This window comes from Streptomyces sp. WP-1, assembly GCF_030450125.1.
Taxonomy (GTDB): Bacteria; Actinomycetota; Actinomycetes; order Streptomycetales; family Streptomycetaceae; genus Streptomyces; species Streptomyces incarnatus.
The window spans coordinates 3,659,997-3,716,949 of record NZ_CP123923.1 but is presented as its reverse complement, the minus strand read 5'-3'; the positions used below and the strand labels follow the sequence as shown (position 1 = coordinate 3,716,949).

The following is a 56,953-nucleotide window of genomic DNA, read 5'->3' as shown; positions in this document are numbered from 1 at the left end:
GGTCTCGGCTACCCCGCCGAGGTCCGCGCCCGCTACGACATGGTGGCGATGGACCCGCGCGGCGTCGCCCGCAGCGAGCCCGTCGAGTGCCTCGACGACCGCCAGATGGACGCGTACACGCAGACCGACGTGACCCCCGACGACCGGGCGGAGCAGAACGCGGCGGTCGCGGCGGACCAGAAGTTCACGCAGGCCTGCGGGGCGCACTCGGCGCGGCTGCTGCGGCATGTCTCCACGGTCGAGGTGGCCCGGGACATGGACATCCTGCGCGCGGCGCTGGGCGACGCGAAGCTGAACTACGTCGGGGCGTCGTACGGCACCTTCCTCGGGGCGACCTACGCCGGCCTCTTCCCGAGCCGGGTGGGCCGCGTCGTCCTGGACGGCGCGCTGGACCCCGCGCTGGACTCGCGCACGGTCAACCTGGAGCAGGCGCAGGGCTTCGAGACGGCGTTCCAGGCGTTCACGAAGGACTGCCTGCGCCGCACCGACTGCCCGCTCGGGGCCAGGGGTACGACGCCGACGCGGGCCGCAGACCACCTCAAGGCCTTCTTCCGCAAGCTGGACGGCCACCCGGTGGCGACCGGCGACCGCGACGGCCGCAAGCTGGGCGAGGCACTGGCCACGACGGGCGTGATCGCGGCGATGTACGACGAGGGCGCCTGGAGCCGGCTGCGCTCTGCTCTGACCTCGGCGACGAAGGGCGACGGCGCGGCGCTGCTCGCCCTCTCCGACAGCTACTACGAGCGCGACGCCGACGGCCACTACAGCAACCTGATGATGGCCAACAACGCCGTGAACTGCATCGACCTGCCGCCCGCCTTCACCGGCCCCGCCCAGCTGCGGCAGGCGCAGGCCGCGTTCGAGAAGGCGTCACCGGTGTTCGGCGAGGGCCTGGCCTGGTCGTCGCTGAACTGCGCGTACTGGCCGGTGCGGGCCACGGGCGAGCCGCACCGCATCACGGCGCAGGGCGCGGCGCCGATCGTGGTCGTCGGCACCACCCGGGACCCGGCCACCCCCTACCGCTGGGCCCAGTCCCTGGCCGGCCAGCTCTCCTCCGGCCACCTCCTGACCTACGCCGGCGACGGCCACACCGCCTTCCTCCGCGGCAGCACCTGCGTCGACTCCGCCATCGACACCTACCTCCTCCACGGCACCCCACCCGCCCCGGGCAAACGCTGCTCCTAGCCCCTCGTACCGGCCCCGGATCCTCGCACCCCGGGGCCGGTACGAGGCACCCCCGGAAACTGTGTAGACTTACCGACGTTGCCGACCGCACCCTAGGTGCACGCAGCACGCCGCTTTAGCTCAGATGGCCAGAGCAACGCACTCGTAATGCGTAGGTCTCGGGTTCGAATCCCGAAAGCGGCTCCGGTACGAAGGCCAGCTAGGAATGTTCCTAGCTGGCCTTTCGTCGTTCAGCGCATCCGACGACGACGCTGGGCGCGCGCCGTGCGGGTGCCGACGGTCTCAGTCCGGGTCTCAGTCGTGAGGCCGAACCGCTGGAAGGCTCACCTCTACCAGGCGCGGGTCCGCCCGGCCATGCTTTGCGTCGACGGGAACTGCTGCTCGCATTGGTGGATGGCGCTACCGTCTTGGGGGCCACAGGCTTGCTGCTGGAGCAGAACGCAGTCACTGCGATGGTCGGGGCTGGAAACCAGATCGAGTGGCGCCCTTACCCCCAGGCAAGCGAGAAGCCTGTGGGGCTGTGATGGGATCTAGGGCGCGGGCCGTAGCTGACCTTGCTGGATGACGCTCTGCGTGGTGTTCAGCCAGGCTGATCAGTGACTGACTCGCGCAAGAAGCAGGGGCCTCGGCTGGCATCAGCGGAGGCCCCTGCTGTCGCTAAAGGCGTTCAGACTAGCTGCAAAGCCTGAAGGAACCGCGAGGCTGAGGGGGAGCCGTGGGCGGTGCTGTGCGAGTTGAAGTAGTGGCCGTGAGTGTGGCGGAGCGTCTGCTCTGAGTCAGCTCCCACGAGCACGACTTCGATCGTCTCGTTGCCCCGGTAGCGCTTCTCGACCTCCGCGTAGACGGCAGAAGCCTTGGCTTCGTCAGCGAAGTGCTGGATGGCGAGCAGCTTCCCCCGCCTACGGTCGTACGTCAGGAGGAAGTACGTGGTGTTCACTGTTTTGCCTCCTCGGCGTGTTGTGCTATCCAGTGTCGCACTTCTGCCTGAGCCGCGTCGAAGCGGGCCTTGAACCCGGTCGGATAGTCCAGCAGATACTCATCACAGTAGATACCCAAACCGGCGCAGCGGAAGAACTCCAGCACAGGATCAGGCCCAACTTCATCCTTGAGTGGCAGCTCGTAGGCGGTGGCGAACTGTTCCACAGCATCGGCCCATGCCTGCTGCCCCACTGTTCGTAGCTGTACCTCTATACGTTTCCCGTCACGTTCCGTGACGAAATGAATCGCACGGTAGCCACTATCCTTGGGGTGCGCTACGTAATCGCGATCTCGGTGTATGGGCCAGCGTGCCCGCATTCGTTGAGCCACAGCCTCTACGGCTCTAGGGCTGGGGAGCACTGCTCTACATCCCCCGATGTCTTCCATGCGGGCGAGCTTCATGCCTGGTTGCCGAACAAGCTTGTTGACGATCTGAGGAGCGCGCTTGAGGCGTTGGGCCACTCGTGCTCCCGAGGCCGGGCAATCAGCCATGACGCGCAAGCCGTTCGTGACCTTGGTCAGGGGATAGGAGTGGGCCGTTCGCCACGTGCTGAGCAGGGAGAAGGCGCTGTCATGCGCATCTAGCTCAAATTCTCCCAGGTCGGCCCCTCTGCTGTGCCAGGCGCGGAGGACATCGCCAGCTCGGTTGACAGCACTCTTTGACAACTCAGACATGCACCCCCCTGGGTACTCGGCAGCTCAGTATGCAGGATGGGCGCTACGCCGGAGCCAGAAAATCGCGACGCTTAGAACGGTAGTTGCAGCGTCTTGAAGCGGTCAGGCACCTCTGCCCCCCATGGCCAGCGCTGCAGCAGCAGAGACCGTGAGAGGGGCTGCGGTCTTAATTGCTGCCCTGTGTTGCCAGCGCCAGGCCCATCCGTTGAGGCCCAACAGGCCCTGGAGGGGCACTTGAACAGGTGTGATCCTACTTCGGGGAGCTTGGCGGACCTCTGCGGATCACAAGCGGAGAACCCGTAATGCATAGGTCTCGGGTTCGAATCCCGAAAGCGGTTCCGCTGGAAACCCAGGTCAGAAGTTCGCTGACCTGGGGTTTTGCGTTCAGCGGAGGCGACGGCGGCGCCGGGAGCGGGCCGCGCGACTGTCGGCGGTCTCAGTGGGTCCCGCGTCGGGGCTGGCTGACGCCGGCACGAAGAACTCGCCCATACGCCGCATGGCCTCCTTCGACAGATGCGATCCGCCCTTCACGTACAGCCGCGTCTGGCTGATCTGGGTGTGCCGAAGGATCTCCATGATCGTGGGCATGTCCACACCCAGCCCGTTCAGGATCGTGCCGGCGGTGTGACGACTCCCGTCGTACAGACGACGGTCATCGACGCCCGCTTCCACGAGCAGCTCCTTGTTTCTCGTAGTCGGCGCGTGGGTCCAGCGGGGTCCGTCCGGCCGCGAAAACACCACATGGTGATCTTGGTCAACTCCCCAGCGACGGACGGCGTTGCTACTCCCCTTCGTTTTGGGGCGGGTGAGGACGAGCTCGCCTCCCGGAGGGTCGGGCAGGCGCTCGTGTGCTCGGTGCATGGCTTCGGGCGGCCCCGCTTGTAGCCCTTGTGCGTCGTGCAGTCCGGCGGGCACGGCTCGAAGTGGCGCAGGCGCGCCCACATGCGTGCGGGTCTTCGCGACTGTGCCGCCAAGTGAGGCGCTGTAACTCACTCCGGGCGGAACAGCTCCGCTTCCAGGTCTACGTACGGCCAGCGCGCCCGAACACCTCACCCTGCCGGAACCTACTGCCGACACCGATGATCCACCGCATGAACTAAGGCCGTTTCGAGGGATGCCTTGGCCTGCTCGGGGCCGGTCTGAGCGAACCGTGCCGGGTCAGCGAACCGTGCCGGGTCGAGGGCCAGGACGGGTACGCGCCGGCGACCGGTACGCCGTCCGCTCCGGAGCCGACCGGGGATATCCGCTTGCTGCCGGCCTACGGCAACTACCTATTGGGCTTCGCCGGCCGCCGACTGTCCGTGGAGTCCGAGCACGCGCGCAGGGTCTGGCCGGGCGGCGGTCGGATCAGCCCCACCGTGGTGGTGGACGGGCCTGGCGCGGGGTGTGACGCCGGGACCGGGCGCGTGGTGTCGATCTGGAGATGTTCCCCGGCGGGGGCGGGCAGGCCCCGGACGCGGCCGACGCGCACGCGCGGGCCCTCGATGCCGAGGTCCGGGACATCGCCCGGTTCCTCGCCGTGTGAACCCGGGGCGGTCGCGCCCTTCCGCTGCATAACCTCGGGCTGACCGCGCCCTCCTGCGGTCCTGGCAGATGTGCCGAGACCGTAGGAGAACAGGTGGCGATCATCCCCCCCCGGGCGCACCCGCGCGATCACCGGAACGGGCCCGGCTGCTGAGGGCGCTCGCGGAGCGCCGGTCGATACGGCCCGGTTCATGACCGTCGCCGCCCCGCTCGGCGTGGTGCTCGCCCGGCACACCGGGCAGCGGGACCTGCTCATCGGCTCCACCGCGGCCCAGCGCCAGGAGCCCGAACTGCGCCATCTGATCGGGCTGTTCACCGACGCGTTCCCGGTCCGCGCCGACTCAGGAACACCGGGCGGCAGAACGGCACCCGGCCCGGGGGGAATCCGGCGTATACCGACCGCCCGGTTCGGAGGTCGATCGGCCATACTCAGGACCAGAATTCCCCTGTGTCCGGCAAAACACCTCAAAAAGGGTGTAAAGGCAATGGGGGAGGGAGAACCGGGGAAGGCCGGCCGACATCTTGGTGGGCGATGGGCGGCGCGCGGCCAGGGACGCGCCGCCGCTGCCGGATGGGGTGTGCACGTGGTGGAGCCGAGGATCGCCGTCGCCGTGGTGACCATGGGCAACCGGCCCGCCGAGGTCGACGCCCTGCTTCAGTCCGTGGCCAAGCAGGACCTCGCCCCCGCCCGGACCGTGATCGTCGGCAACGGCTGCCGGCTCCCCGAGTTCGCCCGCCGCCTCTCCCTGCCCGGCGAGGTCACCACCATCGACGTGCCGGAGAACCTGGGCTGCCCCGGCGGCCGCAATGTGGCCCTCGCCCGGCTGCGCGAGTTCGGGGACGTCGACGTCGTCGTGGAACTGGACGACGACGGGCTGCTCGTCGATGCCGATGTGCTGCGCCGGGTGCGGGACCTGTACGCCGCCGACCCGCGCCTCGGCATCGTCGGCTTCCGCATCGCCGACGAGCACGGCGAGACCCAGCAGCGGCACGTGCCCAGGATCGGCGGCTCCGACCCGCTGCGCGGCGGCTACGTCACCGGATTCCTGGGCGGCGGCCACGCCCTGAGCACGGCCATGCTGGCCGAGACCGGGGACTGGCCGGCCGAGTTCTTCTTCGCGCACGAGGAGACCGACCTCGCCTGGCGCGCCGCCGACGCCGGCTGGCGGATTCGCTACTGCCCCGAACTGTTGCTCCAGCACCCCAAGACCTCCCCGGCCCGGCACGCCATCTACTACCGCGTCAACGCCCGCAACCGCGTCTGGCTCGTACGGCGCCGGCTGCCGCTGCCGCTCATCCCGGTGCACCTGGGCGTGTGGACCCTGCTCACCCTCGCCCGCACCCGCTCCGCAGCCGGGCTCCGGGCATGGTTCGGCGGATTCGTGGAGGGCGTACGGGAACCGGCGGGGGAGCGCCGTCCGATGCGCTGGCGCACGGTGTGGCGCCTGACCAGGCTGGGCCGCCCGCCCGTGATCTGAGGGCGCGGGGACGCGGAGGCGGGACGGGGTCCCGGTCGTTCACCTCCGCCGACCGGGACCACCCACGTCCCCGGATCCGACCTGCGGCGACACTCCCCCGAGTGACGCGACTGACGCGCGCGCCGTCGGGCCGGTTCCGATGGAATGATCACATCAAGTCTCACCAACGGATCGCTAACATGTGGCCGAGGGGGCGTCGGTACGAGACAGGTCGGATGACCGGAACTTGTCCGGCGGCAGTGGCGGCAGGCCGGTGAGAACACCGGCGTCCGGACCTCCGGACCGCTGCTGACCTGGCCGGTCGCCTCACGGACGGTGACAGGGGACCGGCCGCGGAAGGTGGCGAGAAATCGTCGCCTGCGGGACGGATTCCCGCCAGGAGTACGGCGGGTGCGCGCCCGCCGCGGAGCACGGTCGGCCCCGACCGCGCGGGAAGGCAGTGGAGCGGCGTGAAAGGGCGGCGCGAGCTGCGGTTCGGTCTGCTGGGTCCGCTGGTCCTCTACGACCGGCCGCCGTACGGCGACCCGGGCGACGACACCCCCGGCGACGACACCCCCGGCGGGTGCGCACCGGGTGGGAACGCGCCGGGTGGGAACGCACCGGGCGGAAGCGCATCCGAACACGCCGTCCGCGCCATCGGCAGCCCCAAGATGCGCGCCCTCCTCGCCGCGCTGCTGCTGGAGCCCGGCCGGGTCGTCTCGGTCGAGTCGCTGAAGGACGCGCTGTGGGGCGGGGCGCCCCCGGCCTCCGCGCAGGCGTCCCTGCACAACCATGTCACCCGGCTGCGCCGGCTCCTGGACGATCCCGAACGGCTCAGGTCCGTGCCGCCGGGCTATCTGCTCCGCGTCGACCGGGGCGAGCTGGACGTGGACGTGTTCGACGCGCTGGTGGCCGACGCCCGCGCCGCGCACGCCCGGCAGGACTGGCCGGCCGTCGTACGGTCCTGCACACACGCGCTCGCGCTGTGGCGCGGCACCCCGCTCAGCGGACTGCCCGACCTCGGCGGCCACACCCTGGTGCCCCGCCTGGAGGAGGCGCGGCTGATCCTGCTGAAGTGGCGGTACGACGCCGAACTCGCCCTCGGCGGAACCCGGTTGACGGCGCTCGTCCCCGAGCTGTCGGCCCTCGTCGCCGAGCATCCGTTCCGCGAGGCGTACCACCGCCAGCTGATGCTCGCCCTGCATCGCACCGGCCGCCAGGCCGAGGCCCTCGCCGTCCACCGCGATCTGCGCGCCCGCCTGATCGAGGAACTCGGCGTCGAACCCGGCCCCGGCATCCGCGAGGCCCATGTCGAGGTGCTGCGGGGGAGCGGCGGGGGCGACGCGTGGCTTTCGGGGGACGAGGGGGATGCAGGGGACGAGGGGGAGGGCGGGTCCGGGGACGGGGGTCGGATCGGGACCGGGGATCGGGAGGGGGCCGGGGACGGGTGTCGGGAGGGGGCTGGGGACGACAATGAGTCCTGTCGGCCGACGGAGGCTGCGCGCCCGGCGGAGGCTGCCCGCTCGGCGAAAGCCGCCCGCCCGGCCGAGGCTAGCCGCCCGGCGGAGGCCGCCCGCCCGGCCGAAGCCGCCCGCCCGGTAGAGGCCGCCCGCCCGGCCGAAGCCGCCCGCCCGGTAGAGGCCGCCCGCCCGGCGGAGGCCGCCCGCCCGGTAGAGGCCGCCCGCCCCGCAGAGGAACGGGACCGCACGGCACCACCCGCACCCCCGCAAGGAGCCGACCCCAAGCCGGTCACCCCCGTAGTCCCGCCCCCCGCCCAACTGCCTCCCCCACCCGCCCACTTCACCGGCCGCACCCCCGTCCACCGCGCCCTGCGGCACGCGCTGACCGAGCCGCCCGCGCCGGGCCCGGCCGTCGCCGTGGTCTCCGGCATGGCGGGCGTCGGCAAGAGCGCGCTCGCCCTGCACGTGGCCCATGAGCTGCGGGAACGTTTCCCCGACGGCCAGCTCTACGTCAACCTGCACGGCGCCACCCCCGGCATGCCCCCGCTCGCCCCCGCGCAGGCGCTCGCCACCCTGCTGCGCGACCTCGGGGTCGAGCCCCGCAATGTGCCCGAACACCCGGACACGGCCGCCGCGTTGCTCCGCTCCCTGCTCGCCCCCGCCCGCATCCTGCTGGTCCTGGACGACGCGGCCGACGCCGCCCAGGTACGCCCCCTGCTCCCGGCCGGTCCCGGCTGCGCGGTGATCGTCACCAGCCGCTCCCCGCTGACCACCCTCGACGGCGCCCGGCGCTTCCCGCTCACCCCGCTGACCGGCGAGGACAGCGCGGCCCTGCTCCGCGCGCTGAGCGGCCGCCCGGGGCTGGACGCCGGGCACGCCCTGGTCGAGCTGACCGGCGGACTGCCGCTGGCGCTGCGCGTGGTCGCGGCCCGGCTCGTGGCCCGGCGCGCCCTCACCCCGGACGTGCTCGCCGGTCAACTGGCCGCCACCGGAGGCAGATTGCGGCAGCTGGAGTACGACGACCTCAGCGTCCGGCGCTCCCTCGCCGTCGCCCATGACGCCCTCGCCGCCGCCGCACGCGAGGCCGACCGGGACGCGGCCCTGCTGCTGCGCCGCGTCGGCGCGCTCGACCTGCCGACCTACGGCGCCCCGCTCCTCGCCCGCCTCACCGGCATCGACGCGCGCCGCGCCGAGGCCGCCCTGGACCGCCTGGTCGACGTGGCCCTCCTGGAGGAGACGGCCTACGGCCGCTACACCCCGCACGACCTGGTCCGCGAGTTCGCCCGCGAACTGGCCGCGACAGAGGCGGGCTTGGAGTCCGGTACGACGGCAGGCCCTTCCCCGGCCGACCGGGCTCCCGCCCGCACCCGGGACGAGGCGCCCCCCGACCTCGTCGCCCTGCGCTGGTACGCCGCCGTGGCCGAGCGCGCGCTCGTCGCCATCACGGAACCCGGCCTCGACCTGGACGACCGGCTGCGGCCGACCTCCGCGCAGCCGCCGGAGCACGCCGCCGATGTGGCCGGGCTGCACTCCTTCGAGTCGGCCGGGCAGGCGTTCGCCTGGGGTGAGACGGAGCTGGAGAACGTGGTCGCGCTGGTGGCGCGCAACGCCGACGCGGAGGACCCGCGCAGGCTGGCCCATCTCTCGGTGCTGACCCGCCTGTTGTTCCCGTATGTGCAGCGCAGCGGCCGGGTCGCGGAGCTGGAGGTGCTCGGGCGGGCCGCGCTCGGGGCGGCACACCGGCTCGACGACGAGGAGGCGCGGGCGTACGCCCTCGGCGATCTCGCGGGCCTGCACTTCCTGACCGGCCGGCACAGTGACGCGCTCGCCCTGACCGACCGCTGCCTGGAGAGCTGGCGGCGGCTCGACGTGCCCAGCCGTATCCGGCGCTGTCTGAACAACCGGGGGCTGCTGCTGGAGGGGCTCGGCCGGTTCGCGGAGTCCGAGGAGGCGCTGCGGCAGAGCCTGTCCTACGCGCGGCTGCTGAACGACCCCGTCGGCGAGGCCGTCACCCACAGCCATCTCGGCAACCTCTACGAGCACACCGATCCGCGCGCCGCCATCGAGCAGCACCGGCGCTCGCTGGCGATCGGGGAGGAGGTGGGCGCCGTCATCCTGCGGCACTCCGCGCACTGCAACATCGGCTACGCCCATCTCACCCTCGGCGAACCGGCCGCCGCCGCCCGGCACTTCGAGCAGAGCCTCAGCATCCTCGGCGGCCACGGCGACTGGCACGGCGAGTCCCAGACCCGGCTCGGCCTGGTCCGCGCGCTGCGGGAACTGGGGGAGGGGGAGCGGGCGTACATCGAGTGCGGCGAGCTGCTGCGCCGCGCCGACGCCCGCGCCGACCGCTACACGGGCGGCCTGGCCCGCCACCAGCACGGCCTCCTGCTGCACGCCCAGGGCCGCCACCAGGAGGCCCGCACCGCCTGGCACACCGCCCTCACCGCCCTGACCGGCACGGACGCACACTCCGTGCTGACCGAACTGCGGGAACTGCTGGCCGAGTGAACCGGCGTGAGGGCGGCGGCCGTTCGCCGTATGTCCGTACGGGTCCGCCGGCACCCCGCGCGGCAGCGCACCGCACCCGCCCCTCCCTATTTCGCGTCCGCATAACACTCCACCACCGCCGTCGTGAACGGAAACCGCACCGGTGTCTCGCCGAAGGTCAGCCGGCCGGCGAGGGCGGACGCGTCGCGGATGGCGGTCACCACGGTGTCGGCCTCCTCGGCGGGGCAGTGCACGATCACCTCGTCGTGCTGGAAGAAGACCAGCTCGGCCCGCAGCCCGGCACAGGACTGGCGCAGGGCGGCGAGCAGCAGCAGGGCCCAGTCCGCGGCGCTGCCCTGGACGACGAAGTTGCGCGCGAAGCGGCCCCGCGCACGGGAGTTGCCGGAGGCGTAGCCCGGGACCCAGGCCGTCCGGCCGTCGGCCGGGGTCTCCCCCTCGTCCTCCCCGGGCCCGATGGGGATGCCCGCCTCCTCCGCCGCGTCCTCGCCGGCACCCGCCGCCGGCGGGCAGGTGCGGCCCAGCCAGGTCCGCACCAGCCGGCCCTCCTCGCCCGCCCGCGCCGCGTCGTCGACATAGGCGACGGCCTTCGGGAAGCGGCGGCGCAGTGCGGCGAGGTTCTTCAGCCCGTCGCCGGAGGTCTGGCCGTAGACCGCGCCGAGCACGGCCAGCTTGGCCTGGTCGCGGTCGCCGGAGAAGGCCCGGTCGGACACCGCCTGGTAGAGGTCGCTCTCCCGGCCCGCGACCTCCATCAGACCGGGGTCGCGGGAGATCGCGGCCAGTACCCGCGGCTCCATCTGGTCGGCGTCGGCCACCACCAGCCGCCAGCCGGGGTCGGCGACCACGGCCCGCCGGATCACCTTGGGGATCTGCAGGGCGCCCCCGCCATGGGTCACCCAGCGCCCGGTGACCGTGCCACCGGCCTGGAACTCCGGGCGGAAGCGGCCCTCGCGCACCCAGTCCTGGAGCCAGGACCAGCCGTGGGCCACCCAGATGCGGTACAGCTTCTTGTAGGCGAGCAGCGGTGCGACGGCCGGATGGTCGAGGGACTGGATCTCCCAGCGGCGGGTGGATCTCACCTTGATCCCGGCCTGCGCGAACGCCTTGATCACATCGGCCGGCAGATCGGGCCGGACCCGGCGGCCGAACGCGGCGGAGACCTCGTCCGCCAGCTCCGCGAGGCGGCGCGGCTCGCCCCCGCCCGCATACCGCTCCCCGAGCAGCTCGTGCAGCAGCCCGCGGTGGACCTCGGCGCTCCAGGGCAGCCCGGCCCGGTTCATCTCGGCGGCCACCAGGGTGCCGGCGGACTCGGCGGCGGTCAGCAGCCGCATCCGGCCCGGATCACCCGCCTTCTCGTGCCGCCGCTGCTGTTCGGCGTAGACCGCGAGGAGGTCGGCCAGGGGCAGCGCGGCGCCGGTGGACTCGAACAGCGTGGACTGGGCGCCCGGATCGGCCGCCCGCTGCGGCGGATCCGGTGGTACGGGGCCGCCCCGGAGGCGGGCCAGGGCGGCGGCGGCCGAGCGTGGTTCGCCGTACCGCCCCTCGTGGCCCAGCAGCAGGGTCTCGGCGACCTCGATGTCGTAGCACCGCTCCACTCGCACCCCCGTGGCGAGCAGGCGCGGATAGACGTCGGCGGTCGACCGCCACACCCAGCGCGTCACCTCCGGGCGGCTCCGCACCGCCCCGGCGGGATCGCTCTCCCGCCGCACCGGTCCGGCGGGCAGCCCGTCCGGGCCGAGGGGGGCGACGTCCACGCCACCGTCCTCGGCCGGAGCGAGTGCCCACCGTTCGGCCATGAGTGCGAGTGTGGCAGCCGGCACTGACAATCGCCGTGACCTGCGGCTTCAGTCCTCGGCGGGAGTCTCCGGGCGCTTCTCCAGGAGCAGCGCGAGGACCCTGTCCACGTACTCCTCGGCCGCGGCCTTGGTGACGCCGAGGCCGCTGAGGACGCCCGTGCCGTTCTCGTGCTCCAGCAGGGCCAGCAGGATGTGCTCGGTGCCGATGTAGTTGTGCCCGAGCCGCAGCGCCTCGCGGAAGGTGAGCTCCAGGACCTTCTTGGCCTCGGGGCCGTAGGGGACGAGGTCGGGGACCTCCTCGGCGGCGGGCGGCAGCGCGGCGGTCGCGGCCCGGCGCACGGCCTCCGGCGTGACGTCCTGCGCGGTGATCGCCTTCGCCGCGATGCCCTCCGGCTCGGCCAGCAGCCCGAGGACCAGGTGTTCGGGGCGGCCCTCGGGGTTGCGGGCGGCCACCGCCTCGCTGTGCGCGGCCATGACCACGTTCCGCGCGCGCGGGGTGTAGCGGTTGAAGCCCTGGCCGGGGTCGAGGTCGGCGGACTCCTTCGGCACGAACCGCTTCTGCGCCGCCTGCCGGGTCACGCCCATGCTCTTGCCGATCTCGGTCCAGGACGCGCCCGAGCGGCGGGCCTGGTCCACGAAGTGCCCGATCAGATGGTCCGCCACATCGCCGAGGTGATCGGCCGCGATCACCGCGTCCTGCAACTGGTCGAGGGGTTCGGGATGAACCTTCTTGATGGCCTCGATGAGGTCGTCGAGGCGTACGGATGCCGTGATGTTCGGGTTGGTCGCCATGCGTCAACCGTAGGTTGCGCCCCCGGTGGTGTCAACCGTTGGTTGACAGTCGGCGAAAGCCGGACAGCGTGGATTTATCCACAGGCTGTGGACGGTGCTCGGCGTGCTGTCGGCGGGGCGTGGCACGATCGGCGATGTGACCAGTTCTGCCAGCACGGTCGAGCGGGCCTTCCGGGCCGCGCTCTACGACGACACCGACACCGGCCTCGACACGGGCGCCTCCCTGCTCGCCGCCGACCCCGCCGCGGACCCCGAACTCACGCGGCGCGGCGAGGAGTTCGTGGCGACCGCGTGGCGGCGCGGCTGGGCGCCCGCCGATGTCGTACGACTGGTGCGGCGCGAGCTGGAGCAGCCGCATGTCCAGCTGGCCGCGGCCCTGATCCGGGCACAGTCCGGCGCGGACCGGCCGCGCGGGCGCCGCTGGGCCGCCCAGCTCGACGAACTGCCCGCGGATCCCGCCCGCGAAGCCGACCGCTTCTCCCATGCCACCACCGTCCTGGAGCTGTACCGCCTGCTGCTGCGCCTGCCCTCCCTCGAACCCCTGGAGGAGGAGACCCGCCGCACCCACGACCCCGCCGCCTCCCGGCTCCTCGGCCGCATCCGCGCCCTGCTCGCCAAGGCCGAGGCGACCGGCTACCCGGAGGAGGCCGAGGCCCTGACCGCCAAGGCGCAGGAGCTGATGGCCCGGCACAGCGTCGACGAGGCGCTGCTCGCCGCCGCCGCGCCCGCGCCGGACGCGCCCGGGGCCTGCCGGATAGGCGTCGAGCCGCCGTACGAACAGGCCAAGGCCGTCCTGCTGGACGCCGTGGCCACCGCCAACCACTGCCGCGCGGTGTGGAACGAACCGCTCTGCTTCTCCACCGTCGTCGGCTTCGAGAGCGACCTGGAGGCGGTCGAACTGCTCTACACCTCGCTGCTGGTGCAGACCACGCACGCCATGACCAAGGCGGAGGCGGGCCAGCGGGCGGCCGGGCGCAAGCGCACCAAGACCTTCCGGCAGTCCTTCCTCGCCGCCTACGCCCACCGGGTCGGCGCCCGGCTCGCGGCCGCCGCCGAGAGCCAGGTCACCCAGGATCTGCTGCCGGTGCTGGCCACCCGCGAGGTGGCGGTCACCGGCCGCCTGGAGCGGATGTTCCCGCGGACCACGACCACCCGGCTGCGCGGGGTGAGCGACGAGGCCGGCTGGACGGAGGGCGCGGCCGCCGCGGACCGCGCCCAGGTCAGGGCGCGGCCACGACTGGGGTGAGGTGCGGCCCGTACGGCTCCGCGGCTCAGTCGCCGGCCTGCTGGAAGGTGCTGACGGAGGCGTTCGCCTTGGTCGCGGCGCCCTGGCCGGCGATCGGGCCGTACTTCCAGGGGAAGCTCTGCGCCTCGTCCCCGCCCGGCAGGCTGATCTTCAGCTCGGTGGCCGCGAGGCTGCCGGCGTCGCCGTCCTTGCCGCGCACATAGCTGATGGTGAAGGTCGCGGCGTCGCCCTTGGCGAGCTTCAGGGTCTGCGCCTTCGCGCCCTTCTGGGCGGACAGCTTCGCGCTCGTGCCGCCCTTGACCAGGGTGACGCCGGGGAAGTTCTCCAGCGTGCAGGTCTTGCTCTGGTTGGTGATGCTGACCGGCACCTCGCCGGTGTCGCCCGCCGCCGGCGCCACGCTCGCCGCCCCGACCTGGAGGGACACCCCGCCGATCCGGCAGGCCGAGCTGTTCTTGCCGCCGCTGCCGCTGTTCCCCCCGCCACCGCAGGCGGTCAGCAGCAGGGCGGCGGCAACGGCGGTGACGGTGAGCGGAAAGGCGCGCATGAGCAGGTCCCATCGAGGTCGTGACGGTGCTCCTGCATCATCGCGCCTGGACGGTGCCCCCGTTCGCGCGCCCCTCGCAAATCACCGCTTCAGGTGCTTCGCGCGTTGTCCGTACGAGCATGTTGTCTATCCGTACGGGCGGGTCGTCCGTACGAGAAAGGGGGTGTCACCGCGCGGCGGCGCTCGGCAGCCCGGAGGGCAGCTTGCCGCCCTCCGCCTTGGTGTACGTCTCCTGCCCCACCTTGCCCGACCAGGTCACCTTCATGGAGGTGCCGTCGACCGCGTCGACCATGCCGGTGGTGCGGTCCTTGCTGCCCTTGGCGCAGCTCAGATGGATCATCTGCATGCCGGACTCGGTGCCCGCCGTGCCGCTGCACACCGTGCCGCCGGTCGCGAAGATCCCGGCCTGCTTGCCGTTGATCACCAAAGCCACGATGGTGCCGCCGCTGGTGGCCAGCCAGCTGCCCTGGAGCTTGCCGGAGGCGCCGGTCACGCCGGAGCCGCCGGCGGACGAGGTGGGGGCGGGATCGGCGCTCGCCGTGCTCGGCGGGGTCGTGGAGGAGTGGTCGCTGCCGCCGCCACCGCCGCATGCCGTCAGCGCCAGCGCGCCCACCAGTCCCGCGGCCAGGGCCGCGATCCGCACCCGTGTACCGGTCGAAGCAGTCGCCGAAGTCACGTCAGGCTCCCCAAGCTGTAGGCGTCCGCCGCCCTCGGCCGGACGGCCGCAGCAAGCTATCAGCAGAACCCACCCGGAACTCCGGTGCGCCGGGACTTCCTTACCGGGAGTGGAACAGTGAGGGCCCGGAACGCGTCTCTTCCTTGTGCACGCGAAATCCGGTCCCGGTGGTCCGGCGCCACCGGCACCATGGATGATCATGGCTGGGGGCGGAGAGGGCATGCACGGCCCGCTCCGGGGCAGGCGCTGGGACAGCTTCGGCGAAAGCGGCGGCGTACGGCCGCACAACGTCAGGTAAAGCGCACGTCAAAGGTGTAATGGCGAGAACACTCGCCGTGCACGTGCATCTGCTCGTGCAGTTGCATGTGACGCGGGGGTTATGATCCAGGTCAGTTGACCACAGCATCTATGGCCTCACCAGCCAGTGCACACCGGGGAGCGACCTGTGGACCGCGACGTCGACGGCGTGTTCGGAGGGTACGACGTGTACAACGGCATGGCTGCCACGCAGCTGGACGGAGTGGCCTGGCAGAAGAGCAGGCACAGCAACTCGCAGGGTTCGTGCGTGGAGTTCGCGCGCCTGCCGGGCGGTGAGGTCGCCGTCCGCAACTCCCGCTTCCCGGACGGTCCCGCGCTGGTCTACACGCGGGCCGAGATAGAGGCGATGCTGCTGGGCATCAAGGACGGCGAGTTCGACCACCTGATCGCGAGCTGACCCCTGCGGGATCCGCCGGCATTCCGTCTACGCGCGTCGCCGGGCAGCGCCCGCCCGGCGACGCGCGTAGACGATCAGGCCGGGTGTTCCACGCGGAACATCGCCCAGACGACCTTCCCCTCCAGCGGACCGGCCAGCGGATGCCAGCCCCAGCTGTCCGCGAAGGAGTCGACCAGGAAGAGCCCCCGCCCGGACTCCGCCGAGAAGTCGTCGGAGTCCCGCGGCGCCGGCGTCTCATGACTCGGGTCCCGCACCGTGCAGACCAGCCGCTCGTCCCACCGCATCAAGTGCAGCCGTACCGAGGCGACATGCTCCTGGGGACACCCGTACTCACCGGGCATCGCATGCCGCAGCGCGTTGGTGACCAGCTCGGAGACGACCAGGCAGACATCGTCGAAGCGCTCGTCCACGCCCCACTTCTCAAGGGTGTCCCGGGTGAACCGCCGGGCCTCGCGCACCGCCTCGTACCGCGCCGGCAGAGCGCAGGACGCGGCGCTGGACACGGCCGCGGGGTCCAACGGCGGAAGGCCCTGCCGTAACGGCTTGAGCATGGTCGATCCATTCGTCCCCATGCGAGGCACTCCCGGGAATTCGCGGTCGTTGCGATGCAGCGGTGGCGCGGGACCATGGTTTCGGATGCGAAGAGCAGATGCAAGGGCAGATGCACGTGCACGCGACCGAAATAGGCAGTCCCGTACCACTTCTTGGCCATTTTTTCTGCCATCTTCCTGACGGTTCCCGCCAGTGGTACGGACCTCTTCGCCTCCCCGCCTGTCGGAAACGGCCCCGGTCTCTCCGTTTCCGTAACCGTACGAGTACTGCGCGGAGCGTTTTAGTGGCAGACTTCGGCCCCTGAAGACGGTTGGGGAGGCTGGCGAACGTGAGCGCGGGAGAGCCCGGATCGGTGGTGCGGCGGATGCTGCTCGGCTCGCAACTCAGGCGACTGCGTGAAGCTCGGGGGATCACGCGCGAGGCGGCGGGGTATTCCATCCGAGCCTCCGAATCGAAGATCAGCCGGATGGAGCTGGGCCGGGTGAGCTTCAAGACGAGAGACGTCGAGGACCTGCTGACGCTGTACGGCATCACGGACGAGGCGGAGCGCCAGTCGCTGCTGTCCCTCGCCCGCGAGGCCAACGTCGCCGGCTGGTGGCACAGTTACAGCGACGTCCTGCCCAACTGGTTCCCCACCTACGTGGGCCTGGAGGGCGCCGCCACCCTGCTCCGCGCCTACGAGGTGCAGTTCGTGCACGGTCTGCTCCAGACCGAGGAGTACGCCCGCGCGGTGGTCCGGCGCGGCATGAAGGGCGCGAGCGCCGAGGACGTCGAACGGCGGGTCGCGCTGCGCCTGGAGCGCCAGAAGCACCTGTTCTCCGACAACGCCCCCGAGTTCCACATCGTCCTGGACGAGGCGGCCCTGCGCCGCCCCTACGGCGACCGCGAGGTGATGCGCGGCCAGCTCCAGCACCTCATCGACGTCTCCGAGCGGCCCAACGTACGGCTCCAGGTCATGCCGTTCAGCTTCGGCGGGCACTCCGGCGAGAGCGGCGCCTTCACCATCCTCAGCTTCCCCGAGTCCGACCTCTCCGACGTCGTCTACCTGGAGCAGCTGACCAGTGCGCTGTACCTCGACAAGCGCGAGGACGTGGCCCAGTACGAGCAGGCCCTGAAGGAGTTGCAGCAGGACAGCCCGGGTCCGGACGAGAGCCGGGATCTTCTGCGAGGACTCCTCCAACTCTCCTGACCCGCAAGTAGAATGACGCGTGATCAGACTCAGACCGTGGCCGGGATCCGGCTCCGCTAGTGATTGAGGGATCACATGTCGTCCTGTTTCAGCGACCTGGCCCAGCAGTACATCGACGGTGAATGGCGACCGGGCAGCGGGTCCTGGGACGTCATCGACTTCAACCCGTACGACGACGAGAAGCTGGCCTCGATCACCGTGGCCACCGTCGACGAGGTCGACCAGGCCTACCGGGCCGCCGAGCGCGCCCAGAAGGCATGGGCGGACACCAGCCCGTACGCCAGGCGCTCGGTGTTCGAACGGGTCCTCCGGCTGGTCGAGGACCGCGAGCAGGAGATAGCGGACCTGATCATCGCGGAGCTCGGCGGCACCCGGGTGAAGGCCGGCTTCGAGCTGCATCTCGCCAAGGAGTTCCTGCGCGAGGCCATACACCTGGCGCTGCGCCCCGAGGGAAAAATCCTTCCTTCCCCGGGCGAGGGCAAGGAGAACCGCGTCTACCGGGTGCCGGTGGGCGTCGTGGGCGTGATCAGCCCCTTCAACTTCCCCTTCCTGCTGTCGCTGAAGTCCGTGGCCCCGGCGCTCGCGCTCGGCAACGGCGTGGTGCTCAAGCCGCACCAGAACACCCCGATCGCGGGCGGCACCCTGATCGCCAAACTCTTCGAGGAGGCCGGGCTGCCCGGCGGGCTGCTGAACGTCGTCGTCACCGACATCGCCGAGATCGGCGACGCCTTCATCGAGCACCCCGTCCCGAAGGTCATCTCCTTCACCGGCTCCGACCAGGTGGGCCGGCACGTCGCGACCGTCTGCGCCGCGAACTTCAAGCGCTCGGTGCTCGAACTGGGCGGCAACAGCGCGCTGGTGGTGCTGGACGACGCGGACCTCGACTACGCGGTGGACGCGGCGGTCTTCAGCCGGTTCGTGCACCAGGGGCAGGTCTGCATGGCCGCCAACCGGGTCCTCGTGGACCGCTCGGTCGCGGACGAGTTCACCGAGAAGTTCGTCGCCAAGGTGCGCACCCTCAAGGTGGGCGACCCGCGCGACCCGGAGACCGTCATCGGCCCGGTGATCAACTCCGCGCAGGCGAACGCCCTTTCGGGCGTGGTCGAGCAGGCGCTCGCGGAGGGCGCGACGGCGCTGGTGCACGGCGGTTCGGCCAACAACCTGGTCGAGCCCTCGGTGCTCACCGGTGTCCCCGCCGACTCCCCGCTGCTCCAGCAGGAGGTGTTCGGACCGGTCGTCTTCCTGGTGCCCTTCGACGGCGAGGAGGAGGCGGTGCGGATCGCCAACGACACGCCGTACGGCCTCAGCGGCGCCGTCCACACCGGGAACATCGAGCGCGGCGTCTCCTTCGCCAAGCGGATCGACACCGGCATGTTCCATGTGAACGACGGCACCGTGCACGACGAGCCGATCGTGCCCTTCGGCGGCGAGAAGCACTCCGGTGTCGGCCGGCTCAACGGCGAGACGACGCTGGAGGCGTTCACCACGGTCAAGTGGATCTCCGTCCAGCACGGACGCAGCGGCTTCCCGTTCTGACCGCCGCCGGTCTTTTCCGGTCTCCTCGCCGCCGGCCCTCTAGGACAGGATCTGACCTAGAGGGCCCGTAGCTTTTTGGTCGCCGGGGCGAACGCCGCGGCGGACAACCGAGGAGAGGCGGCCGGTCATGGTCACGCATGTGTCCGCGCAGGCGCGGGGCGACGAGCGGGGAGCGCTGCTGGCGTTCATCGAGGAGCAGCGCGGCGGGATCCGCCGGGCGCTGCTCGGGCTGACCGAGGAGCAGGCCCGCACCCGGCCGAGCGCGAGCGAGCTGTCGCTGGGCGGGCTGCTCAAGCATGTGGCCGAGGTCGAGCAGATGTGGCTCGTCCTGGCCGGGCAGCAGACGCCGCCGGTGCGCCGGGACGAGTCCAACTGGCACGAGAGCTTCGAGCTGGTCGGCGAGGAGACGGTGGCCTCGCAGCTCACCCACTGGGAGCAGGTCGCCGCCGAGACGGAGAAGTTCATCCGCTCCGCCCCGAGCCTGGACGACACCTTCCCGCTCCCGCCGGACCCCTGGTTCCCGCCGGAGGGCCGGGTCTCCCTGCGCTGGCTCTGCCTCCACCTGATCCGCGAGACCGCCCGCCACGCGGGCCACGCGGACATCATCCGCGAGTCCCTCGACGGGAAGACCGCGTTCGAACTGGTGGCCCTGGAGCGGGCGCAGGACTGACCCGGGCCCACCGTGCCTCCCGGTGGTGTCCTAATGGTGGAAGCTTGTCGCCGCCCCCTTGTCCCGGGTCAGTGGATGCTGCTGGCGGCGCAGCTCGGGCAGGAGGCGGGACAGGTCGTCCAGGAAGAGGTCGGCCAGGTCGTGCGAGAAGCCGTTGCGGCAGACGATGCGCAGCACGGAGAGGTCCTCGCGGTTGGCCGGGAAGGTGTACGCCGGGACCAGCCAGCCGCTCTCGCGCATCCGGCGGGAGACGTCGAAGACGTCGTAGGCGGTGACATGGTCGGCCGTGGTCAGCGCGAACACCGGGAGTTCGTCGCCCCGGGTCAGCAGCCGGAAGTCGCCGAGGCCCTCGATGCGGTCGGCGAGGGAGCGGGCCACGTCACGGGTGGACTGCTGGACCGCGCGGTAGCCCTCGCGGCCCAGGCGCAGGAAGGTGTAGTACTGCGCGACGACCTGCGCGCCGGGGCGGGAGAAGTTGAGGGCGAAGGTCGGCATGTCGCCGCCCAGGTAGTTCACCCGGAAGACCAGCTCCTCGGGCAGCGCCTCCGCGTCCCGCCACAGGGCCCAGCCGACGCCCGGGTACACCAGTCCGTACTTGTGCCCCGAGGTGTTGATGGAGGCCACCCGCGGCAGCCGGAAGTCCCACACCAGGTCCTCGTCCAGGAAGGGCGCCACCATCGCGCCGGACGCCCCGTCCACATGCACCGGGATGTCCAGCCCGGTGCGCTCCTGGAGGGCGTCCAGGGCGGCGCACAGGTCGGCGATCGGCTCGTAGGAACCGTCGAAGGTCGAGCCGAGGATGCCGATGACGCCGATGGTGTTCTCGTCGCACAGCTCGGCGGCCGCCCGCGGGTCCAGGTGGTAGCGGTCGCCGTCCATGGGGACCTGGCGCGCCTCCACCTCCCAGAAGTTGCAGAACTTCTCCCAGCACACCTGGACGTTGATCCCCATCACCAGGTTGGGCCGCGCGCCCGGGTACCGGTCGGCGTTGCGCTGCGTCCAGCGCCGCTTCAGGGCCATTCCGGCCAGCATGCACGCCTCGCTCGACCCGGTGGTCGAACAGCCCACCGCGGCCGCCGGATCCGGCGCGTTCCACAGATCCGCGAGCATCGCCACGCAGCGCCGCTCCAGCTCGGCGGTGCGCGGGTACTCGTCCTTGTCGATCATGTTCTTGTCCTGGCACTCCGCCATCAGCACCCCGGCCTGGGGCTCCATCCAGGTGCTGACGAACGTGGCCAGGTTCAGCCGGGAGTTGCCGTCCAGCATCAGCTCGTCGTGCACCAGCTGATACGCGGTCGTGGGCGGCATCGGGGCGTCCGGAAGCCGGTGGGTGGGCGGGGCCTCGGTCATACCGCCGACCGGGTTCGCCTCCCCGAAGAACGGGTTGACGGACAACACCCGCTCCTGATGCTTCTGCGGACCTTTGTGCAGGGCCATGGCTGCCTCCTCGCCGCCACCCTATGCAAGGCCGCGCCGCCCCGACATCCGGAATGACCCGGACGCCTGCCCTGACCTCCGTGCCCCGGCATCAGGGACGCCGCGGACTTGCACCTCACGTCACGTGAGGCCGCAGGCTGACCGTCGTACCGACCGACGAACGGAAGGAGGCGGACAGTTGAGCCACTCCGTAGGAGAGGTCGCGGGGTTCGCCGGTGTCACGGTGCGCACCCTGCACCACTACGACGAGATCGGCCTCCTGGTGCCCGGCGGGCGCACCCACGCGGGTCACCGCCGCTACACCGACGCCGACCTCGACCGGCTCCAGCGGATCCTGTTCTACCGGGAACTCGGCTTTCCGCTCGACGAGGTCGCGGTGCTGCTCGACGACCCGGACGCGGACCCGCGCGCGCATCTGCGCCGGCAGCACACCCTGCTGACCGCCCGGATCGAGAAGCTGCGCCGGATGGCCGAGGCCGTGGAACACGCCATGGAGGCACGCAGGATGGGCATCGATCTGACACCCGAGGAGCGGTTCGAGGTGTTCGGGGACAACGACCCCGAGCAGTACGCCGAGGAGGCGGAGGCCCGCTGGGGCGGCACGGAGAAGTGGGCGGAGTCCCAGCGCCGCGCCGCCGGCTACGGCAAGGAGGACTGGAAGCGGCTCCGGGCCGAGGCGGACGACTGGAGCGGGCGCTACGCCCGCCTGGTGGCCGCAGGCGAGCCCGCGACGGGGGAGGCCGCCCGGGCCCTGGCCGAGGAGCACCGGCAGCACATCGGCCGGTGGTTCTACGACTGCCCGCACACGATGCACCGCTGTCTCGCCGGCATGTATGTCGCCGACGAGCGCTTCAAGGCGTTCTACGACGCGCTGCACCCCGGCCTCGCCGAACACCTGCACGACGCGATCCTGGCGAACGCCGACCGGCACATCTCCTGAGCGGCGGGGGAGGAGGAGCCTCTTCGACCCGGGGCATCGGGGAACCCGTGGCGGTCACCTCACGTTGATAGCTTTGTGCGGCCCCACTCGGTCACCGTAGCCGCCCCTTCTCCCCCCTCAGGAGCCCGGACCCGTGATGACTCTCGCCCTAGGCCCGAGCTGGCTCGATCCCAACTATCTGCTCGACACGTACAGCATCTGGGGTCTGCTGCTCATAGTCTTCGCCGAGTCCGGCCTGCTCATCGGCTTCTTCCTGCCCGGTGACTCGCTGCTGTTCACCTGCGGTCTGCTGATCACCTCGCACCAGCTGGACTTCCCGCTGTGGGGCGCGATCGCCCTGATCTGCGTCGCCGCGGTCCTGGGCGACCAGGCGGGCTACATGTTCGGCAAGAAGGTCGGCCCGTCCCTGTTCAACCGGCCCGACTCGCGCCTGTTCAAACAGGAGAACGTGGTCAAGGCGCACGAGTTCTTCGAGAAGTACGGCCCCAAGTCGCTGATCCTGGCCCGCTTCGTGCCGGTGGTGCGCACCTTCACGCCGATCATCGCGGGCGTGAGCGGCATGCGCTACCGCTCCTTCCTGATCTTCAACATCATCGGCGGCACCCTGTGGGGCGCGGGCGTCACCCTGCTGGGCTCCTGGCTCGGCAACATCGGCTTCGTCAAGGACAACATCGAGGCGATCCTGATCCTGATCGTCCTCGTCTCGGTGGTCCCGATCGCGATCGAGTACCTCAGGGCCCGCGCCAAGTCCAAGAACGCCCCCGGGGAGCGGCCCCGCCCCGCCGCCGAGGCGCCGCGCTTCCCGCAGCCGCCGGTCATGGACGACGCCACGACCCGGCTGCGCCGCATCGAGCCGGACGAGCGCCACGGACAGCAGCCGTACGGCGGGCAGCAGCAGTACGGCGACCAGGGGCACGACCGGGGTTACGGCGGGCAGGGCTACGGCGGCCAGGAGTACGGCGGCCCCCAGGGCTACGGCAACCAGCCCCAGCCCCCGTACCGGCAGCCTCACCACCCCCAGCACCAGCAGCCCCCGTACCAGCAGCCCCAGCAGCAGGACTGGAACCAGCCCCAGCAGCCGTACTACGACCCGCGCCAGTACCCGCAGCAGCAGGGCCGGAACCACGAGCAGAACCCGTACCCGTACGACTACCGCGAGCAGTAAGCCCCTCAGAAGCCCCTGGTCCGCTTCGCCGCCCGGCGCTTCCCGGGGGAGCCGACCCGCAGGAACAGCCGGAAGATCTCCGAGCCCAGATTGACCCCGATCGCGATCGCCATGGCCAGCGACGCCGCGTTGGCCAGCGACACCAGCCCCTTGTCCACGTTGTTCTGGGCCATGTTCAGCAGCCCGAAGTACGTGGCGGAGCCGGGCAGCAGCGGCCCGATCGCGGCCGTGGTGTACGGCAGCGCGGAGGCGAACCGGTAGCGGGACAGCAGCTGCCCGAACAGCCCGACCAGGCCCGCGGCGACGGCCGTGGAGGCCACCGGCGAGATGTCGGCGACATAGTGCATCGCGCCGTACACGCTCCAGGCGACGCCGCCGTTGAGGGTCACCCAGAGCACGGTGGATCGTTCCTGCTGGAGCAGCACCGCGAAGGTCAGCGACAGCAGCATGGAGGCCGCGATCTGGATCAGGGGCCGCTCGGAGATGTGCAGCGCCGCCTCCGGGTTGAGCTTGCCGCCCACCTTCACGCCGAAGTACAGGACGAGCAGCACACCCGCGACGATGCCCACGAAGAAGTACAGGACCTCCAGCAGGCGGGCCGAGGCGGTGATGTAGAAGCCCGTCAGGCCGTCCTGGACGCCCGCCACCAGCGCCCGCCCGGGCAGCAGCGCGAACAGCCCACCGGTGATCACCGCGGACGCCTTCACGTCCACATGGGCCAGCGCGAACGCCACCCCGATCGCCGCGGGCGGCATCGCGGCCACCGTGAACTGGTAGAACTCCGGCAGCCCGCGCCCCGCGCACAGCCAGGCGAGCCGGTCGCCGAGCATCGCGCCGACCGCCGCCGCGAAGAACACGATCAGATCGCCGCCGACGAGTATCGAGGCGGCGCCCGCCAGCAGCCCGCTGGCCAGGGACAGCGCCCAGCCGGGGTAGGGGTGCCGGTTGCGCCGTATCTCCGCGAGCCGCCGGTAGGCCTCCTCCAGGGAGACATGCGTCTCGGCGTCGGTCAGGTCGTCCACCAGCCGGAAGACGGCCGCCAGCCGGGTGTAGTCGGTGCCCCGGCGCCGTACCGTCCGCGAGGCCGTCACCGGGTCCTCGACCAGGGACGGCTGGTGCGAGATCGACAGCAGGGTGAAGGTGACGTTGGGTTCGCAGCGGTCCAGGCCGTAGGACCGGCACACCGCGAACATCGCGGCCTCCACGTCCTCCGCGCCCTCGCCGCCCGCCAGCAGCAGCTCACCGATACGCAGGGTCAGGTCCAGCACGCGCGGGACGGCCGGGCCGCTCTCCTCCTCGTGCTGCACCGGCTCGGGCGCGGGCCGCTCCGTGACCGGCATGCGCAGCATGGTGCGCATCCGGTCCTGCCAGGGCGCGTCCTTGACCAGGCTGACCAGGGGCACCCCGGTGGCCGGCGTGAACGCGTACACCCCGCCCTGGGGGCCGTAGGTGCTGGGCGTGCTGAACGCCGACCCCTCCGGCTCCCCGGCCGACGGCTGCGGCGTGAGCAGCCCCTGCGGCACCTGGAACTCGGAGGTCGTCTCCGGCTCGCCGCCCGCCTTCGGGACGTCGAGTCCCTTGGGGATGGCGAACTCCGATGTGATCTCCGGGTCGTACCGCGCCTCGTCCGACCGGGGCTTGCGGTCGTCCGCCTCCGTCACCTCGCACCGTCCCTGAACGACACCTTCCGCTGGCCTCAGTATGCGCATGCACCGCGGGCGGGCATGCAAACGGGCCGCACACAACGCGTGCGGCCCGTTCCGTGAACCGGGGGTCAGTGACCGCCCTGCTCCTTGAAGCGCTTGTAGGACCGCTCGATCTCCTGCTCGGCCTCCGTGCGGCCCACCCAGTTGGCGCCCTCGACGGACTTGCCGGGCTCCAGGTCCTTGTAGACCTCGAAGAAGTGCTGGATCTCCAGGCGGTCGAACTCCGACACGTGGTGGATGTCGCGCAGGTGCTCCACCCGGGGGTCGGTGGCCGGCACGCACAGCAGCTTGTCGTCGCCGCCCGCCTCGTCCGTCATCCGGAACATGCCGATCGCGCGGCACTTGATCAGGCAGCCCGGGAAGGTCGGCTCGTCAAGGATGACCAGCGCGTCCAGCGGGTCGCCGTCCTCGCCGAGGGTGTTCTCGACGAATCCGTAGTCGGTCGGGTACGCGGTCGAGGTGAAGAGGCGACGGTCCAGGCGGATCCGACCGGTCTCGTGGTCCACCTCGTACTTGTTGCGCGAACCCTTCGGGATCTCGATCGTGACGTCGAACTCCACCGGTGGCTCCTTCATGATCAGCACATAGTTCTGGTGATTAAGTGTCCCCCACGCAGGTGTGTGATCGCGAAAGGGGCTGGTGGTCGTGCCGGAGCTCGGGCCTTGGCGGACCGCGGGACCGCGGATGAAGCGGCTCGCGAGCGCCGTACGACCGCGTCTCGCGCACGCCGTGAGAACGGCGAAACCGCAGGTCACACGCCTGATGTCCACGGTACGACCGCTGCTCGCCGACCTCCCCCGTCCGCGTTCCCACAGCACGTTGCGGTACACCGCGGGCGCCGCCACCGCCGGCCTGGTGCTCGCCGCCGGCGTGGTGACCCTGTCGGGGCCGTGGGACGCCACCGGTCAGCGTACGGCCGAGCGGGACCGGGCGACCGCCCTGGAGCACGCACGTGGCGCAGATCACGGGCCGGGCGCCGCGGCGGGCGGCCCGCGGCCCGTGCCGAGCGCGCCGGCCGTCCTGGCGGGCCTGGGCGCCGCGGCCGGCCCCGTGGACACCCGCCGGGCCCCGGCGGCGGGCGGTACGGCCCTGGCGGACGTCCTGGGGCCGCTCCTGGGCTCCGCCGCGCTCGGGGACGGCCATACGGCCGTGGTGGTCGACGCGGCCACCGGGAAGCGCCTGTACGGCGTCCAGCCCGACAAGGGGCTCACGCCCGCCTCCACGACCAAGCTCGCCACCGCCGCCGCCGCGCTGAACGCGCTCGGCCCGGACCACCGCTTCACCACCCGGGCCGCGCTCCTCGGCGGCACCCGGCTCGTCCTGGTCGGCGGCGGCGACCCCACGCTCACGGCGCACGCCAGGGCCGGCGGATGGGCGAGCCTGCGGACCCTGGCGACGCGGACGGCGGCGGCGCTGCGGGAACGCGGCATCCACAAGATCGCGCTGTCGTACGACACGACGCTCTACGCCGGTCCCGCCCTGCACCCCATCGGGGTCAACGACAACCTGGCGCCGGTCAGCGCCCTCGTCGCCGACGAGGGCCGTACCGACGACTCCGCCGGTGGACCGGTGCGCCGGGTCGCCGACCCGGCACTGGACGCGGCGCGGAAGTTCGCGGGCTTCCTGAAGGCCGCCGGCACCGACGTGACCGGCCCCGCCCCGGCCAGGGGCGCCGCGCACGCAGAGACCGTCGCGGGCGTCTCCTCGCCGCCGCTGTCCACCCTGGTGGAACGCATGCTGACCAACAGCGACAACGACATCGCCGAGGCCCTCGCCCGGCAGACCGCCCTCGCGAGCGGGCAGCCCGGCAGCTTCGCCGGGGGCGCGAAGGCGATCGCCGGGCAGCTGGGGAAGCTGGGCCTGCCCCTCACGGGCACCGCCTTCCACGACGGCAGCGGCCTCGACCGCGACGACCGGCTCACGGCCGACCTCCTGACCGCGATCCTGGTCAAGGCCGGCACCCCCGGCCACCCCGGCCTGCGCCCCCTGCTCACCGGCCTGCCCATCGCCCACTTCACCGGCACCCTGAGCACCCGCTACGCCGACGGCGCGGCCGGCCTCGTCCACGCCAAGACGGGCACCCTGACCGGCGTCAACACCCTGGCCGGCACGGTCGTCGACCGGGACGGCCGACTGCTCGCCTTCGCCTTCCTGGCCTCCGGCACGGCCGACCCGATGGCCGCCCAGTCGGCCCTGGACAGGACGGCGACGGCCCTGGCCGCGTGCGGCTGCGGCTGACCCGAGGGGGCCCGCCCGCCGCACCGCGGCGGGCCCGCGCCGACCCGGTGCCCCGCCGATCGCGGCGCCCACGGCCTGCCCCAAGTGGTAACGCTCACGTACCGTTGACGCATGACAGGCTTCGGAGGCACCGCATCCCCCGGGATGGTCGACTGGAACCTCGCGGTGGCGACCGCGACTCGGCTCGTACGGCCCGGCCCCGACGTCTCGCGTGACGAGGCCCGGTCCGTCGTCGCGGAGCTGCGCCGGCACGCGAAGGCCTCGGAGGAGCACGTGAGGGGCTTCACCCGGCTGGAGACCGAGCAGAGCCACGACACCCCCGTGCTCGTCGTCGACCGCCCCGGCTGGGTCCGGGCCAACGTCGCCGGCTTCCGGGAGATCCTCAAACCGCTCCTGGACAAGATGCAGGAACGCCGCGCCGGCACCCCGGGCAGCGCCGTCCTCGGCGCCGTCGGCGGCAAGGTCACCGGCGTGGAACTGGGCATGCTGCTCTCGTTCCTCTCCTCCCGCGTCCTCGGCCAGTACGAGACCTTCGCCCCCGCCGGCCGCGATCTGCCCGCCGGCGCGAACGGCGGCGGCCGGCTGCTGCTCGTCGCGCCCAACATCGTCCACGTGGAGCGCGAACTCGACGTCGAACCGCACGACTTCCGCCTGTGGGTGTGCCTGCACGAGGAGACCCACCGCACGCAGTTCACGGCCGTGCCCTGGCTGCGTGACCACCTGGAGGGCGAGATCCAGTCTTTCCTGGCGGAGACGGACGTCGACCCCATGACCTTCCTGGAGCGCATCCGGGAGGCCGCCCAGTCCCTCGCCGGGGGCCGCCCCGAGACCGAGGAGGACGACGGCGGACGCTCCCTCGTGGAGCTGGTGCAGACCCCCGCCCAGCGCGAGATCCTCGGCCGCCTCACCGCCGTGATGTCCCTGCTGGAGGGCCACGCCGACTACGTGATGGACGGGGTCGGCCCGAGCGTCGTGCCGTCCGTGGCCGAGATCCGCGAGAAGTTCCAGCAGCGGCGCGCCAAGGGCGCCTCCCGACTCGACCAGGCCCTGCGCAAACTGCTGGGCCTGGACGCCAAACTCAAGCAGTACCGGGACGGCGAACGCTTCGTACGAGCCGTCACCGACCAGGTCGGCATCGACGGCTTCAACCGCGTGTGGACCTCGCCCAACACCCTGCCCACCAAGGCGGAGATCGCCAAACCGGCGGACTGGGTCGCGCGGGTGCACCGCAAGGCCGAGTCGTGAAACGCACGCCGGGGTCGTGAATCGAATCCGGCCGACGGCAGTCGAACGCCCCTCCAATCACCCGTCCGAGGGACCGTGAGTCATGCGTAGGCGTGCGATGCTCGGGGAACGGCCCGCTTCTGTCACCATCTACACACTCTGAGTGACCGAATCGGGTTCACCCCCCGGATACTTCATGAAGGGAACCGGACAATGGGTCCCCATCCTGCGGTCGCGGCGATACGCCTGGCGGTCCGCCGCGTCCTCCACGACATCCTGAACACCCTCCCGACCTCCGGCGAGCGCCCGGACCGGCTGGCCGAGCGGCTCCCCTCCCCGCTCGGATCCACCCTCGTGTCCGCGCCCGCGAGCCCCCTCGTGCTCGTCGCGTGCTCCGGCGGCGCCGACTCCATGGCCCTCGCCTCCGCCCTCGCCTTCGAAGCCCCCCGGCTCGGCCTGCGCGCCGGCGGCATCACCGTCGACCACGGCCTGCAGCCCGGCTCCGACCTGCGCGCCGACGAGGTCGCCCTGCGCATGCGCGGCCTCGGCCTCGACCCCGTCGAATCCGTCTCCGTCGACGTCGGCCGCGACGGCGGACCCGAGGCCGCCGCCCGGGACGCCCGCTACGCCGCCCTGGACGCCGCGCTCGACCGCCACGGCGCCGCCGCGGTCCTGCTCGGCCACACCCGCGACGACCAGGCCGAGACCGTCCTGCTGGGCCTCGCCCGCGGCTCCGGCATCCGCTCCCTGTCCGGAATGGCCGCGGTCTCGGGGGCCGGCGGCCGTTACCGGCGCCCCTTCCTCCACCTCGACCGGCAGACCGCCCGCAAGGCCTGCATGGTCCAGTCCCTGCCCGTCTGGGACGACCCCCACAACACCGACCCCGCCTACACCCGCTCCCGGCTGCGCCACGAGGGCCTGCCCGCCCTGGAGAAGGCCCTCGGCAAGGGCGTCGTCGAGGCGCTCGCCCGCACCGCCCAGCTCTCCCGCGACGACGCCGACGCCCTCGACTCCTGGGCCAGCCAGGCCGAGGAGTCCGTACGGGACGCCACGGGGCTGCTGGAGTGCGCCAAGCTCTACGCCCTGCCGCCCGCCGTGCGCCGCCGGATCCTGCGCCGCGCCGCCATCGAGGCGGGCGCCCCGGCCGGTTCCCTGTTCGCCCGTCACATCGAGGAAGTCGACCGCCTGATCACCGGCTGGCGCGGCCAGGGAGCCATCAATCTCCCGGGCCGGGTCGTCGCCCAGCGGCAGGGTGGCAGACTGGTGATTCGGCAAGGCTGAATCCCGACCGCCCGGAGCGATCCTCCGGCGGCCGGCACGGGGCAGCCGGAGGCCGTGATTGCGGCCGTAAGTGCGGGACGACCGAAAGTGATGCGGGTGGACGCGAAAGACATGGGTGCCGACCTCGAGAAGGTGCTCATCACCAAGGAAGAGATCGACGCCAAGCTGGCCGAGCTGGCCGCGAAGATCGACGCGGAGTACGCGGGCAAGGACCTGCTGATCGTCGGCGTCCTCAAGGGCGCGGTGATGGTCATGGCGGACCTCGCCCGGGCGCTTTCCACCCCGGTCACCATGGACTGGATGGCCGTGTCCTCCTACGGTGCGGGCACCCAGTCCTCCGGTGTCGTGCGCATCCTCAAGGACCTCGACACCGACATCAAGGGCCGTGACGTCCTGATCGTCGAGGACATCATCGACTCCGGTCTGACCCTGTCCTGGCTGATCAACAACCTCGGTTCGCGCGAGCCCGCCTCCCTCAAGGTGTGCACGCTGCTGCGCAAGCCGGACGCCGCCAAGGTCGCCATCGACGTGGAATGGGTCGGCTTCGACATTCCGAACGAGTTCGTCGTCGGTTACGGCCTGGACTACGCCGAGAAGTACCGCAACCTGCCGTTCGTCGGTACGCTCGCGCCGCACGTCTACGGCGGCTGACACCGGAACCGGCGCGTGGGCTGAGCCACTCGGCCCAAGCCCGGTGAGGTGATCGGGAACCCCGGCGGGTCCCGTGCCGTTGAAGCATGCAGAGACGGGTTTCCCGGCTCTCGAAACGGCTTCGCGCGGCTTCGGGCGCCAAGGCTGGGGTACCGTCGGAAGAACTGTCTTATCAAACTCACTATGGCAGGAGGGACGGGGCGGCACCGCTCCGTATGGATGGACGTGAAGCGATACTTCCGTGGGCCGGTCATGTGGATCGTGCTGGCCGTCCTTGCCGTGGTCGTGTTGATGCAGGTCGTCGGCTCGTCCGGCGGCTACAAGTCGGTGGACACCGGCCAGGTCGTCGCGGCGATCAATGCCAACAGGGTCCAGTCGGCCAAGCTGACCACCGGCGACGAGCAGACCGTCAAGGTCACGCTCAAGGACGGTCAGAAGGTCGAGGGCAGCTCCAAGATCCAGGCGAGCTACATCGGTGACCAGGGCGCTCAGCTCGCCGACAATCTCCAGACCAGGTACCAGAACAAGCAGATCCCGGACGGCTACACCATCTCGCCGTCGAAGCAGAACCCGTTCGTCGGTGTGCTGCTCTCCCTGCTGCCGTTCGTTCTGATCGTCGTCGTCTTCCTGTTCCTGATGAACCAGATGCAGGGCGGCGGCTCCCGGGTCATGAACTTCGGGAAGTCCAAGGCCAAGCTCATCACCAAGGACACCCCGAAGACGACCTTCTCCGACGTCGCCGGCTGCGACGAGGCCGTCGAGGAACTCCACGAGATCAAGGAGTTCCTCCAGGAGCCGGCCAAGTTCCAGGCCGTCGGCGCCAAGATCCCCAAGGGTGTGCTGCTCTACGGCCGCCCGGGTACCGGCAAGACCCTGCTGGCGCGTGCCGTCGCGGGCGAGGCCGGGGTGCCCTTCTACTCGATCTCCGGCTCGGACTTCGTGGAGATGTTCGTCGGTGTCGGCGCCTCCCGTGTCCGCGACCTGTTCGAGCAGGCCAAGGCGAACGCCCCGGCGATCGTCTTCGTGGACGAGATCGACGCGGTCGGCCGCCACCGCGGCGCCGGCCTCGGCGGTGGTCACGACGAGCGCGAGCAGACCCTCAACCAGCTGCTGGTCGAGATGGACGGCTTCGACGTCAAGGGCGGCGTGATCCTGATCGCGGCGACCAACCGGCCCGACATCCTGGACCCGGCGCTGCTGCGTCCCGGCCGGTTCGACCGCCAGATCGCCGTCGACCCGCCGGACCTCCAGGGCCGTCTGGAGATCCTCAAGGTCCACCAGAAGGGCAAGCCGGTCGCCGCCGACGTCGACCTGGCCGCCGTCGCCCGCCGTACCCCCGGCATGACCGGCGCCGACCTGGCCAACGTGCTGAACGAGGCGGCGCTGCTCACCGCCCGCAGCGACCAGAAGCTGATCGACAACAAGGCGCTGGACGAGGCGATCGACCGCGTGGTCGCGGGCCCGCAGAAGCGGACCCGGATCATGTCGGACAAGGAGAAGAAGATCACCGCGTACCACGAGGGCGGTCACGCTCTGGTCGCGGCGGCCTCGCCGAACTCCGATCCGGTGCACAAGATCACGATCCTGTCCCGCGGCCGCGCCCTCGGCTACACCATGGTCCTGCCGGACGAGGACAAGTACTCGACCACGCGCAACGAGATGCTCGACCAGCTCGCCTACATGCTGGGCGGCCGGGCGGCCGAGGAACTGGTCTTCCACGACCCGACCACCGGTGCCGCCAACGACATCGAGAAGGCCACCAACCTGGCCCGCGCGATGGTCACCCAGTACGGCATGACCGAGCGGCTCGGCGCCATCAAGTTCGGCGGCGACAACAGCGAGCCCTTCCTCGGCCGTGAGATGGCGCACCAGCGCGACTACTCGGAAGAGGTCGCCGCGCTGGTGGACGAAGAGGTCAAGAAGCTCATCGAGACCGCGCACAACGAGGCCTGGGAGATCCTGGTCGAGAACCGCGACGTGCTCGACCACCTCGTGCTCCAGCTGCTGGAGAAGGAGACGCTGGGCAAGGAGGAGATCGCCGAGGTCTTCGCCTCCATCGTCAAGCGCCCGGCGCGGCCCGCCTGGACCGGCTCCTCGCGTCGTACCCCCTCCACCCGCCCGCCGGTGCTCTCCCCCAAGGAGCTGGCACTGACCAACGGTGCGAACGGCACGACGGCCGCGATCAGCACGGTCAAGTCCACCGCCACCGAGTCCGCCCCCGTGACGGACCAGACCCCGGAGGAGCGCCCGGAGAGCTGACCGCACCTCGGTCGCTTCCCGGCCACTCGGGCCCGGAATGAACGCCGCGCCCCCCAGGTTCTAGCCTGGGGGGCGCGGCATTTCCCGTATGCACGCACGTGGGACGACAGGAACGAGGCACCAGATGACCGACCCGGTGACGCTGGACAGCGAGCGCCCCGTCGGCGAGTTCGACGAGAAGCGCGCCGAGAACGCCGTACGCGAGCTGCTGATCGCCATCGGTGAGGACCCCGACCGCGAGGGACTGCGGGAGACGCCGGCCCGGGTGGCGCGGGCGTACCAGGAGATCTTCGCCGGCCTGTGGCAGAAGCCGGAGGACGTGCTCACCACGACGTTCGACCTGGGCCACGACGAGATGGTCCTGGTCAAGGACATCGAGGTGTACTCGACCTGCGAGCACCACCTGGTGCCGTTCCGGGGCGTCGCCCATGTCGGCTACATCCCGTCGGTCTCCGGGAAGATCACCGGCCTGTCCAAGCTGGCCCGCCTGGTGGACGTCTACGCCCGCCGGCCGCAGGTGCAGGAGCGGCTCACCACGCAGATCGCGGACTCCCTGATGGAGATCCTGGAGCCGCGCGGTGTCATCGTGGTCGTCGAGTGCGAGCACATGTGCATGTCGATGCGCGGCATCCGCAAGCCGGGCGCCAAGACCATAACGTCCGCGGTGCGCGGTCAGCTGCGGGACGCGGCGACCCGCAACGAGGCCATGAGCCTGATCATGGCGCGCTGAGCCGAGGCCTCGCGGCGGGGGCCGGGGGACCGGCGGTCAGGACGCCGGTTCCGCGCCCTGGTGGTGGTCCTGGTCGTCGTCCTCGGGGAGCTTGCAGACGCGCTCCAGGAAGATGGCGGCCGCTATGACGGCGAGTCCGGCCAGGACGGAGAACCCGGCGTAGAAGGCCTGGTCGCGGCGCGCCGGGAGGTCGAGCAGCTCCAGCAGGAACACGCCCGTGCCGCCGTACATCCCGGCGACGAGGGCGGCGACCAGGGCGCTGGCCTGGGCGAAGACGACCGCGCGGGCCGCCATCAGCGGATCGACGCCCTTCGCGCCGGGGCGCCGCTCGCGCTGGGCCTTGAAGCGGGCCCGCAGCGAGAGCGCCGTGGCCAGCAGGACCACGGCGATCAGGGCGAGCACGACGGGTGCGGCCAGGGGGACGCTGGGCAGGGTCCCGATCGAGTTCCAGAGGCGGGCGCCCGCCCAGGACAGGATGCCCGCCACGACGAACACGCCGACCAGCACCCTGATGCGCAGCTCTCTCACGGTGTCCCTTCACTTCCCCCGGCCCGGGTCCCGGATGGGCCCGGATGCTCGACTGCCGAGTCGTCGTTGACCTTAACGACTATTCGGGCAGTCGGAGTTCCAGGTCCGCGCGCGGCTCGACACCTTCGCGGGTGACGGCGGCGAGCAGGTCGGCCACGGCGCCGCGGCCGGGCACCTGGGCGCCGGGGTCCACGTCGTGCCAGGGCGCGAGCACGAAGGCGCGCTCATGGGCGCGCGGGTGGGGCAGGGTCAGCTGCGGGTCGTCGGAGGTGACATCGGCGTAGGCCACGATGTCCACGTCCAGGGTGCGCGGGGCCCAGCGTTCGTCGCGGACGCGGTTGAACGCCTCCTCGATGGCATGCCCCCGCTCCAGCAGGGAGGACGGCGGCAGGGTGGTCTTCAGGGCCACGACCGCGTTGAAGTACGACGGCTGGCTGCCGGGCTCGACGCCCCAGGGCTCGGTCTCGTAGACCGGCGACACGGCCTTCACGCGGACGCCGGGCGTGTCCTCCAGCGCGTCCACGGCGCCCTGGAGGGTCTCCAGGCGGTTGCCGAGGTTGGAACCGATGGAGATCACGGCCCACTTGGGGTTCTGGAGGGTGGTGTCCGCCGCGTCCACCCGCTCGACGACGGAGGCGGGCACCGGCTGGACGGTCGGGTCACTGTGACCCTGGACGAAAGGTCGGGTCATACTCGGCTCCGGGTGATGGTGACGGTCACGTCGTCGAAGGGGACGGTGATCGGGGCGTCCGGTTTGTGGACGCACACCTCGACCTCCTGGACCCCTTCGTGTTTCAGGCAGGTCTGGGCGATCCGCTCGGCGAGGGTCTCGATGAGGTTCACCGGCTCGCCCTCGACCACGGCCACGACCTCCTCGGCCACGATGCCGTAGTGCACGGTCCTCGTCAGGTCGTCGTCGGCCGCGGCCGGCCGGGTGTCCAGGCCGAGGACGAGGTCCACGAGGAAGGTCTGGCCCTCCTCGCGCTCCCTGGGGAACACACCATGGTGCCCACGAGCCTTCAGGCCGCGCAGCGCGACACGATCCACGCGAATCACTCCTGCAATCGTCGGGAACGACCGGTCGTACCGCGTGCCTGCGAGACGCCGGTCGCACACGAATCTACCTGCGGGCACCGACAGCGCCGGGCCCCAGGGGCACGGGCGCGGCCGGAAACGGCGGGGTCCGCCGCCCGTTTTCCCCGGTGGGACCGGTCGCGCCGGGGGCGGGCAGCCGCTCGTACCCCGGGGTAGGTGATTCCAGCCACTTCCGGGAACCGCCCGGCCGCCCGCCCTTCGCCTACCCCCTCAGCCGAGGGGACCGTCGTCCGGATTCAGCCCTTTCGTGCCGTCGTCGTCGGCCTCGGTGTCGTCGTCGCTCTCGGCGAGCACGGGGGAGGCGTGGTGCGACCAGAGCTTCCAGCCCTCGGGGGTGCGCCGGAACACATTGGTGGCGACGACGAGCTGGCCGACCAGCGGCCCGAGTTCGTCGCCCTCCGCCGGGGCGGGGCCGCCGCTGAGGATGTTCTCGGTGCAGGTGACCAGCGCGGTGTCACCGGTGACGGAGACATGGACGTCGGTCAGGAAGAACTGGATGTAGTCGGTGTTCGCCATGATCAGGGCGTACGACCTGAGCACCTCGCCGCGCCCCGTGAGCACCGGCCAGCCCGGGTGCACGCAGGAGATCACGCCACTGTCCGCGGGGTCGTGGTACTCCTCGTCCACGCCCAGGTCGGCGGGGGTGAGCCAGAGGTCCGAGACCTCCTCGAAGTCGCCGCGTTCCAGGGCCTCGTAGAAGGCGGTGTTGGCGGCTTCGACCTGTTCGACGTCGGTGTGCGGGGCGCTCACCGGGCTCCGTCCGTCGAACCGTCCGCACCGTCCGCCGTCCGGGCCGCTTCGACCGCGCGGGCGACCCGTACGGCGTCGGCGGTGGCGCGCACCTCGTGGACGCGGACGGCCCAGGCGCCGGCCTGCGCCGCGAGCGCGGAGACGGCGGCGGTGGCGGCGTCGCGCTCCCGGGCGGGCGGGGGCGCGCCCTCGGGCCCGGCGAGAACCCGGCCGAGGAACCGCTTGCGGGAGGCGGCCACCAGCAGCGGGTGGCCGAGCGCGGTCAGCCGGTCGAGGCGGGCGAGGAGGGCGAGGTCGTGCTCGGCCTCCTTGGAGAAGCCGAGGCCGGGGTCGACCACGATCCGGTCCGGCGCGACACCGCCGGCCAGGACGGCGTCCACCCGGGCGCGCAGTTCGCCGACGACTTCGCCGACGACATCGTCGTAAACGCCGTGCACGGCGGCGCCCTCCAGGAGGCCGCGCCAGTGCATGACGACGAAGGGGGCGCCGGCGTCGGCGACCACCGGGATCATCCCGGGGTCGGCGAGCCCGCCGCTGACGTCGTTGACGAGGACCGCGCCGGCTTCGAGGGCCCGGGCCGCGACGGAGGCGCGCATGGTGTCGACGGAGACCACGACGCCCTCGGAGGCGAGTCCGCGCACGACCGGGACGACCCGCCGCAGCTCCTCGGCCTCGTCCACCCGGGTGGCGCCCGGACGGGTGGACTCGCCGCCCACGTCCACCAGGTCGGCGCCCTCGGCGACCAGGTCGAGGCCGTGCTTGACGGCCGCGGTGGTGTCGAACCAGCGGCCGCCGTCGGAGAAGGAATCGGGGGTGACGTTCACGACCCCCATGACCGCGCACCGGTCCCATGCCGGAAGGCCCGCCACTCGGCCGCGCCCGCTGTGGTTGTTCATACGTTCAGCGTAGGCCCCGGGCGGCGCCGCCACGGCCCGGAGGGCGGAGGCGGCGCCGGGAAGAGCGATCATGCCGCGCGGGCGTCCCGTTCGGTCACCGAGTGGGCGCACCCGCGCGCGGCGGCCGAGCGGCGGCGGCGCAGGAAGCGGGGCAGCGGCAGGGCCAGGTTGACGAAGCCCTCGGCCTGCATGGTGGCGAAGCCGATGCGGGGCAGGTCGGTGGTGGCGCGGTAGACGATGAAGCGCGGCTCCCAGCGCGGCTGGAACTTGGCGTTGAACTTGTACAGCGACTCGATCTGGAACCAGCGCGAGAGGAACACCAGCAGCCCGCGCCAGGCGCGCAGCACCGGGCCCGCGCCGATCTTCTCGCCGCGCGCGAGGGCGGAGCGGAACATGGCGAAGTTCAGCGAGACCCGGGTGATGCCGAACTTGGGGGCGGCCTGGAGGGCGGCCACGATCAGCAGTTCGTTCATGCCGGGGTCGGCGCTGCGGTCACGGCGCATCAGGTCGAGCGAGGCGCCGTCCGTGCCCCAGGGCACGAAGTGCAGGATCGCCTTCAGGTCGCCGTACTCGCCCGCGTCGTCGTCGGCCTTGTGGGCGGTGGCTATGAGGCAGTCGCCGTCGGACGGGTCGCCGATGCGGCCCAGCGCCATGGAGAAGCCGCGCTCGGTGTCGGTGCCGCGCCAGTCCTCGGCGGCCCGCCGGACGCGCTCCAGTTCCGCGTCGCCGAGGTCATGGATACGCCGTACCCGGGTTTCGTAGCCGGCCCGCTCGATGCGCTTGACCATCTGCCGGACGTTGCGCATGGCGCGCCCGGCGAGCGAGAAATCCGCCACGTCCACCACCGCCTCGTCGCCCAGCTCCAGGGCGTCCAGGCCGGTCTCGCGGGTCCACACCTCGCCCCCGGTCTCCGAGCAGCCCACGACCGCGGGGGTCCAGGAGTGTGCCTTGGCCTCGTCCATGAAGCGCTCGATGGCGCCCGGCCAGGCCTCGACGTCGCCGATGGGGTCGCCGCTGGCGAGCATCACGCCGGAGATGACGCGGTAGGTGACCGCCGCCTTGCCGCTGGGCGAGAAGACGACCGCCTTGTCGCGGCGCAGCGCGAAGTGGCCGAGGGAGTCGCGGCGGCCGTGCTTGACCAGCAGCTCCCGAAGTTTCACCTCGTCGTCCTCGGTGAGGTGGGCGGCCGGGTGCTCGGGGCGGAAGGCCAGGTAGATCGTGGTGACGGCGGTGAGCCAGCCGAGGGCGCCGAGCGAGAACGCGACGGTCCAGGAGGTCGCGCCCTGGTAGTCGACCGGGCCCTCGAAGCCGACCAGGCCGTAGACGACATGGGTGAGCCGGGCGGCCAGGCTCGGGTCGCCCACCGTGCGGTGCGGGTGGACGCTGACGATGACCATCCCGAGGACCAGCGAACCGGCGCTCATCAGCACGAAGTTGGCGAGCGCCCGCCAGCGGCTGCGCGGGTCGGGCAGGGCCGCGAACTCCCGGCGGTGCCACACCAGCGGCACCAGCAGCAGGATCGTGATCAGCAGGCCGATCAGCGAGTGCCGGTAGGCCAGTTGGGCCACCGCGCCGGCCGGCAGGAGCGCGACCGCGGCGCGCCACGCACGGCGCTTGCGCCGCCTGAGTCCGTGCGCGAGCAGCAGCAGCAGCACACCGGCGCTCAGCGAGAGCGCCGCCGCGAAGGGCCCGAAGGACCCGGGCAGCACCTCGGCGATGGCGTGCATACGGCTGTGCCGGAAGCGCGGGAAGACCCCGGCGGCGATGTCCAGGAGCCCGACGAGGGCGACCGCCCTGCCGACCAGACCGGGGACGGCCTCGGGGCGCGGGCCGCGCAGTATGCGCCGCGCCCGGCTTGATCGGCTCGGAACCCCGCCCGACATTTCCCCATCTATCCTGACAGACATCGCATCCCGTAGTTCTGCGAGAGACCTTGAACCCGGGCCCGATCGGGCATCCGGTGACATTGCGCCCTCTAGGACGGTGTCTTGGGGAGAGAGGTTCACTCCCCACCGGAAAGTCGGGCCAAAGGCCGAGGAAAGCCCCGGGCAAACCCACGTGAGAAGGCGTGGGCGCGGACGGGCCTAGAGCGCAGGCAGGAACAGTCCATGGGTCTCACGAGCAACAAGGTGCTGCTGCTGGCGATCGTGTTCGCCGTGGCGCTGTTCGCGGGCACGGTGTGGCTGTGGCCGCGCCTGGCACGGCAGCACTGGCGGACCATCGGCGGCCGGGTCGGGCTGCTGCTCGCCACCCAGGTCGCGGTGTTCGCCTCGGTGGGCCTCGCCGCCAACCAGGCCTTCGGCTTCTACGCGACCTGGGCGGACCTGTTCGGGCAGGAGGACGGCCAGGGCGTGGTCGTCGACCACATAGCGGACGGCGCCGGCAGCCCGATCCGGGTGGTCTCCGCCTCGCGGGTGCCCGGGGTGAGCAGCGGGGTGCCGCAGGTGGCCGGGCAGGTGCAGAAGATCGACATCCTGGGCCGTACGACGAAGATCGCCGCGCCGGCGTTCGTGTACCTGCCGCCGGAGTACTTCCGGCCGGGCCAGCGCGACCGCAGGTTCCCGGTCGCGGTCGTGCTGACCGGCTACCCCGGCACCGCGCAGGCGCTGGTGGACAAGCTGAACTACCCGAGCACGGCCCAGCGCCTCGTCAAGGGCGGCAAGATGCAGCCGATGATCCTGGTGATGCTGCGCCCGTCCGTGGCGCCGCCGCGGGACACCGAGTGCGTGGACGTGCCGCGGGGCCCGCAGACGGAGACGTTCTTCGCCAAGGACCTGCGCGAGTCGGTGATGAGCCGTTACCGGGTGGACCCCACGCCCGCGAGCTGGGGCATCATCGGCGACTCCACCGGCGGGTACTGCGCGCTGAAGATCGCCATGCACCACCCGAAGTCGTACGGCGCCGCCGTGGGCCTGTCGCCGTACTACAAGGCGCCGATCGACCCGACCACCGGTGACCTGTTCCACGGTGACGAGAACCTGCGCAATCGTGCCAACCTCTTCTGGATGCTCAAGCACCAGGCGGCCCCCGAAACGTCACTGCTCGTCACCAGCAGCAAGATCGGCGAGCACAACTACAAGGACACGCTCCGGTTCATCAAGAACGTCCAGGACACCAACGTGACCAGGATTTCTTCGATCATCCTTCCGAGCGGCGGGCACAACTTCAACACCTGGCGCCGGGAGATCCCGGCGGCCCTCCAGTGGCTCGGCGCCCGGCTCGTCTCCCACTGAGCGTTTCGATCCTGACGCCCCGTGAAGCGCGCGGTATGGCCGTGTTTTTGCGGGGCGGGGGCCCATCGGTCGCCTACGCGCGGTAAGTTTCTGGCCATGCCACGTGGACGCCACCGCCATTCCCCGCCTCTGCACCGGCTGTTGCCTCCCTCCGCGATCGCCGGCGTCTCCGTCGTGTGCGCGCTGGGCCCCTGGGTGTTCTCCGAGGCCACGGTGTTGCGCGCACTGGCCGGGGCCGCCGCGGCGACCGCCCTCGCCGGTGCGTTCGTGATGCGCCGCTGGGACATCCACGCGGGCAAACAGGTCGCCGACCTCACCCGCGCCCGGGCCGGCGACGAATGGCGCTTCGAGGAACGGGTCGCCGAGCTGGAGGCCGACCTGGAGGAGTCGCGCGAACTGCGCGGCAAGCTGGAGCAGCGGCTGCGCGCCAAACGCGCCGAACTGGCGGCCCTGCGCAACGAGCACGCCGCCCTGCTGCGCCGCTACGCCACCGCGGAGACCGAGCGCGCCAGCGCCCTGGAGGGGCGCCGCCTGCTGGAGATCGAGTCGGGCGGGCCCGCGCTGGAGCCGGCCGGGCGTACGGCGCCCTCGCTGCCGTCCCGCGCGGCCTCCCCGGCACTGCCGGCGGCGCGGAGCGCGGAGCGGGCCGCCGCCGGCGGCGAGGAGCCGGAGAAGGCGTACGACGTCTTCTCGGCCGCGGGCGCCGAGCTGTACGGGCAGGCGCTGCGGGCGCTCGCGGCGTTCGACCGGGATGCGGCGGGGAGCGCCGGGACCGCCACCACCGCTGGGTCCGCGTCCGCGCCGGTGTCCGAGACGGTGGGCGAGGACGAGGCCGGTGCCAAAGGGGACGGCGCCGAGGGAGACATAGCCGGGCGGGGCGAGGCCGGGGCCGAGACGGCGTCTGCGGCCGAGGTCGTACCGGAAGGCGGGGACGCGCGGGGGGCCGCCGAGGACGTCGAGGGCGCCTCGGGTGCCGCGAACGCCCCGGGTGCCGCGAACGCCGAGAGCTACGAGAGCGCCGAAGGCGTGCGGGACCTGCCGGGCGGTGAAGCGGCGGCGCAGGACCGGCCGCTGACGGCCGACGGACACGCCACGGCCGACGTTCACGCGACGGCCGCCGAGCCCGCCGCGCCTAAGACCGCCGAGTCCCCGGTGGCCGCCGGGGCCCCCGAGGCCCCCGCGAGCCCCGAGGCCGCCGAGGCCGCCGAGGTCCCCGCATCCGCCGCCGCTTCCGAGACCCCCGTGGGCCGGGCCTCCGCCGGGCACTTCACCGTGCCGACCGCCGTGGCCGTCGTACCGGCCACGCCCGCGCGGCGCCCGCTGACCGAGGGGGGTTTCGACTTCTTCGGCACGCAGAAGGCGACGCCCGAGGCCGCGCTGGACGCCGTGCAGAACGAGGACCTGGCCGATGTCGTCGGCCAGGAGGCGCTGGCCGTGCACAAGGCCGAGGCGGAGGCGCGGTTCAAGCCCGCCGACGACAGCGCGCGCGGTGTCGGCCAGGTCATCGACCTGACGGCGCACGACGAGACCGAGGTGATCGACGTCCAGGGGCTGCGCAGCGCGGCCTCCTGACGACGGCGCGTCCCGCACCGGGCCCGGCCCCCGCACGGGGAGCCGGGCCTTCGCGCGTCCCGGCATGGGGGAAACTGGGGGCATGAGTCCTACGACGCAGACCACGGTCGGGATCGGCGGTGCCGCGGAGAGCACCGACATGGTGCTCAACATCGGGCCCCAGCACCCGTCCACGCACGGCGTGCTGCGGCTCAGGCTGGTGCTGGACGGCGAGCGCATCGTGTCGGCCGAGCCGGTGATCGGCTATATGCACCGCGGTGCCGAGAAACTCTTCGAGGCGCGGGACTACCGGCAGATCATCATGCTGGCCAACCGCCATGACTGGCTGTCGGCGTTCTCGAACGAGCTGGGCGTGGTCCTCGCCGTGGAGCGGATGCTCGGCATGGAGGTCCCGCGGCGCGCGGTGTGGACGCGCACCCTGCTCGCCGAGCTGAACCGGGTGCTCAACCACCTGATGTTCCTCGGCTCCTACCCGCTCGAACTGGGCGGGATCACCCCGGTGTTCTACGCGTTCCGCGAGCGCGAGGTGCTCCAGAACGTCATGGAGGAGGTCTCCGGCGGGCGCATGCACTACATGTTCAACCGCGTCGGCGGCCTCAAGGAGGACCTGCCGGCCGGGTGGACGGCCCGTGCCCGTGCCGCCGTCGCGGCGGTGCGCTCCCGTATGCACGTCTTCGACGACCTGGTGCTCGGCAACGAGATCTTCCGGGGGCGCACGCGCGGGGTCGGCGCGCTCGCTCCCGAGGCGGTGCACGCCTACGGGGTGAGCGGGCCCATCGCGCGCGGCTCGGGCGTCGACTTCGACCTGCGCCGCGACGAGCCGTACCTGGCGTACGGCGAGCTCCAGGACACGCTGGAGGTCGTCACCCGGAGCGAGGGCGACTGCCTGGCCCGCTTCGAGGTGCTGCTGGCGCAGACGCACAACGCGCTGGACCTCGCGGACGCCTGCCTGGACCGGATCGCCGAGCTGGCGCCCGGGCCGATCAACCAGCGGCTGCCGAAGGTGCTGAAGGCGCCCGAGGGCCATACGTACGCCTGGACCGAGAACCCGCTCGGCATCAACGGCTACTACCTGGTCAGCAAGGGCGAGAAGACCCCGTACCGGCTCAAGCTGCGCTCGGCGTCGTACAACAACATCCAGGTGCTGACCGAGCTGCTGCCCGGGACGCTGGTGGCGGACATGGTGGCGATCCTGGGCTCGATGTTCTTCGTGGTCGGCGACATCGACAAGTAGGCCCGGACCGACATCGACAGGCAGGTCCGGCCCGGCATCGAGAAGCAGGCCCGGCCGGCGGACCGGTTCAGGCCAGCGGGTCCGCGATGTCCACCGCCCGGAGCAGCCAGCCGAAGTCGCCGAGGCCGCCCCGCGCGGTGAGTTCGGCGGCCTCCCCGGCGCTCGCCAGGGCGCGCACATAGGCGGCGGGGTCGGTGGAGGCGAGCGTGAGCGGGGGGCGCGCGCCGGTGAGGCCGAGGGCGTCGAGGGCGGCGCGCTGGGTCAGCAGGCGCGCGGGGGCCGGGTGCCGGTCCGCCGCCGCGCACGCGTCCAGGGCGACATGGGCCGTGATGTCGCAGCTGCCGTCCGGTACGGGGGCCGTCTCGCGGCCCGCGCGGAAGCCGGTGAGCGTGCCGAACGGGGGGCGCGCGCCGGCGGTGTGGGCGTAGTCCACGGCCACCGCGAGCCCGCGCGCCACCCGGCCCGCGACCTTCGCCCACGCCCGGTCGCGGGGCAGCCCGATCTCCGCCCGCGCCCCCTCCTCGGCCCCCAGCGGCCACCAGCGCGCCAGCCAGTCCGCGTCCGCTCCGGTCACCGGGCCGCCGAGGCGCTCGGTGCCGTCGTCGCCGACGAGCACGTACCGGGGCACCCCGGCGGGGTCCGTCTCGGCCACGTCCACGGGCACGTTGTCCAGCCACTCGTTGGCGAACAGCAGCCCGGTGATCCGTGCCGGGGGCTCGTCGCGCCAGACGACGCGTTCGTCCAGGTCCGCGGGGCGGCCGGCGATCTCCACGGCGTACGGCCGCACGCGCGCCGCCACCTCGCGCGGCAGCGCGGCGAGCACCCCGGTGACCAGTTCGCCCCGCCCGGCGGCCATGTCCACGAAGTCCAGCGCCCCGGGGCGGCCCAGCGCCGTGTCGACCCGCTGGAGCAGCTCCGCCACGGCCCCCGCGAAGAGCCGTGAGGCGTGCACGGACGTACGGAAGTGCCCGCCGGGCCCCTCGGGGCGCCGGTAGAAGCCCGCGGGGCCGTACAGGGCCTCCTCGGCCGCCGCCCGCCAGCCGCGCGGGCCCCCGGGCGCCTCCCGCCGCTGCCCCCGCGTCTCCTGCGTCACGGCACCAGGGTAGGCCCACAGATGATCATCTCCTCCACCTTGGGGAGTACGCGCGCCGGGCCCGGATCGGCCCTCCGGTTGACCCGGTCGGGCATTCCGTTTCCCTACTCTGGGTTACGTGCAGCGCCTCTACGACTTCCTCCGCCGCCACCCGACCGGGGTCGACTCCTTCTGGGCCGTCGTCCTGTTCGGGCTGTCGGTGCTGAGCGAGGCCAATCTCCAGGGGACGCCCGCCCACCGGGGTTCGCTCACCGCGGCGGTCGTGGTCTCCGCCGTCCTGTGCGCCGTCGTCGCGCTGCGCCGCCTCTTCCCGGAGCGGATGCTGCTGCTCGCGCTCGCCACCGGGCTCGCCCAGCTGGTGCTGGACGTGGAGACGACCGTCGCCGACTTCGCCCTGCTGGTGATCGCCTACACCGTCGCCACGACGGGCGCGCGCTGGGCCTCCCGGCTCGCCCTGGTCGCCAGCTTCTGCGCCGCGAGCATGGCCCAACTGCGCTGGCCCGCGCAGCACTCCGGTTTCCTCGGGCAGATCGCCATCGTGGTCTTCCAGACCGTGCCGTTCGCGCTCGCCTGGGTGCTCGGCGACTCTATGCGCACCCGGCGCGCCTACTTCGCCCAGCTGGAGGAGCGCGCGGCCCGCCTGGAGAAGGAGCGCGAGGCGCAGTCCAAGGTCGCGGTCGCCGCCGAGCGCGCCCGGATCGCCCGCGAGCTGCACGATGTCGTCGCGCACAACGTGTCCGTGATGGTGGTCCAGGCCGACGGTGCCGCCTACGTCCTGGACGCCGCCCCCGACCAGGCCAGGAAGGCCCTGGAGACGATCTCCTCGACCGGCAGGCAGGCCCTGGCCGAGATGCGCCGCCTGCTGGGCGTGCTGCGCACCGGGGAGCACCAGGAGAGCGGGGAGTACGTCCCGCAGCCGGACGTCGGGCAGATCGACGAGCTGATCGAGCAGTGCCGCCGCTCCGGCCTCCCCGTCGACTTCAAGGTGGAGGGCACCCCGCGCCCGCTGCCCAGCGGGGTGGAGCTGACCGCGTACCGGATCGTGCAGGAGGCGCTCACCAACACCCGCAAGCACGGCGGGCCGAACACCGGTGCGAGCGTCCGTCTGGTCTACTTCGACGACGGTCTGGGACTGCTCGTGGAGGACGACGGCAAGGGCGCCCCGCAGGAGCTGTACGAGGAGGGTGGCGCCGACGGCCGGGGGCACGGCCTGATCGGGATGCGCGAGCGCGTCGGCATGGTCGGCGGCACCCTGGACGCCGGGCCACGTCCCGGCGGAGGGTTCCGTATCAGCGCCCTCCTGCCGCTCAAACCGGCGCACTGAGTCACCGAAGACGGATGGAAGAAGGACCCCGATGACGATCCGCGTGATGCTCGTCGACGACCAGGTGCTGCTGCGCACCGGGTTCGGGATGGTGCTCGCCGCCCAGCCGGACATGGAGGTCGTCGCCGAGGCGGGCGACGGGGTCGAGGCCCTGGAGGCGCTGCGCTCCACCCAGGTCGACGTCGTCCTGATGGACGTCCGCATGCCCAAGCTCGACGGCGTGGAGGCCACCCGGCGCATCTGCGAGCAGCCCGATGCGCCCAAGGTGCTGATCCTGACCACCTTCGACCTGGACGAGTACGCCTTCTCCGGGCTGAAGGCGGGCGCGTCCGGCTTCATGCTCAAGGACGTGCCGCCCGGCGAGCTGCTGGCCGCCATCCGCGCCGTGCACAGCGGTGACGCGGTGGTGGCGCCCTCCACCACGCGCCGCCTGCTGGACCGGTTCGCGCCGATGCTGCCCTCCGCCGGCCGGGACCCCAAGCACAAGGAGCTGGAGCGGCTCACCGAGCGGGAGCGCGAGGTGATGGTGCTGGTCGCGCAGGGCCTGTCCAACGGGGAGATCGCGGCCCGGCTCGTGCTGTCCGAGGCGACCGTGAAGACCCATGTGGGCCGCATCCTCACCAAGCTGGGCCTGCGGGACCGGGTGCAGGTGGTGGTGCTGGCCTACGAGACCGGCCTGGTGCGGGCCGGCGGCCACCGCTGAACCACGGCGGCACACCGCCGCGCAAGCCCCGGCGCCCCCCCTCAGTCCCGGCCCGGCAGCCGTCGTACGAAGTCCCGTACGGCGGCCCGCACATCCTCCGCCGTCCACTCCAGGCCGGACCCGCGCACGGACACCTCCGTGCAGGCCATGCCGGGGCCCGCCGCGCCCGACCAGTGGCCCGGGAAGAGGGCCACCGAGGTCTCCTCGGCCTGCCGCAGCGCCGCCTCGGCCACCGTCTCGGGCCCGTACGGCAGCCAGACCTGGAACTCATGGGTGTGCGGCACCCCAGGATGCACCCGCGCCCAGGGCAGACCCGCCTCGGCGAACCCCTCGCGCAGCGCGGCGGCGACCACGCGCGCGTGGCGGACGTACTCCGGCAGCCGGGGCAGTTCGCGCTCCAGGCCGATCAGCGCGGACAGCGCGGTCGGGAACTGCTGGAAGATCTGCCCGCCGTACCGGTGCCGCCAGGCCCGCGCCTCCTCGACCAGCGTGCGCGGCCCGGCGAGCGCGGCGCCGCCGAGGCCGTCGAGGGACTTGTAGAACGACACGTAGACGCTGTCGGCCAGGCCCGCGATCTCCGCCAGGGGGCGCCCGAAGTGCTCGGTGCACTCCCACAGGCGCGCGCCGTCGAAGTGCACCACCGCCTCCCGCTCCCGCGCCGCCTCGACCAGCTCGGTCAGCTCCTCCCAGGCGGGCAGCACGAAACCGGCGTCCCGGAGCGGCAGTTCGAGCATCAGCGCCCCGAAGGGCTCCGCCAGGCCGCGTATCTCCGCCGCCGTCGGCTGGTCGATGCCGCTGCCCACGTTCACCGGGCGCAGCCCGCTGACCTGGCTGAGGGCGTCGCGTTCGTGCACCTCGGGGTGGGCGAGCGGGTGCAGGGCCACCGCCGGATTGCCGGTGCGGGCCGCCCAGCAGCGCAGCGCCACCTGCTGGGCCATCGTGCCCGACGGGAAGAACGCGGCGTCCTCGGTCCCCAGCAGCGCGGCGACCCGCTCCTCCAGGCTCGCCACGATCCGGTTGCCGTAGACGTCGGCCGGTTCGTCCAGGTCGTAGACCTCCGCGCCCGCCTCCGCCAGGTCCGCGAGGCGTTCGCGCAGCGAGTCGCCCGCGGCCGCGTGGCCCAGCCGGCGTGCGCCCCGCCGCCGTACGGCCGCCCACCGCTCCTTGGCCGTAGGCTCCCTCCGCTCCCCGGTGGTGGGTTCCGTGTCCTGCCCGGATGCGTCCTGCCCAGATGTCTCGGTCATGCCCGGGATCATGCCGCGCCGGGGCCGCCCGGGGCACCGGGAATTCCGCGGCACGGCCCGCGCGTGTCGAAACCCACAGCCTGTGGACAACCGGTCGGCACCGGACCGAGATAGCGTTAACATGACGAGAAATCGTCCGGTACATCGTCCGGTACCCGAAGCGGACTGGAACGGGAAGGCCGCCGTCGCGTGAGCACAGTCCACCAGCAAGACCACCAGGACCGCCCCGCGCGGCTCACCGTCGGCGTCGTGGGCGCCGGCCGGGTGGGCCCCGCGCTGGCCGCGTCCCTCCAGCTCGCCGGGCATCGCCCGGTGGCCGTCTCCGGTGTCTCCGACGCCTCCCGCAGGCGCGCCGAGGCCCTGCTCCCGGGCGTGCCCCTGGTGCCGCCCGCCGAGGTCCTGCGGCGCGCCGACCTGGTGCTGCTCACCGTCCCCGACGACGTGCTGCCCGCCCTGGTCACCGGCCTCGCCGAGACCGGTGCCGTGCGGCCCGGACAACTGCTCGTGCACACCTCGGGACGGTACGGCGCCAAGGTCCTCGACCCCGCCCTGCGGGCCGGCGCCCTGCCGCTCGCCCTGCACCCCGCGATGACCTTCACCGGCACCGCCGTCGACGTCCAGCGCCTCGCGGGCTGCTCCTTCGGCGTCACCGCGCCCGAGGAACTGCGGCTGGCCGCCCAGGCCCTGGTGATCGAGATGGGCGGCGAGCCGGAGTGGATCAGCGAGGAGAACCGCCCGCTCTACCACGCGGCCCTCGCGCTCGGCGCCAACCACCTGGTCACCCTGGTCGCCCAGGCCATGGAGCTGCTGCGCACGGCCGGTGTCGAGGCCCCCGACCGGATGCTCGGCCCGCTGCTCGGCGCCGCCCTGGACAACGCCCTGCGCTCCGGGGACGCGGCCCTGACCGGGCCGGTCGCGCGCGGGGACGCCGGCACCGTCGCCGCGCACCTCGTCGAGCTGCGCAAGCACGCCCCGGCGGCCGTCGCGGGATACGTCGCGATGGCCCGCGCCACCGCCGACCGCGCCCTCGCGCACGGCCTGCTCAAGCCCGAACTCGCCGAGGACCTGCTCGGGGCGCTGGCCGACGGCACGGGCCCGGCCGCACCGGACGGCACGACCGGCACCAAGAGCGACGACAGCGACGACCACGACGGCACCGACGGCCCGACCGGCACCGAGGGGAACGACCGATGACCACCGCCCTGCTCCACACCGCCCAGGAGCTGCACGCCCGCACCCGCAAGGGCCGCCGCGCCGTCGTGATGACCATGGGCGCCCTGCACGAGGGCCACGCCACCCTCTTCCGCCGCGCGCGCGAGATCGCGGGCCCGGACGGCGAGGTCGTCGTGACCGTCTTCGTCAACCCGCTCCAGTTCGGCGCGGGCGAGGACCTGGACCGCTATCCGCGCACCCTGGAAGCCGATCTGAAGATCGCCGAACAGGCCGGTGCCGACGCCGTGTTCGCGCCCTCCGTGGACGAGGTCTACCCCGGCGGCGACCCCCAGGTCCGCGTCACCGCGGGCCCGATGGGCGAATGCCTGGAGGGCTCCTCCCGCCCCGGGCACTTCGACGGCATGCTGACCGTCGTCGCCAAGCTGCTCCACCTCAGCCGCCCCGACGTCGCCCTCTACGGCCAGAAGGACGCCCAGCAGCTCGCCCTGATCCGGCGCATGGTGCGGGACCTGAACTTCGGCATCGAGATCGTCGGCGTGCCGACCGTGCGCGAGGAGGACGGGCTCGCGCTGTCCAGCCGCAACCGCTTCCTGTCGGCCGACGAGCGCCGCACCGCCCTCGCGCTCTCCCGCGCGCTGTTCGCCGGCCGTGACCGGCACGCCGCGCAGGAGGCGCTGCGCGCGCGGGCCCTCGAAGTGCCCGCCACCCAGGCGCGCGCCGAGGCGCTGAGCGCGATAGGGGAGTCCCGCGCGGCCGCCGACGCGCACGCGGTGGCCACCGCCGCCCCCGGCGGCCCGGCCGCCGTCCGCGCCGCCGCCCGCCAGGTCCTGGACGAGGCGACCCGCTACGACCCGCCGCTCGAACCGGACTACCTCGCCCTGGTCGACCCGTCCGACTTCACCGAGATCGGCGACGACTTCACCGGCGAGGCCGTGCTCGCCGTCGCGGCCCGGGTCGGCGCCACCCGGCTGATCGACAACCTCCCGCTCACCTTCGGCACCCTCGGAGCCGCCTCGTGACCAGCACCGGCATACGACTGCACGCGCCCGCCCCCGGCTGGGCCATCGCCGCGGACGTGGTCGTCGTCGGCTCCGGCGTGGCCGGGCTGACCGCCGCCCTGCGCTGCGAGGCCGCCGGACTGACCACGGTGGTGGTCACCAAGGCCCGCCTGGACGACGGCTCCACCCGCTGGGCCCAGGGCGGCATCGCGGCCGCCCTCGGCGAGGGCGACACCCCCGAACAGCACCTGGAGGACACCCTGGTGGCGGGCGCCGGGCTGTGCGACGAGTCGGCCGTACGCCTCCTGGTCACCGAGGGCCCGGGCGCGGTACGACGGCTCATCGAGACCGGCGCGCACTTCGACGAGTCCTCCGAGGGCGGCCTCGCGCTCACCCGCGAGGGCGGCCACCACCGGCGCCGGATCGCGCACGCGGGCGGCGACGCCACCGGCGCCGAGATCTCCCGCGCGCTGGTCGAGGCGGTCCGCGCGCGCGGCCTGCGCACCATCGAGAACGCGCTGGTCCTGGACCTGCTCACGGACGCCGAGGGCCGCACGGCCGGCGTCACCCTGCATGTCATGGGAGAGGGCCAGCACGACGGCGTGGGCGCCGTGCACGCCCCCGCGGTGGTCCTCGCCACCGGCGGCATGGGCCAGGTGTTCGCCGCCACCACCAACCCGTCGGTGTCCACCGGCGACGGCGTGGCCCTCGCGCTGCGCGCGGGCGCCGAGGTCAGCGACCTGGAGTTCGTGCAGTTCCACCCGACCGTGCTGTTTCTCGGCGCCGACGCGGAGGGCCAGCAGCCGCTGGTCTCCGAGGCGGTGCGCGGCGAGGGCGCCCACCTGGTCGACGCCGACGGCGTGCGCTTCATGGCCGGGCAGCACGAACTGGCCGAGCTGGCGCCCCGGGACATCGTCGCCAAGGCCATCACGCGGCGGATGCGGGAGCAGGACGCCGAGCACATGTTCCTCGACGCCCGCCACTTCGGCGCCGAGATGTGGGAGCACCGCTTCCCGACCATCCTGGCCGCCTGCCGGGCCAACGGCATCGACCCGGTCACCGAGCCCATCCCGATCGCTCCGGCCGCCCACTACGCCTCCGGGGGCGTGCGCACCGACGACCACGGCCGCACCACCGTGCCGGGCCTGTACGCGAGCGGGGAGTGCGCCTGCACCGGCGTGCACGGCGCCAACCGGCTCGCCTCCAACTCCCTCCTGGAGGGCCTGGTCTACGCCGAGCGGATCGCCGCGGACATCGCCGCCGAGCGCGCCGCCGACGGGCTGCGCGCGCGGGTGCCCGAGCCGGTCCCGCACCCCGGCAGGCCCGCGCATCCGCTGCTCGCCCCCGAGTCCCGGTTCGCCATCCAGCGGATCATGACCGTCGGCGCGGGCGTGCTGCGCGGCGCGGAGTCCCTCGCCGGGGCCGCCGAGCAGCTCCAGAAGCTGCACACGGACGCCCGGGACGCCCTGGACGTGCACGGCAAGACCGCCGAGCCCGGTGTGGACACCTGGGAGGCCACCAACCTCCTGTGCGTGGCCCGCGTCCTGGTCGCCGCCGCCCGGCTGCGCGAGGAGACCCGCGGCTGCCACTGGCGCGACGACCACGCCGAGCGCGACGACGCCCACTGGCGGCGCCATATCGTCGTCACGCTCGATCCGGACCGTTCGCTGGCGGTGCGCCCCACCGACACCGCAGACTTCCCCCCTACCCGGTAACGACCAGCGCCACAGGAGCAGTGACAGACGTGAGCACCGACGACCTTCCCCTCGTGACGACCGGCGGCTGCGGCGACGGCTGCGGCTGCGGCGCGGAGCACGACGAGGAGTACCTGGAGTGCGGGCTCGACCCCGTGCTCGCCGAGCTGCTGGCCGCGGCCGGGCTCGACCCGGTCGAGGTCGAGGACATCGCCACCGTGGCGATCCAGGAGGACCTGGCCGGCGGGGTGGACGTGACCACGGTCGCGACCATCTCCGAGGAGGCCGTGGCCACCGGTGACTTCACCGCCCGCGAGGCGGGCGTCGTGGCCGGGCTGCGGGTCGCCGAGGCCGTGCTCTCCGTGGTCTGCACGGACGAGTTCGAGGTCGAGCGGCACGTGGAGGACGGCGACCGGGTCGAGGCCGGGCAGCAGCTGCTGTCCGTCACCACCCGCACCCGCGATCTGCTCACCGCCGAGCGCGGCGCGCTGAACCTGCTGTGCCGGCTGTCCGGCATCGCGACCGCGACGCGCGCGTGGGCGGACGCCCTGGAGGGCACGAAGGCCAAGGTCCGCGACACCCGCAAGACGACCCCGGGCCTGCGCGCCCTGGAGAAGTTCGCGGTCCGCGCGGGCGGCGGCGTCAACCACCGCATGTCCCTGTCGGACGCGGCCCTCGTCAAGGACAACCACGTGGTCGCCGCCGGCGGCGTCGCCGAGGCGTTCAAGGCCGTACGGGAGTCCTTCCCGGACGTGCCGATCGAGGTCGAGGTCGACACGCTGCACCAGCTGCGCGAGGTCGTGGAGGCGGGCGCCGACCTGATCCTGCTGGACAACTTCACGCCCGGCGAGTGCGCCGAGGCCGTCGGCATCGTGGACGGCCGGGCGCTCCTGGAGGCCTCCGGCCGCCTGACGCTCGCCACCGCGCGCGCCTACGCCGACACGGGCGTCGACTTCCTCGCCGTCGGCGCGCTCACCCACTCCTCGCCGATCCTGGACATCGGCCTGGACCTGCGGGAGGCGGAGTAACGGCCATGCTGCTCACGATCGACGTCGGCAACACGCAAACCGTCCTCGGCCTGTTCGACGGCGAGGACATCGTGGAGCACTGGCGCATCTCCACCGACGCCCGGCGCACCGCCGACGAACTGGCGGTGCTGCTCCAGGGCCTGATGGGCATGCACCCGCTGCTCGGCGACGAACTGGGCGACGGCATCGACGGGATAGCGATCTGCGCCACCGTCCCGTCGGTCCTGCACGAGCTGCGCGAGGTCACCCGGCGCTACTACGGCGACGTCCCCGCGGTGCTGGTCGAGCCGGGCGTCAAGACCGGCGTGCCCATCCTCACCGACAACCCCAAGGAGGTCGGCGCCGACCGCATCGTCAACTCGGTGGCGGCGGTGGACATGTACGGCGGTCCGGCGATCGTGGTCGACTTCGGTACGGCGACCACCTTCGACGCGATCTCCGCGCGCGGTGAGTACGTGGGCGGGGTCATCGCCCCCGGCATCGAGATCTCCGTCGACGCGCTGGGCGTCAAGGGCGCCCAGCTGCGCAAGATCGAGGTCGCCCGGCCGCGCAGCGTGATCGGCAAGAACACGGTCGAGGCCATGCAGGCGGGCATCGTGTACGGCTTCGCGGGCCAGGTCGACGGCGTGGTGGGCCGGATGGCGCGCGAACTGGCGGACGACCCGGACGACGTGACGGTGATCGCGACGGGCGGGCTGGCGCCGATGGTGCTCGGCGAGGCGTCGGTGATCGACGAGCACCAGCCGTGGCTGACGCTGATCGGGCTGCGGCTGGTGTACGAGCGGAACGTGTCGCGGCTCTAGGGATGTGACGGGGCTTGGGCCGAACGTGTCGTGGCTTTCGAGGGAAACCCCCGCGACACATCATCCCGTTGTGTCACTTTTGTCCGATTAGCGGTAGCGTCGCCGCATGCCCACGCCATACGGATCCCGCGGCGGCATGGCGTTCGGCGCGGAGGAGCTGCGTGTGCTCCGCCGCGCCCTCGCCCTCGCCCTTCACCCCGGCCGCACGTCCGCCGAGGACGTACAGGACTGCCTCCGGCTCGCCGAGTCGCTCGACGAGGCGATCCACGAGGGGGTGAGACTGCGCGCCTTCCTGCTGGCCGATCTGGACCGCTACCGGGCCGCGCTGCCCGGTACCGCGGCGGGCTACTTCGCTCTTCTGGAGGAGGCGCTGGGCGCCGCGTACCGGCCGGTACCGGACGATCTCGCGGCACTGCGGGCACTGCGCGGGAACCCGCGGGCGGCGGCGCTGCTGGAGCGCTGCCGGGCGCTGGCGGAACAGGATGTACGGGCCCGCTTCGCCCAGGGCGCGCGCAGGGTCCCGGCGCCGATGGTGCCGCCCGCGCGGACGCGCCTGCTGGCCCTGTCGGGCGGCGCGGCCCGCGCGTCGCAGGACGCCGACAAGCAGCCCCCCAAGCCCGCCCCGAAGCCGTCCCCCGCGGAGCGTCCCGACCCCGCCGCCCCCAAGCGCCCCATCCCCACCCCCGGCGAGGTCTTCCCCCGCCGCAAGCCCCCGGCCGCGCCGCAGCAACTGGTCTGCTGACGCGGCCCGGAGATCCGCCCGCTTCGGCCGGCACCGGCGGAACCCGCGCCTGACGGCGAGCGTCCCGCCGCTGCCGGCCGGTCACGTCCTTCCCGGCCGCTCCGTCCGGGGCGCGTCCGCCCGGCGGAGCCACCCGGAGGAGTGCCGCCGACAGGCCGTACCGGAGGAGTGCCGCCGACAGGCCGTAGCTCCGGGTTCTGGCCCCCGGCGGGCGACCGCGGGCGCGTCGTGGCTGGTCGCGCGGTTCCCCGCGCCTTCCGGGCACGCGATGCCACCGCGGGGACGTCCGGTCCGGCCACTCGCCACCCCTCGGCCCACCCCCACCCCGCCCGATTCGCCCGGTAGGGCATGGCTACTCTGGTCGCATGGACTATGTCTCCGCGCTTGTGCCCCCGGTCGTGATGGCCGTGTTCTTCATCGGTGTGGTCCGGGTGATCGTGAAGACCCAGGGTGGGGCGGCCAAGGCCAAGGAGGACGCCGCGGTCGACGCCGCGCTCGCACGGGCGGAGGCGGCGCGCGGCGGGTCCGCCGCGGCCGACGTCTGAGCGGACCCGAGGGATCGTCGCGGCCCGGGGGAGAGTCCCGCTTTCCCCCGGGCCGCCCTTTTTGCCCGGGTTCGTAACGTTCCGCCACGTCCGGCACGCCATCGCCCGGATCTCCCACTATTGTTCTGAGCTGTGCCTCGCCCCTTGGGAGAACTCGAAGACGCGGTCATGACGCGGGTGTGGAAGTGGAACCGCCCGGTGACCGTTCGAGAAGTCCTGGAAGACCTCCAGCAGGAACGGACCATCGCGTACACCACCGTGATGACGGTTTTGGACAATCTCCATCAGAAGGGCTGGGTCCGCCGCGAGGCGGAAGGCCGGGCCTATCGATATGAGGCCGTCTCCACCCGCGCCGCCTACGCCGCCGCTCTCATGAACGACGCCTGGTCGCAGAGCGACAACCCCGCCGCCGCACTCGTCGCGTTCTTCGGGATGATGAGCGAGGAACAGCGCCAGGCCCTTCAGGACGCCGTGCGCATCGTCCAGGGACCGGAAACCCGGCAAGCCCCCGAAGCCGCGGAACCGCGACCCGTACGAGCGGAGCAACCGGAGAACCCGGAGAACCCCGGCTCGGCGGAGGGCACCGCCGGGCGATAGCGTCCGCTCATGTCCGCAGAGCGCCCCGAAGTCTCCGCAAAAGCCATCACGGTCCGCCGGGCCAGGACCGGCGATGTGCCGGCCGTGCGCCACCTCCTCGACGCCTACGTCCAGGGCCGCATCCTGCTCGACAAAGCCACGGTCACGCTTTACGAGGACATCCAGGAGTTCTGGGTCGCGGAACGGGACGACAACGCCGAGGTCGTCGGCTGCGGCGCGCTGCACGTCATGTGGGAGGACCTCGCGGAAGTCCGCACTCTCGCGGTGAAGCCCGGCCTCAAGGGCGCGGGCGTGGGCCATCAGTTGCTGGAGAAGTTGCTGCACACGGCACGCTGGCTCGGTGTTCGCCGGGTTTTCTGTCTCACCTTCGAAGTCGACTTCTTCGGGAAGCACGGCTTCGTCGAGATCGGTGAGACACCGGTCGACACCGATGTCTACGCGGAGCTCCTGCGTTCCTATGACGAGGGTGTCGCGGAGTTCCTCGGACTCGAACGAGTGAAACCGAACACCTTGGGCAACAGCCGGATGCTTCTGCATCTGTGACCGTCTTTGCCCGGTGACTATGCGCGGTGCCCTATGTCCGAAACGCGCATCTTTCCGGCCCCTGGGCCCTCCTCAGCTCTCTCCCAGGGGTTTGTGTTTTTCCCGCAAAAGCGGTTTGCTTTCCGACGTACTGCAGTACTGCATATATCAGGGGCGGCGAAACGGGCGGACGCGCGCACCCTGACCTCAACGTTATCGATGAAAGGAAATCCGGTGGCACAGAAGGTTCAGGTCCTTCTTGTCGACGACCTCGACGGCGGCGAGGCGGACGAGACGGTGACGTTCGCGTTGGACGGCAAGACGTACGAGATCGACCTCACGACCGCCAATGCGGACAAGCTGCGCGGCCTTCTCGACCCTTATGTCAAGGGCGGTCGTCGTACCGGTGGCCGTGCCGCCCAGGGACGTGGAAAGGCGCGCACCGCCTCCAGCGGCAACCAGGACACCGCGGCGATCCGCGCCTGGGCCAAGGAGAACGGCATGGACGTCAACGACCGCGGCCGTGTCCCCGCCTCCATCCGCGAGGCGTACGAGAAGGCCAACGGCTGACCAGCCGAATCGGTCGAATATCGGTACGACAATCAGTACGGCGCTACGGCGAGACCGGCACCCCGCCGCATTCCCGCCGCAGCCGGACCCGGTGACACCACGACGCCACCGTGTCCACCAGCCGTACGAGATCTGGGGCGCTCCCCTCGCGTCCCGTACGCGGCATCGCGGGCAGCGAGGCATCGGCCTCGCACCCCGGCTCAGGGGGCCGCAGCCACACGGCGGCCCCCTTCAGGCTCCCGGGCGGCGGCTGCGGCCCGCCGGGCGGCAGCGGCGCCTCCATGACGCCCCCCGCCCCCAGGACCCGCAGATCGAGCGCCACCGCGCCCCATTCCAGCCAGTCCAGCAGCCCCGGCACCTCCTCGGCGCCGCCCGCGGCCACCAGCAGCCGCATGCGGTCGCCCCGCAGGGCCACCGGCGAACCCGGCGCGAGATGCCGCAGTGCCCGCGCGCCCGCCTCGGCCGGCACGTCCAGGACGTCGAAGCGCAGCCCGGTCGGCAGCCCCGGCGGGGGCCCGGGCACGGTCGCCCAGCCCAGCTCGTCCTCGTACCAGCGGCGCGCCTCGCGCCAGGGGCCCGCCCCGTGCGCCCGCGCGCCGGGCGCTCCCGGTTCGACGGGGCGGCGGGGAAGGGGGACCGTGGAGGTCGTGGCGACCGTGCCAGTCATGCCGGGTGCAACCGGCGGGACAGGCGGCGAGTTACGCTGAGTGCCCCACCGATCGCACAACGTGCCGAAAAGGGGAGCACTCGGTGGTGGGGGGAGCCGCAAGGTTGTTCGCCCATAGCGGAGGGAACCGGTGCGCTCGGCATGGAGTGTCCGTCTCTGCGGGTAAGACATGCCTAGTGGGAGGGGGCGACGTGCGGGCGCGGCGGCCTCCCGTTCGCCATCGGCGTAGTGGCGAGTGGGGTAACTGCCTGGCCTGCGGGAACATCGTCTCGCACCATCGGGTTGGAGCAGATGTCGGCGTTCGGGGTCAGGAGGCCAAGGACGGTGTCGGCAGTTGGAATGAGCGGTCCCCGCTTGCGGGACTAAGCTGCGGAAGGACAGGGAGGGGAAGTTCCCCCCACTGCCTGACCGCTCTGAGGAGCGATTAACGATGTTCGAGAGGTTCACCGACCGCGCGCGGCGGGTTGTCGTCCTGGCTCAGGAAGAAGCCCGGATGCTCAACCACAACTACATCGGCACCGAGCACATCCTCCTGGGTCTCATCCACGAGGGCGAAGGTGTCGCCGCTAAGGCCCTGGAGAGCCTCGGCATTTCGCTCGAGGCGGTCCGTCAGCAGGTGGAGGAGATCATCGGTCAGGGCCAGCAGGCCCCGTCCGGGCACATCCCCTTCACCCCCCGTGCCAAGAAGGTCCTGGAGCTGTCGCTCCGCGAGGCCCTTCAGCTGGGCCACAACTACATCGGCACGGAGCACATCCTGCTCGGCCTGATCCGTGAGGGCGAGGGCGTCGCCGCCCAGGTCCTGGTCAAG

Annotated in this window: 52 protein-coding genes, 1 tRNA gene and 1 pseudogene (2 of these 54 only partly in view); 34 read left to right on the top strand and 20 right to left on the bottom strand. The window is 72.2% G+C overall.

What is annotated here, in order from left to right:
- Positions 1-1,185 carry the 3' portion of an alpha/beta hydrolase gene (locus tag QHG49_RS16130; protein WP_301490120.1) on the top strand. The gene continues 441 nt to the left of window position 1, outside the view, so 1,185 of the gene's 1,626 nt are visible here — the last part of the coding sequence; its start codon lies off the left edge, out of view; its stop codon occupies positions 1,183-1,185.
- 109 nt (positions 1,186-1,294) lie between these two features.
- Positions 1,295-1,368 (top strand) — tRNA-Thr (locus QHG49_RS16125).
- 484 nt (positions 1,369-1,852) lie between these two features.
- On the opposite strand, the gene QHG49_RS16120 is transcribed toward QHG49_RS16125, so the two are convergent.
- The 3 genes from QHG49_RS16120 to QHG49_RS34120 form a co-directional block, all read right to left on the bottom strand.
- On the bottom strand, positions 1,853-2,122 hold the full coding sequence (locus QHG49_RS16120; protein WP_301490119.1) for a hypothetical protein: 270 nt from the start codon (positions 2,120-2,122) through the stop codon (positions 1,853-1,855).
- On the bottom strand, positions 2,119-2,838 hold the full coding sequence (locus QHG49_RS16115; protein WP_301490117.1) for a RelA/SpoT domain-containing protein: 720 nt from the start codon (positions 2,836-2,838) through the stop codon (positions 2,119-2,121). Before QHG49_RS16115 ends, QHG49_RS16120 begins: the two co-directional genes overlap by 4 nt.
- Positions 2,839-3,222: 384 nt before the next feature.
- Positions 3,223-3,699 (bottom strand): tyrosine-type recombinase/integrase, encoded by a 477-nt coding sequence (locus tag QHG49_RS34120; RefSeq protein WP_370530578.1) that lies wholly within the window; start codon positions 3,697-3,699, stop codon positions 3,223-3,225.
- 263 nt (positions 3,700-3,962) lie between these two features.
- On the opposite strand from QHG49_RS34120, the pseudogene QHG49_RS34115 reads away from it, so the two are divergent.
- From QHG49_RS34115 to QHG49_RS16100, 3 genes and pseudogenes are all read left to right on the top strand, one after another.
- Positions 3,963-4,154: pseudogene (locus QHG49_RS34115) on the top strand (hypothetical protein); the annotation flags it as partial.
- Between the two features lie 792 nt (positions 4,155-4,946).
- Positions 4,947-5,840 carry a glycosyltransferase family 2 protein gene (locus QHG49_RS16105; RefSeq protein WP_159703670.1) on the top strand — a complete coding sequence of 298 codons (894 nt, stop codon included), beginning with the start codon at positions 4,947-4,949 and terminating at the stop codon, positions 5,838-5,840.
- 650 nt (positions 5,841-6,490) lie between these two features.
- The gene (locus tag QHG49_RS16100) at positions 6,491-9,790 is read left to right on the top strand and encodes an AfsR/SARP family transcriptional regulator (protein ID WP_301492803.1); all 3,300 of its coding nucleotides are present in this window, start codon (positions 6,491-6,493) and stop codon (positions 9,788-9,790) included.
- A gap of 86 nt (positions 9,791-9,876) precedes the next feature.
- On the opposite strand, the gene QHG49_RS16095 is transcribed toward QHG49_RS16100, so the two are convergent.
- Positions 9,877-11,583 (bottom strand): bifunctional 3'-5' exonuclease/DNA polymerase, encoded by a 1,707-nt coding sequence (locus tag QHG49_RS16095; protein WP_145488002.1) that lies wholly within the window; start codon positions 11,581-11,583, stop codon positions 9,877-9,879.
- 48 nt (positions 11,584-11,631) lie between these two features.
- Positions 11,632-12,375, bottom strand: a complete 744-nt coding sequence (locus QHG49_RS16090; RefSeq protein ID WP_301490115.1) for a Clp protease N-terminal domain-containing protein — start codon at positions 12,373-12,375, stop codon at positions 11,632-11,634.
- A gap of 136 nt (positions 12,376-12,511) precedes the next feature.
- Here QHG49_RS16090 and QHG49_RS16085 point away from each other — a divergent pair, with 136 nt between their 5' ends.
- Positions 12,512-13,621, top strand: coding sequence for a DUF2786 domain-containing protein (locus QHG49_RS16085; protein ID WP_301490114.1), 1,110 nt, complete (start codon positions 12,512-12,514; stop codon positions 13,619-13,621).
- Positions 13,622-13,646: 25 nt separating this feature from the next.
- Here QHG49_RS16085 and QHG49_RS16080 read toward each other — a convergent pair whose 3' ends face one another.
- Both QHG49_RS16080 and QHG49_RS16075 read right to left on the bottom strand, forming a co-directional pair.
- Positions 13,647-14,165 carry a DUF4232 domain-containing protein gene (locus QHG49_RS16080; RefSeq protein ID WP_301490113.1) on the bottom strand — a complete coding sequence of 173 codons (519 nt, stop codon included), beginning with the start codon at positions 14,163-14,165 and terminating at the stop codon, positions 13,647-13,649.
- A gap of 166 nt (positions 14,166-14,331) precedes the next feature.
- Positions 14,332-14,841 (bottom strand): hypothetical protein, encoded by a 510-nt coding sequence (locus QHG49_RS16075; protein WP_301490112.1) that lies wholly within the window; start codon positions 14,839-14,841, stop codon positions 14,332-14,334.
- Positions 14,842-15,286: 445 nt separating this feature from the next.
- Between QHG49_RS16075 and QHG49_RS16070 the strand changes: the two genes are divergently transcribed.
- Positions 15,287-15,556 carry a DUF397 domain-containing protein gene (locus QHG49_RS16070; RefSeq protein ID WP_159703682.1) on the top strand — a complete coding sequence of 90 codons (270 nt, stop codon included), beginning with the start codon at positions 15,287-15,289 and terminating at the stop codon, positions 15,554-15,556.
- A 74-nt stretch (positions 15,557-15,630) separates the two neighbouring features.
- On the opposite strand, the gene QHG49_RS16065 is transcribed toward QHG49_RS16070, so the two are convergent.
- Positions 15,631-16,128, bottom strand: coding sequence for an ATP-binding protein (locus QHG49_RS16065; protein WP_186337874.1), 498 nt, complete (start codon positions 16,126-16,128; stop codon positions 15,631-15,633).
- A 344-nt stretch (positions 16,129-16,472) separates the two neighbouring features.
- On the opposite strand from QHG49_RS16065, the gene QHG49_RS16060 reads away from it, so the two are divergent.
- The 3 genes from QHG49_RS16060 to QHG49_RS16050 all read left to right on the top strand — a co-directional run bounded on the left by QHG49_RS16060 (position 16,473) and on the right by QHG49_RS16050 (position 19,503).
- Positions 16,473-17,297 (top strand): helix-turn-helix transcriptional regulator, encoded by an 825-nt coding sequence (locus QHG49_RS16060; protein WP_145488146.1) that lies wholly within the window; start codon positions 16,473-16,475, stop codon positions 17,295-17,297.
- A 75-nt stretch (positions 17,298-17,372) separates the two neighbouring features.
- A complete protein-coding gene (locus QHG49_RS16055) occupies positions 17,373-18,833 on the top strand; it encodes an aldehyde dehydrogenase family protein (RefSeq protein ID WP_159703685.1) in 1,461 nt (486 codons plus the stop codon).
- Between the two features lie 127 nt (positions 18,834-18,960).
- Positions 18,961-19,503: a DinB family protein gene (locus tag QHG49_RS16050; protein ID WP_301490111.1), complete on the top strand. Its 543-nt coding sequence runs from the start codon at positions 18,961-18,963 to the stop codon at positions 19,501-19,503.
- A gap of 30 nt (positions 19,504-19,533) precedes the next feature.
- Here the strand turns inward: QHG49_RS16050 and QHG49_RS16045 are convergent, their stop codons facing one another.
- On the bottom strand, positions 19,534-20,940 hold the full coding sequence (locus QHG49_RS16045) for a glutamate decarboxylase (RefSeq protein ID WP_145487992.1): 1,407 nt from the start codon (positions 20,938-20,940) through the stop codon (positions 19,534-19,536).
- A gap of 178 nt (positions 20,941-21,118) precedes the next feature.
- Here QHG49_RS16045 and QHG49_RS16040 point away from each other — a divergent pair, with 178 nt between their 5' ends.
- On the top strand, positions 21,119-21,880 hold the full coding sequence (locus tag QHG49_RS16040; RefSeq protein WP_159703691.1) for a MerR family transcriptional regulator: 762 nt from the start codon (positions 21,119-21,121) through the stop codon (positions 21,878-21,880).
- 133 nt (positions 21,881-22,013) lie between these two features.
- Positions 22,014-23,045 (top strand): DedA family protein, encoded by a 1,032-nt coding sequence (locus QHG49_RS16035; protein WP_301490110.1) that lies wholly within the window; start codon positions 22,014-22,016, stop codon positions 23,043-23,045.
- Between the two features lie 5 nt (positions 23,046-23,050).
- On the opposite strand, the gene QHG49_RS16030 is transcribed toward QHG49_RS16035, so the two are convergent.
- Positions 23,051-24,706: a threonine/serine exporter ThrE family protein gene (locus tag QHG49_RS16030; RefSeq protein WP_301490109.1), complete on the bottom strand. Its 1,656-nt coding sequence runs from the start codon at positions 24,704-24,706 to the stop codon at positions 23,051-23,053.
- 113 nt (positions 24,707-24,819) lie between these two features.
- A complete protein-coding gene (locus QHG49_RS16025; protein WP_037660367.1) occupies positions 24,820-25,311 on the bottom strand; it encodes an inorganic diphosphatase in 492 nt (163 codons plus the stop codon).
- Between the two features lie 124 nt (positions 25,312-25,435).
- Between QHG49_RS16025 and dacB the strand changes: the two genes are divergently transcribed.
- The 6 genes from dacB to folE all read left to right on the top strand — a co-directional run bounded on the left by dacB (position 25,436) and on the right by folE (position 33,134).
- Positions 25,436-26,989 carry a D-alanyl-D-alanine carboxypeptidase/D-alanyl-D-alanine-endopeptidase gene (dacB, locus tag QHG49_RS16020; protein WP_301490108.1) on the top strand — a complete coding sequence of 518 codons (1,554 nt, stop codon included), beginning with the start codon at positions 25,436-25,438 and terminating at the stop codon, positions 26,987-26,989.
- A gap of 111 nt (positions 26,990-27,100) precedes the next feature.
- A complete protein-coding gene (locus QHG49_RS16015) occupies positions 27,101-28,234 on the top strand; it encodes a zinc-dependent metalloprotease (protein ID WP_301490107.1) in 1,134 nt (377 codons plus the stop codon).
- 192 nt (positions 28,235-28,426) lie between these two features.
- A complete protein-coding gene (gene tilS, locus QHG49_RS16010; RefSeq protein WP_145487982.1) occupies positions 28,427-29,494 on the top strand; it encodes a tRNA lysidine(34) synthetase TilS in 1,068 nt (355 codons plus the stop codon).
- 90 nt (positions 29,495-29,584) lie between these two features.
- Positions 29,585-30,145: a hypoxanthine phosphoribosyltransferase gene (hpt, locus tag QHG49_RS16005; RefSeq protein ID WP_037660361.1), complete on the top strand. Its 561-nt coding sequence runs from the start codon at positions 29,585-29,587 to the stop codon at positions 30,143-30,145.
- Between the two features lie 219 nt (positions 30,146-30,364).
- Positions 30,365-32,404: an ATP-dependent zinc metalloprotease FtsH gene (gene ftsH, locus QHG49_RS16000; RefSeq protein ID WP_201300810.1), complete on the top strand. Its 2,040-nt coding sequence runs from the start codon at positions 30,365-30,367 to the stop codon at positions 32,402-32,404.
- A 124-nt stretch (positions 32,405-32,528) separates the two neighbouring features.
- Complete coding sequence (gene folE, locus QHG49_RS15995) at positions 32,529-33,134, top strand: GTP cyclohydrolase I FolE (protein WP_128791086.1); 606 nt, start codon at positions 32,529-32,531, stop codon at positions 33,132-33,134.
- Between the two features lie 36 nt (positions 33,135-33,170).
- On the opposite strand, the gene QHG49_RS15990 is transcribed toward folE, so the two are convergent.
- From QHG49_RS15990 to QHG49_RS15965, 6 genes are all read right to left on the bottom strand, one after another.
- Positions 33,171-33,662 carry a DUF3180 domain-containing protein gene (locus tag QHG49_RS15990; protein ID WP_159703703.1) on the bottom strand — a complete coding sequence of 164 codons (492 nt, stop codon included), beginning with the start codon at positions 33,660-33,662 and terminating at the stop codon, positions 33,171-33,173.
- A gap of 79 nt (positions 33,663-33,741) precedes the next feature.
- On the bottom strand, positions 33,742-34,353 hold the full coding sequence (gene folK / locus QHG49_RS15985; RefSeq protein ID WP_145487978.1) for a 2-amino-4-hydroxy-6-hydroxymethyldihydropteridine diphosphokinase: 612 nt from the start codon (positions 34,351-34,353) through the stop codon (positions 33,742-33,744).
- The gene (folB, locus tag QHG49_RS15980; RefSeq protein WP_145487976.1) at positions 34,350-34,709 is read right to left on the bottom strand and encodes a dihydroneopterin aldolase; all 360 of its coding nucleotides are present in this window, start codon (positions 34,707-34,709) and stop codon (positions 34,350-34,352) included. The genes folK and folB overlap by 4 nt, the downstream gene beginning before the upstream one ends.
- A 258-nt stretch (positions 34,710-34,967) precedes the next feature.
- A complete protein-coding gene (locus tag QHG49_RS15975) occupies positions 34,968-35,507 on the bottom strand; it encodes a nuclear transport factor 2 family protein (protein WP_301490099.1) in 540 nt (179 codons plus the stop codon).
- Positions 35,504-36,403 carry a dihydropteroate synthase gene (folP, locus tag QHG49_RS15970; protein ID WP_145487972.1) on the bottom strand — a complete coding sequence of 300 codons (900 nt, stop codon included), beginning with the start codon at positions 36,401-36,403 and terminating at the stop codon, positions 35,504-35,506. Before folP ends, QHG49_RS15975 begins: the two co-directional genes overlap by 4 nt.
- A 68-nt stretch (positions 36,404-36,471) precedes the next feature.
- Positions 36,472-38,286 carry a phosphatidylglycerol lysyltransferase domain-containing protein gene (locus QHG49_RS15965; protein ID WP_159703712.1) on the bottom strand — a complete coding sequence of 605 codons (1,815 nt, stop codon included), beginning with the start codon at positions 38,284-38,286 and terminating at the stop codon, positions 36,472-36,474.
- Positions 38,287-38,511: 225 nt separating this feature from the next.
- Between QHG49_RS15965 and QHG49_RS15960 the strand changes: the two genes are divergently transcribed.
- The 3 genes from QHG49_RS15960 to QHG49_RS15950 all read left to right on the top strand — a co-directional run bounded on the left by QHG49_RS15960 (position 38,512) and on the right by QHG49_RS15950 (position 42,442).
- A complete protein-coding gene (locus QHG49_RS15960; RefSeq protein WP_159703715.1) occupies positions 38,512-39,636 on the top strand; it encodes an esterase family protein in 1,125 nt (374 codons plus the stop codon).
- 96 nt (positions 39,637-39,732) lie between these two features.
- Positions 39,733-41,208 (top strand): hypothetical protein, encoded by a 1,476-nt coding sequence (locus tag QHG49_RS15955; protein WP_301490097.1) that lies wholly within the window; start codon positions 39,733-39,735, stop codon positions 41,206-41,208.
- Between the two features lie 82 nt (positions 41,209-41,290).
- Positions 41,291-42,442 (top strand): NADH-quinone oxidoreductase subunit D, encoded by a 1,152-nt coding sequence (locus tag QHG49_RS15950; protein WP_145487966.1) that lies wholly within the window; start codon positions 41,291-41,293, stop codon positions 42,440-42,442.
- A gap of 67 nt (positions 42,443-42,509) precedes the next feature.
- On the opposite strand, the gene QHG49_RS15945 is transcribed toward QHG49_RS15950, so the two are convergent.
- Complete coding sequence (locus tag QHG49_RS15945) at positions 42,510-43,535, bottom strand: SAM-dependent methyltransferase (protein WP_301490095.1); 1,026 nt, start codon at positions 43,533-43,535, stop codon at positions 42,510-42,512.
- Between the two features lie 118 nt (positions 43,536-43,653).
- Here QHG49_RS15945 and QHG49_RS15940 point away from each other — a divergent pair, with 118 nt between their 5' ends.
- The gene (locus QHG49_RS15940; RefSeq protein ID WP_301490094.1) at positions 43,654-44,859 is read left to right on the top strand and encodes a sensor histidine kinase; all 1,206 of its coding nucleotides are present in this window, start codon (positions 43,654-43,656) and stop codon (positions 44,857-44,859) included.
- Between the two features lie 31 nt (positions 44,860-44,890).
- Positions 44,891-45,562 carry a response regulator transcription factor gene (locus tag QHG49_RS15935; RefSeq protein WP_145487960.1) on the top strand — a complete coding sequence of 224 codons (672 nt, stop codon included), beginning with the start codon at positions 44,891-44,893 and terminating at the stop codon, positions 45,560-45,562.
- Between the two features lie 41 nt (positions 45,563-45,603).
- Here QHG49_RS15935 and QHG49_RS15930 read toward each other — a convergent pair whose 3' ends face one another.
- Positions 45,604-46,818: a low specificity L-threonine aldolase gene (locus tag QHG49_RS15930; protein ID WP_301490093.1), complete on the bottom strand. Its 1,215-nt coding sequence runs from the start codon at positions 46,816-46,818 to the stop codon at positions 45,604-45,606.
- A 177-nt stretch (positions 46,819-46,995) separates the two neighbouring features.
- Here QHG49_RS15930 and QHG49_RS15925 point away from each other — a divergent pair, with 177 nt between their 5' ends.
- From QHG49_RS15925 to QHG49_RS15880, 10 genes are all read left to right on the top strand, one after another.
- The gene (locus tag QHG49_RS15925; RefSeq protein WP_145487955.1) at positions 46,996-48,000 is read left to right on the top strand and encodes a Rossmann-like and DUF2520 domain-containing protein; all 1,005 of its coding nucleotides are present in this window, start codon (positions 46,996-46,998) and stop codon (positions 47,998-48,000) included.
- On the top strand, positions 47,997-48,998 hold the full coding sequence (panC, locus tag QHG49_RS15920; RefSeq protein ID WP_301490091.1) for a pantoate--beta-alanine ligase: 1,002 nt from the start codon (positions 47,997-47,999) through the stop codon (positions 48,996-48,998). Before QHG49_RS15925 ends, panC begins: the two co-directional genes overlap by 4 nt.
- Positions 48,995-50,692, top strand: a complete 1,698-nt coding sequence (locus QHG49_RS15915; RefSeq protein WP_145487951.1) for an L-aspartate oxidase — start codon at positions 48,995-48,997, stop codon at positions 50,690-50,692. Before panC ends, QHG49_RS15915 begins: the two co-directional genes overlap by 4 nt.
- A 29-nt stretch (positions 50,693-50,721) precedes the next feature.
- Entirely contained in the window at positions 50,722-51,699 is a 978-nt protein-coding gene (gene nadC, locus QHG49_RS15910) for a carboxylating nicotinate-nucleotide diphosphorylase (protein WP_145487949.1), read from the top strand.
- 5 nt (positions 51,700-51,704) lie between these two features.
- Positions 51,705-52,502 carry a type III pantothenate kinase gene (locus QHG49_RS15905; RefSeq protein ID WP_145487947.1) on the top strand — a complete coding sequence of 266 codons (798 nt, stop codon included), beginning with the start codon at positions 51,705-51,707 and terminating at the stop codon, positions 52,500-52,502.
- Positions 52,503-52,638: 136 nt separating this feature from the next.
- Positions 52,639-53,244, top strand: a complete 606-nt coding sequence (locus tag QHG49_RS15900) for a hypothetical protein (RefSeq protein ID WP_145488140.1) — start codon at positions 52,639-52,641, stop codon at positions 53,242-53,244.
- A gap of 365 nt (positions 53,245-53,609) precedes the next feature.
- Positions 53,610-53,789, top strand: coding sequence for a hypothetical protein (locus QHG49_RS15895; protein ID WP_145487945.1), 180 nt, complete (start codon positions 53,610-53,612; stop codon positions 53,787-53,789).
- 168 nt (positions 53,790-53,957) lie between these two features.
- Positions 53,958-54,386 carry a BlaI/MecI/CopY family transcriptional regulator gene (locus QHG49_RS15890; protein ID WP_301492799.1) on the top strand — a complete coding sequence of 143 codons (429 nt, stop codon included), beginning with the start codon at positions 53,958-53,960 and terminating at the stop codon, positions 54,384-54,386.
- Between the two features lie 9 nt (positions 54,387-54,395).
- Positions 54,396-54,929: an amino-acid N-acetyltransferase gene (locus QHG49_RS15885; RefSeq protein WP_145487940.1), complete on the top strand. Its 534-nt coding sequence runs from the start codon at positions 54,396-54,398 to the stop codon at positions 54,927-54,929.
- Positions 54,930-55,142: 213 nt separating this feature from the next.
- Positions 55,143-55,478, top strand: coding sequence for an Lsr2 family protein (locus tag QHG49_RS15880; protein ID WP_145487939.1), 336 nt, complete (start codon positions 55,143-55,145; stop codon positions 55,476-55,478).
- Positions 55,479-55,521: 43 nt separating this feature from the next.
- Here the strand turns inward: QHG49_RS15880 and QHG49_RS15875 are convergent, their stop codons facing one another.
- Positions 55,522-56,145, bottom strand: a complete 624-nt coding sequence (locus QHG49_RS15875; RefSeq protein WP_301490090.1) for an SCO3374 family protein — start codon at positions 56,143-56,145, stop codon at positions 55,522-55,524.
- 430 nt (positions 56,146-56,575) lie between these two features.
- On the opposite strand from QHG49_RS15875, the gene QHG49_RS15870 reads away from it, so the two are divergent.
- Positions 56,576-56,953, top strand: the 5' portion of a protein-coding gene (locus QHG49_RS15870) for an ATP-dependent Clp protease ATP-binding subunit (protein ID WP_145487935.1). 2,145 nt of this gene lie beyond the right edge of the window; only the first 378 of its 2,523 coding nucleotides appear in the window; its start codon is at positions 56,576-56,578; its stop codon lies beyond the right edge, outside the window.

Coding starts and splice junctions, on each gene's coding strand:
- QHG49_RS15935 (WP_145487960.1), top strand. CDS start 44,891: ATGACGATCCGCGTGATGCTCGTCGACGACCAGGTGCTGCTGCGCACC.
- tilS (WP_145487982.1), top strand. CDS start 28,427: ATGGGTCCCCATCCTGCGGTCGCGGCGATACGCCTGGCGGTCCGCCGC.
- QHG49_RS15930 (WP_301490093.1), bottom strand. CDS start 46,818: ATGATCCCGGGCATGACCGAGACATCTGGGCAGGACGCATCCGGGCAG.
- QHG49_RS15900 (WP_145488140.1), top strand. CDS start 52,639: ATGGCGTTCGGCGCGGAGGAGCTGCGTGTGCTCCGCCGCGCCCTCGCC.
- ftsH (WP_201300810.1), top strand. CDS start 30,365: ATGGACGTGAAGCGATACTTCCGTGGGCCGGTCATGTGGATCGTGCTG.
- QHG49_RS34120 (WP_370530578.1), bottom strand. CDS start 3,699: ATGCACCGAGCACACGAGCGCCTGCCCGACCCTCCGGGAGGCGAGCTC.
- QHG49_RS16095 (WP_145488002.1), bottom strand. CDS start 11,583: ATGGCCGAACGGTGGGCACTCGCTCCGGCCGAGGACGGTGGCGTGGAC.
- hpt (WP_037660361.1), top strand. CDS start 29,585: ATGCGGGTGGACGCGAAAGACATGGGTGCCGACCTCGAGAAGGTGCTC.
- QHG49_RS15905 (WP_145487947.1), top strand. CDS start 51,705: ATGCTGCTCACGATCGACGTCGGCAACACGCAAACCGTCCTCGGCCTG.
- QHG49_RS15965 (WP_159703712.1), bottom strand. CDS start 38,286: ATGTCGGGCGGGGTTCCGAGCCGATCAAGCCGGGCGCGGCGCATACTG.
- dacB (WP_301490108.1), top strand. CDS start 25,436: ATGAAGCGGCTCGCGAGCGCCGTACGACCGCGTCTCGCGCACGCCGTG.
- QHG49_RS15955 (WP_301490097.1), top strand. CDS start 39,733: ATGCCACGTGGACGCCACCGCCATTCCCCGCCTCTGCACCGGCTGTTG.
- folE (WP_128791086.1), top strand. CDS start 32,529: ATGACCGACCCGGTGACGCTGGACAGCGAGCGCCCCGTCGGCGAGTTC.
- QHG49_RS16055 (WP_159703685.1), top strand. CDS start 17,373: ATGTCGTCCTGTTTCAGCGACCTGGCCCAGCAGTACATCGACGGTGAA.
- QHG49_RS16060 (WP_145488146.1), top strand. CDS start 16,473: ATGCTGCTCGGCTCGCAACTCAGGCGACTGCGTGAAGCTCGGGGGATC.
- QHG49_RS16065 (WP_186337874.1), bottom strand. CDS start 16,128: ATGGGGACGAATGGATCGACCATGCTCAAGCCGTTACGGCAGGGCCTT.
- QHG49_RS15890 (WP_301492799.1), top strand. CDS start 53,958: ATGACGCGGGTGTGGAAGTGGAACCGCCCGGTGACCGTTCGAGAAGTC.
- QHG49_RS16115 (WP_301490117.1), bottom strand. CDS start 2,838: ATGTCTGAGTTGTCAAAGAGTGCTGTCAACCGAGCTGGCGATGTCCTC.
- QHG49_RS16090 (WP_301490115.1), bottom strand. CDS start 12,375: ATGGCGACCAACCCGAACATCACGGCATCCGTACGCCTCGACGACCTC.
- QHG49_RS16050 (WP_301490111.1), top strand. CDS start 18,961: ATGGTCACGCATGTGTCCGCGCAGGCGCGGGGCGACGAGCGGGGAGCG.
- QHG49_RS15885 (WP_145487940.1), top strand. CDS start 54,396: ATGTCCGCAGAGCGCCCCGAAGTCTCCGCAAAAGCCATCACGGTCCGC.
- QHG49_RS16045 (WP_145487992.1), bottom strand. CDS start 20,940: ATGGCCCTGCACAAAGGTCCGCAGAAGCATCAGGAGCGGGTGTTGTCC.
- folK (WP_145487978.1), bottom strand. CDS start 34,353: ATGACCCGACCTTTCGTCCAGGGTCACAGTGACCCGACCGTCCAGCCG.
- QHG49_RS16015 (WP_301490107.1), top strand. CDS start 27,101: ATGACAGGCTTCGGAGGCACCGCATCCCCCGGGATGGTCGACTGGAAC.
- QHG49_RS15895 (WP_145487945.1), top strand. CDS start 53,610: ATGGACTATGTCTCCGCGCTTGTGCCCCCGGTCGTGATGGCCGTGTTC.
- QHG49_RS15950 (WP_145487966.1), top strand. CDS start 41,291: ATGAGTCCTACGACGCAGACCACGGTCGGGATCGGCGGTGCCGCGGAG.
- folP (WP_145487972.1), bottom strand. CDS start 36,403: ATGAACAACCACAGCGGGCGCGGCCGAGTGGCGGGCCTTCCGGCATGG.
- QHG49_RS15875 (WP_301490090.1), bottom strand. CDS start 56,145: ATGACTGGCACGGTCGCCACGACCTCCACGGTCCCCCTTCCCCGCCGC.
- QHG49_RS16080 (WP_301490113.1), bottom strand. CDS start 14,165: ATGCGCGCCTTTCCGCTCACCGTCACCGCCGTTGCCGCCGCCCTGCTG.
- panC (WP_301490091.1), top strand. CDS start 47,997: ATGACCACCGCCCTGCTCCACACCGCCCAGGAGCTGCACGCCCGCACC.
- QHG49_RS15960 (WP_159703715.1), top strand. CDS start 38,512: ATGGGTCTCACGAGCAACAAGGTGCTGCTGCTGGCGATCGTGTTCGCC.
- QHG49_RS16100 (WP_301492803.1), top strand. CDS start 6,491: ATGCGCGCCCTCCTCGCCGCGCTGCTGCTGGAGCCCGGCCGGGTCGTC.